The organism is Deinococcus yavapaiensis KR-236 (assembly GCF_003217515.1).
In the GTDB taxonomy this organism is placed as follows: domain Bacteria; phylum Deinococcota; class Deinococci; order Deinococcales; family Deinococcaceae; genus Deinococcus_A; species Deinococcus_A yavapaiensis.
The window spans coordinates 1-57,671 of the sequence record NZ_QJSX01000013.1; the positions used below are offsets into that span (position 1 = coordinate 1).

General features: G+C 64.3%; 34 protein-coding genes and 1 pseudogene (1 of these 35 running past the window's edge). 15 read left to right on the plus strand and 20 right to left on the minus strand.

Translation table 11 applies throughout. The annotated features are described in order from the left end of the window. From DES52_RS15430 to DES52_RS15440, 3 genes are all read right to left on the minus strand, one after another. Positions 1-585, minus strand: a 585-nt coding sequence (locus DES52_RS15430) for an IS5 family transposase (protein WP_110887732.1), incomplete at its 3' end; no start/stop codon positions are given. Between the two features lie 87 nt (positions 586-672). Continuing rightward, entirely contained in the window at positions 673-1,629 is a 957-nt protein-coding gene (locus DES52_RS15435) for a GNAT family N-acetyltransferase (protein WP_110887733.1), read from the minus strand. A 74-nt stretch (positions 1,630-1,703) separates the two neighbouring features. Then, positions 1,704-3,704 (minus strand): hypothetical protein, encoded by a 2,001-nt coding sequence (locus tag DES52_RS15440; protein ID WP_110887734.1) that lies wholly within the window; start codon positions 3,702-3,704, stop codon positions 1,704-1,706. 149 nt (positions 3,705-3,853) lie between these two features. Here DES52_RS15440 and DES52_RS15445 point away from each other — a divergent pair, with 149 nt between their 5' ends. Beyond that, positions 3,854-4,219, plus strand: coding sequence for an MBL fold metallo-hydrolase (locus tag DES52_RS15445; protein WP_245901056.1), 366 nt, complete (start codon positions 3,854-3,856; stop codon positions 4,217-4,219). A gap of 117 nt (positions 4,220-4,336) precedes the next feature. Here DES52_RS15445 and DES52_RS15450 read toward each other — a convergent pair whose 3' ends face one another. The 5 genes from DES52_RS15450 to DES52_RS15470 all read right to left on the minus strand — a co-directional run bounded on the left by DES52_RS15450 (position 4,337) and on the right by DES52_RS15470 (position 13,754). Next, positions 4,337-4,627 carry a M23 family metallopeptidase gene (locus DES52_RS15450; RefSeq protein ID WP_170131085.1) on the minus strand — a complete coding sequence of 97 codons (291 nt, stop codon included), beginning with the start codon at positions 4,625-4,627 and terminating at the stop codon, positions 4,337-4,339. A gap of 749 nt (positions 4,628-5,376) precedes the next feature. Next, positions 5,377-9,900 carry a protein NO VEIN domain-containing protein gene (locus DES52_RS15455; RefSeq protein ID WP_146237316.1) on the minus strand — a complete coding sequence of 1,508 codons (4,524 nt, stop codon included), beginning with the start codon at positions 9,898-9,900 and terminating at the stop codon, positions 5,377-5,379. A gap of 210 nt (positions 9,901-10,110) precedes the next feature. Continuing rightward, entirely contained in the window at positions 10,111-10,674 is a 564-nt protein-coding gene (locus tag DES52_RS15460; protein WP_110887737.1) for a recombinase family protein, read from the minus strand. Between the two features lie 111 nt (positions 10,675-10,785). Then, positions 10,786-12,972 carry a DnaJ domain-containing protein gene (locus tag DES52_RS15465; protein WP_170131086.1) on the minus strand — a complete coding sequence of 729 codons (2,187 nt, stop codon included), beginning with the start codon at positions 12,970-12,972 and terminating at the stop codon, positions 10,786-10,788. Positions 12,973-13,235: 263 nt separating this feature from the next. After that, positions 13,236-13,754, minus strand: a complete 519-nt coding sequence (locus tag DES52_RS15470) for a hypothetical protein (RefSeq protein WP_110887739.1) — start codon at positions 13,752-13,754, stop codon at positions 13,236-13,238. Between the two features lie 144 nt (positions 13,755-13,898). Between DES52_RS15470 and DES52_RS15475 the strand changes: the two genes are divergently transcribed. Beyond that, on the plus strand, positions 13,899-14,873 hold the full coding sequence (locus tag DES52_RS15475) for a hypothetical protein (protein ID WP_146237317.1): 975 nt from the start codon (positions 13,899-13,901) through the stop codon (positions 14,871-14,873). 61 nt (positions 14,874-14,934) lie between these two features. Here DES52_RS15475 and DES52_RS15480 read toward each other — a convergent pair whose 3' ends face one another. From DES52_RS15480 to DES52_RS15500, 5 genes are all read right to left on the minus strand, one after another. Continuing rightward, complete coding sequence (locus DES52_RS15480; RefSeq protein ID WP_110887741.1) at positions 14,935-15,816, minus strand: hypothetical protein; 882 nt, start codon at positions 15,814-15,816, stop codon at positions 14,935-14,937. After that, positions 15,813-16,547 (minus strand): hypothetical protein, encoded by a 735-nt coding sequence (locus DES52_RS15485; protein ID WP_110887742.1) that lies wholly within the window; start codon positions 16,545-16,547, stop codon positions 15,813-15,815. Before DES52_RS15485 ends, DES52_RS15480 begins: the two co-directional genes overlap by 4 nt. A 239-nt stretch (positions 16,548-16,786) precedes the next feature. After that, complete coding sequence (locus tag DES52_RS15490) at positions 16,787-17,530, minus strand: hypothetical protein (RefSeq protein WP_110887743.1); 744 nt, start codon at positions 17,528-17,530, stop codon at positions 16,787-16,789. Positions 17,531-17,548: 18 nt separating this feature from the next. Continuing rightward, entirely contained in the window at positions 17,549-18,691 is a 1,143-nt protein-coding gene (locus DES52_RS15495; RefSeq protein WP_245901060.1) for a flagellar assembly protein T N-terminal domain-containing protein, read from the minus strand. Between the two features lies 1 nt (position 18,692). Continuing rightward, complete coding sequence (locus DES52_RS15500) at positions 18,693-19,445, minus strand: hypothetical protein (RefSeq protein WP_110887745.1); 753 nt, start codon at positions 19,443-19,445, stop codon at positions 18,693-18,695. A gap of 102 nt (positions 19,446-19,547) precedes the next feature. On the opposite strand from DES52_RS15500, the gene DES52_RS15505 reads away from it, so the two are divergent. The 6 genes from DES52_RS15505 (at position 19,548) to DES52_RS15530 (ending at position 34,609) form a co-directional block, all read left to right on the plus strand. Further along, positions 19,548-20,156, plus strand: coding sequence for a CsgG/HfaB family protein (locus tag DES52_RS15505; RefSeq protein WP_110887746.1), 609 nt, complete (start codon positions 19,548-19,550; stop codon positions 20,154-20,156). Positions 20,157-20,560: 404 nt separating this feature from the next. Then, complete coding sequence (locus tag DES52_RS15510) at positions 20,561-22,138, plus strand: hypothetical protein (protein ID WP_146237319.1); 1,578 nt, start codon at positions 20,561-20,563, stop codon at positions 22,136-22,138. A 539-nt stretch (positions 22,139-22,677) separates the two neighbouring features. Next, positions 22,678-27,066: an AAA domain-containing protein gene (locus tag DES52_RS15515; protein WP_110887748.1), complete on the plus strand. Its 4,389-nt coding sequence runs from the start codon at positions 22,678-22,680 to the stop codon at positions 27,064-27,066. 1,097 nt (positions 27,067-28,163) lie between these two features. Beyond that, positions 28,164-29,774: a vWA domain-containing protein gene (locus DES52_RS15520; RefSeq protein WP_170131087.1), complete on the plus strand. Its 1,611-nt coding sequence runs from the start codon at positions 28,164-28,166 to the stop codon at positions 29,772-29,774. A gap of 8 nt (positions 29,775-29,782) precedes the next feature. Next, a complete protein-coding gene (locus DES52_RS15525) occupies positions 29,783-32,536 on the plus strand; it encodes a tubulin-like doman-containing protein (protein ID WP_110887750.1) in 2,754 nt (917 codons plus the stop codon). Further along, positions 32,537-34,609, plus strand: coding sequence for a hypothetical protein (locus tag DES52_RS15530; protein WP_110887751.1), 2,073 nt, complete (start codon positions 32,537-32,539; stop codon positions 34,607-34,609). Between the two features lie 104 nt (positions 34,610-34,713). Here DES52_RS15530 and DES52_RS15535 read toward each other — a convergent pair. Continuing rightward, positions 34,714-35,828 (minus strand): annotated as a pseudogene (locus DES52_RS15535) (IS3 family transposase). Positions 35,829-36,005: 177 nt separating this feature from the next. Here DES52_RS15535 and DES52_RS15540 point away from each other — a divergent pair. Beyond that, the gene (locus DES52_RS15540; protein WP_211317940.1) at positions 36,006-37,649 is read left to right on the plus strand and encodes a sigma factor-like helix-turn-helix DNA-binding protein; all 1,644 of its coding nucleotides are present in this window, start codon (positions 36,006-36,008) and stop codon (positions 37,647-37,649) included. Positions 37,650-37,728: 79 nt separating this feature from the next. Then, a complete protein-coding gene (locus tag DES52_RS15545; protein ID WP_110887752.1) occupies positions 37,729-38,190 on the plus strand; it encodes a hypothetical protein in 462 nt (153 codons plus the stop codon). A gap of 290 nt (positions 38,191-38,480) precedes the next feature. On the opposite strand, the gene DES52_RS15550 is transcribed toward DES52_RS15545, so the two are convergent. Then, positions 38,481-39,362, minus strand: coding sequence for a hypothetical protein (locus tag DES52_RS15550; RefSeq protein ID WP_110887753.1), 882 nt, complete (start codon positions 39,360-39,362; stop codon positions 38,481-38,483). Between the two features lie 231 nt (positions 39,363-39,593). On the opposite strand from DES52_RS15550, the gene DES52_RS15555 reads away from it, so the two are divergent. Together DES52_RS15555 and DES52_RS15560 are read left to right on the plus strand one after the other, a co-directional pair. Next, positions 39,594-39,890, plus strand: coding sequence for a helix-turn-helix domain-containing protein (locus DES52_RS15555; RefSeq protein ID WP_110887754.1), 297 nt, complete (start codon positions 39,594-39,596; stop codon positions 39,888-39,890). A gap of 230 nt (positions 39,891-40,120) precedes the next feature. Next, positions 40,121-40,798 carry an IS5 family transposase gene (locus DES52_RS15560; protein WP_425451131.1) on the plus strand — a complete coding sequence of 226 codons (678 nt, stop codon included), beginning with the start codon at positions 40,121-40,123 and terminating at the stop codon, positions 40,796-40,798. Positions 40,799-40,928: 130 nt separating this feature from the next. Here DES52_RS15560 and DES52_RS15565 read toward each other — a convergent pair whose 3' ends face one another. Further along, positions 40,929-41,234 (minus strand): hypothetical protein, encoded by a 306-nt coding sequence (locus tag DES52_RS15565; protein ID WP_110887755.1) that lies wholly within the window; start codon positions 41,232-41,234, stop codon positions 40,929-40,931. 300 nt (positions 41,235-41,534) lie between these two features. Here DES52_RS15565 and DES52_RS15570 point away from each other — a divergent pair, with 300 nt between their 5' ends. Continuing rightward, a complete protein-coding gene (locus tag DES52_RS15570; protein ID WP_110887756.1) occupies positions 41,535-42,185 on the plus strand; it encodes a metallophosphoesterase family protein in 651 nt (216 codons plus the stop codon). 138 nt (positions 42,186-42,323) lie between these two features. Here DES52_RS15570 and DES52_RS15575 read toward each other — a convergent pair whose 3' ends face one another. Further along, positions 42,324-42,602, minus strand: coding sequence for a helix-turn-helix domain-containing protein (locus DES52_RS15575; protein WP_110887757.1), 279 nt, complete (start codon positions 42,600-42,602; stop codon positions 42,324-42,326). A gap of 181 nt (positions 42,603-42,783) precedes the next feature. On the opposite strand from DES52_RS15575, the gene DES52_RS15580 reads away from it, so the two are divergent. After that, positions 42,784-43,443, plus strand: coding sequence for an ankyrin repeat domain-containing protein (locus DES52_RS15580; protein ID WP_110887758.1), 660 nt, complete (start codon positions 42,784-42,786; stop codon positions 43,441-43,443). A gap of 119 nt (positions 43,444-43,562) precedes the next feature. On the opposite strand, the gene DES52_RS15585 is transcribed toward DES52_RS15580, so the two are convergent. Beyond that, positions 43,563-48,743 (minus strand): AAA domain-containing protein, encoded by a 5,181-nt coding sequence (locus tag DES52_RS15585; protein ID WP_110887759.1) that lies wholly within the window; start codon positions 48,741-48,743, stop codon positions 43,563-43,565. A gap of 383 nt (positions 48,744-49,126) precedes the next feature. On the opposite strand from DES52_RS15585, the gene DES52_RS15595 reads away from it, so the two are divergent. Beyond that, positions 49,127-51,952: a DEAD/DEAH box helicase family protein gene (locus tag DES52_RS15595; protein WP_170131088.1), complete on the plus strand. Its 2,826-nt coding sequence runs from the start codon at positions 49,127-49,129 to the stop codon at positions 51,950-51,952. A gap of 156 nt (positions 51,953-52,108) precedes the next feature. Here DES52_RS15595 and DES52_RS15600 read toward each other — a convergent pair whose 3' ends face one another. Further along, on the minus strand, positions 52,109-55,390 hold the full coding sequence (locus DES52_RS15600; RefSeq protein WP_110887762.1) for a hypothetical protein: 3,282 nt from the start codon (positions 55,388-55,390) through the stop codon (positions 52,109-52,111). Between the two features lie 371 nt (positions 55,391-55,761). After that, on the minus strand, positions 55,762-57,671 hold the 3' portion of the coding sequence (locus DES52_RS15605) for a WD40 repeat domain-containing protein (protein WP_110887763.1). The gene runs 22 nt beyond the window's last position; 1,910 of the gene's 1,932 nt are visible here — the last part of the coding sequence; its start codon lies off the right edge, out of view; its stop codon occupies positions 55,762-55,764.

The following is a 57,671-nucleotide window of genomic DNA, read 5'->3' on the forward strand; positions in this document are numbered from 1 at the left end:
CTGCTCGCTTTTCGCCCAGCGCAAGAAGTTCCCCGTGTACCCCTGGTCCGCCCAGACGTGTCGCAGGTTCGGGTACTCGTCGTGCAAGCCTTCCAACACCAGCTTGCCGCCGTCTCGGTCCTGCACGTCGGCCGGATGCACCGCGACACGAAGGATCAGGCCGAGCGTGTCGACGAGGATGTGCCGCTTGCGGCCGTTGCGGCCGTTGACCTTCTTGGCACCGTCGAAACCTCGCGCACCGCCCGCTTCGGTGGTCTTGGCGCTTTGCGAGTCGATGATGCCCGCGGTGGGTTGAGCGTTGCGGCCGAGTCGCACGTGGAGCAACTCGCGGAAGTGCGTGTGCAAGGTCTCCCACGTGCCGTTCAGCTGCCAACGACGGTACAGGGCGTATGCGGTGGTCCACTTAGGAAAGTCAGCGGGCAGGAAGCGCCACGCGCAGCCGGTCTTGAGGACGTAGAGCATGGCGCCCTCGAGGTTGCGGCGATTGAGGACACGTGGTCGGCCTGTGTCAAAGGGACCGGGGAGTTGCGGTTCGAGCAAAGCCCATTCAGCGTCGGTGAGGTCGCTTGGATAGGAGGTCGACATGCTTCACGGTACGGTGAATAAGTGCGTACAGGACGACTCGGAGTCGTTCATATACGCACTTTAGGTCGTGTCGGCCAAGGGTCGGTGCTACGCCAGCGTCCGCTGCATCACCCACGTGCCCGGCTGCGCCTCGAACCCCAAACGGCGATTCACCGCCAGCATCGGCGCGTTGATGCTCAGGTTATTCGTGATCATCCTCGAAAACCCCGCCGCACGCACCCGACGAATCACGTCCACCTTCAACGCCCGCGCCAAGCCCATCGCCCGATCTTCGGGTGCCACCCCCGCCATGGCGTTGTACGCCCCGTGCGGAAGCGACGCCATCACGCTGAATCCCAACCATTCCTCGCCGCGCGTCGCCAGCACGATCCACTCGGGTCGAACCTCCGGTGCTTCGCGCAGCATGCCCCGTGACTGCTCCACCGGCAGGCGCAGCATCCCTCGATAGTCCGGCGTCTCCTGGGTGCGGTCGGCGTTGAAGTCGTACAACCGCGACCAATTCGCCTCGTCGCTCCCCAGCGTCCGCATGTCCTCGAAAGTAATTCCGGCGTCGGCGACGCGCTGTGTCACATCGGCGTGTGCGGCTTCATCGAAGGTGGTGAGGTCGAGGGTGGACTCGAAGCGGTGGAAGTGCAGCGTGAAGCCTCGCCGCTGCGCCCAGGCCCGTCCTTCAGGGTTGACGTCGCGCACGCTGACTTCCAATGTGCGCCCACTTTGCGCGAGCGCCGTCTCATACGCGTGCTTGAACAACGCCTCGCCGTACCCGCGTCGTCGCGCGTCAGGCGCGACGACCGGGCGCATCATGAACACGCCCGGCCGCATGGCGTTGGTGAAGAGCACGGCGGTGCCTTGCACGCGTCCCTCGGCGTCTTCGAGGACGAGGCGCTGAAAGGAGCTGGCGATCTGCCGAGGAAAGCGTTCAGCCTCGACGAACGCTTGCGGCGTGTACAGGTAGGTCTCGTCGGTGTTGAGGATGGTGACGTACGCGGCGAGATCGCCGGGGTGCGCGTCACGAATGGTGTACGACGTGGGCTGCGTCGTCATGCCTCAGCATGCGCTCTTAAACGCACCTCGTTCTCCCCGTGCCCTCCACAGCTTCGGTTCAAAGGGACCTTCCTTTAAAAACACTTCAACATGTGCGTCAAGTCGCGAGGGTCCATGTTGAAGGTCACCCAAAACGACCAGTCATCCTTCGACACCGCGATGTACACGTCGCTCGGCGAAAAGAGGCCCTTGATTTGCCCCATGCACACCGCGTTTCGAGGCACGGGATCTCCAGCGACTTGAGCATTGTAGAGACTTCCGTGCCGAATCAGCGACCGCATGGCCGCCGGGTAATACACGTACACGTTCGTGAGTGGCACGGTGGATGTGGAATTCGAGCTGCGGCTGACTTCCAACGTCAAGCACAGCGGTCGCACCGGCGCGTTCCAGTACTTCTCGCATATCAAACGAACGCCGAGGAGGCGATCATCACCGGCTGGCAGCGAGCGGTACGCACGCGAAACCGCGGCAGTGAAGCCGTCGAACGTCGCTTGATCCTCGATTTTCCATTGCCGCTGCCGCTTGAGTGCCGCAACTTGATCGCGTGAAAGACGCGAAGTATGCAACGTGTAATGCGTCTGGCCGTCGCCACCGGCATCGTACTTGTCACACTCGCCGACCAAAGCGCCTTGCGGCGTCTCCTTGAGCACGATGGGCAATCCATTCTCGTCGCAGTCGAGGTCAGTGTACGCGACGTGCTGCCCAGAAAATTGCCAGAAGAACGCGCTCATCAGCTGATCGCGCAATTTCAATGGCGATCCCTTGTACCGAAGGCGTAACTCTGCACTGCCTTCGCGTTCGAGCGGTTTGTACACGAACAACGATCCCTCGAGTAACGCTGGCGTTCGAAGAGCAGCGAAGTCATGCTCCGCATTCATCGTGACGAGGGAGCAGTCGAATTGCTGACACCACGTGTCACGTAACGCCGATGAAGCTGGCCGCGTCAAGGTCCGCAAAGGTGTGGTGGACGTGGCTCCTGGGAGATACGTGATGGTGTACGCAATGTACTCCGTCTCCGCCGTAAGTTTTGCGTCCGTGATCAGGTTCGCTTCGCCTTTGTTCACCCAATACACGCTGCATTCAAGTGTGATGTCTGCCCGCCGCGTCGCGTCACGCTGCTCGATGACGGAAGGACACGAGCTGAATGACGAGCGCGTTCCCAGCATGGCCTGCGTATACTGCGCGAGGATGCTCTTTCCTTGGAGCGTGCTCGCAAACGCTCGCTCCATCATCAATTGACTTATGTAGAATTGAAAGGAAAGCTTGCCGGACATCAGGATGTCATCGCCGACCAAACCGAACGTGACCGGATGGTCCTTTAAGCGGTACATCACCGATGAGCTGCCGTCCTCATTTCCGCCGGTCGTTTTGAATTGACAAGCGAACGTCTTGCAAAACGCGTTGCGAAGGGCGGCGGTCGTGAATTCGTCGTCGGTTAACGTGGCGAATTGATGAGGTAGGAAGGGCGGGGCGGCCGCGCCGACGGGCGAACTTGGCTTACCTGGGGTGTAGAACCGTGCGGAGGCGTACTGCGTCGAGACGATTGGGAAGATGTCCGATCCGAGGACGATGGCGAACGTGGCGCTGGCCGCCGCGGGATACTGCGCTTTGGAGGAAATCACGAGGTTCGTGCCGAGCAAAGCGATTCGCGTGAGCTTGGCCGCCGCTGGATCTTCCGCCGTGACGATCCATAAGCCTTTCCCGGTGACGGCGCTGACGTACGCGGTGACGCTGGTGTTCGGCTCGGGTTTCATTTCGCCGCGCCACTCGTACTTGTACGCTGGGCGCTGCAACGACTCGACGAGGCGACGCACCGCGGCGTTCTTCTCTGCGGCGGGAACCGTGTACACCTCGAGCCAGCGGTACGTTAACGAGCGATCGGTGTACCGCGGGTTGTCGAGCCTGCCTTCTTTGATGGATCGGTACACGCTGCCGCACACGGGCGTGAAGCCTTGCAGGATGGACGGAACGGCCTTGTTCGCCATGGTGCCTGGCACGGCTGGGCAAGCGCCCGCGGTGACGCACAAAGTAAAGACAAGGCAGAAGAAGAGCGTGGTGCGAAGGGAAACGAGCATGTGGAGGTCCTTTCGGCGGTGAACACTTACGCTGGATTGACGTCCCCTCAAAATACTTCTCATCGACTAATGGGAAGGCGCAACTGCCTCACCGAGGCGCTCGTGCAGTGCCGCACCTGCTTGCCATGCTTTCCGGATATGCTGCCATCGTGACGTCCGCGTACCCCATCGAGTTGGACGGCACCGATGAAGTCGGCGCGTCCGCCTACCTGTACCTGCTGCCGGAAGGCAACCTCCTTGTCGACGCGGGCCTACGGCCGGGCGTGGTGGGGGATATGGTCTTGTCGAAGCTTGAGGTGCTCGAGGGGCACCTACCAACGGCCATGGTGCTGACGCACGCGCACCCTGATCACTTCACAGTGTTACTGGGCGACCTGCAGACAACCTTCGATCTGGCCGCCCGGCACGGCTGGCGGGCGACCGTTGACGTCGAACAGCCAGACGATGACGTCTCCCTACTTCCTCGTGCGTGTTGGAATCAACCGACGCCGAGCGAAACCGGAAGCCGCCCGTGACCGCCCTGCCGACGGCCGCGCTGGACAGCAAGTCTTGCGCCAAGCGCGGTTAGAGTCATCGTTCTACTTCTCCTGCCGCAACCCGGAACACTTTCGTCACCCAGGGTGCTTAGGGTGCTACGTTCGGTCGCGCAGCCAAGGCAGCGGATTGAGCGCTGGGAAGCGGTACGGGCCGTTCGCGTCGTACCGTTCGAACACGGCGAAATGCAGGTGAGGTGGCGTCGTCTCCGCGGCGCCCGAGTCACCCACCGTGCCCAGCACCGTCGAGGTCGTCACCCGCTGCCCTTCGCGCAGGGTGGTCGCCACGTCGTTCAGGTGCGCGTAGTAGTAGCGCCACCCGCCCGCGCCGAGAACGTACACCCAGCGGCGGCGGCAGTCACTGCTGCCGATCCGCCAGATGATTCCCAAGGTGGCGGACCGGGGTGCCTTTCCTGGCGAAGATGTCTTGCCCAGCGTGACGTAACCTACCGGATCGCGCGGCATTCCGGGTGTTCACGACTTGCGCCAACCGAATGCCGTCGACCGGCTTGAACAGCACGGGGTCATGTGATGAGCAGGGACTGCGCGAGTTGCGGGAGACGAGCGAGAGCTTAGTCCCACAGACGCTCGCGAGCTGGGTCCTCTTTCGGTTCCGGTTGGCATAAGGGAGCGGTCGCTGCAAGCGCTCGCCGCCCGGCGGCGAGCAGCGCCACGACGGTGAAGACCCGCTAGTTGGACAGCACGCAGTGATCATATCGGGCGAATGTAAAGCATCAATAGAGGCGGCCGCGTGCTCCGGATAGGACGTGAGACGGAGCTCGACTCGCACCCTACGCGGACGCGCTGTCCGACCTTCCTGGGAGACGGACCGAGGGCTTCGGCACGCTCGGCACCACGCCCCCTGCTGCCGTCGAATGGAGCTGACCGGAGCGCCTAACAATGGAATCAAGATGGAATCAAGATTGTCATCTTGGGGTATACCCTAACCTCACGCCCGGCAATGGCTTAGAAGTGCATCAGGATAGGGTTTGTTTCGGCATTCTTGACACGTGAAGTTGGAAGTGTGAGAGCTCAACTTGACGTTCTCGACGGTAGTGCCGCAAGCCGCACGAACTCAAAGCCTTCGATGCCCGAAGGTTCGGAGCGAGCGATGCTACTCGCCCGATTCCTTCCGACCGCTACAGCAGAAACTCGTGCTCTTCGCTAGCGTTTCCTCGCCAACCGTCATTGAACACGTAGTAAGTTGCCTGTCCCTCTGGGTGTTGAATGGCGTGCAACACCGGGTCGCCGTCCAAGTTCTCGATCACGTACAGCCAATACCGTTCGCCGTACTTGCGTGCGGCTGCAAGTTGATTGCGGCTCAACGTGACCCCGCGTTCGCCCCACGGACCGCTGGTCGTTTTGAGCTCGATGTGGCGAACGGTGCCGTCCTCGGCTTGAGAGAAGATGTCGTAGCCCGCACCGGTGTCGCCCGAGCAATCTTCAGGAGTACGGGCGTGCTGCCTTTCGTACTCCATCGCGTATTGCATGCCGCGGCGGTCGACCTTCTGTGCGTGCGCTTCCGTCGCGACGTCTTCACGCGAGCCTTGATACACGTACACGTAGTTCTTGAATTGCCGCTGAGGCAAACGAGTGCCCGGCGAAGACGACCCCGCGGGCGTTTTGGGTGACCCCGATGACGGTTGGTGCCCGTCACGCCGCGTCGAGGGGGGTGGACCTGCGAACGGGCTGGGGCCGCTCGGCTGAGAAAAGGCAGGCTGAGAAGAGGTACCTTTTGCTGCATTTGACGCGCTGTTGCTCTGTTCTCCGATTGGTCCAAGCGAGAATTGTCCAGCCGAAGGTGTGGTTGCCGCCGAAGATGACGGCGGTGCTGCACGGTTCGTGCCTTCGGACGGCGTCTTGTTGCCACTTGCGCTGGCGTTCGCTGGCGTCGACGTCGCCTTGTCGCTGGTCGAGGAGCGCGTGAGCGAAGGGTCCGCTCGGTCGGCAGCGGGTGCAGCTTGATTCGTCGAGACGGCGCCGGGCACGTGCTGTGGCTTGAACTCCTCTGGAAGGTCCGGAAATTTTCCGACGTTCAACCTTTGATTGGCTTCTTCGGGTGAGGCGCTCGACCAAATGATGAACAACGTCGTCTGAGCGGCGCCGGTCGGTAATGTGAAAGCTTCGGCGAGCGCTTCACTGCCGAGTTCCGGGCGCGCGTCTGCGACGAGCAACCGTCTGGTCGAGGCATCGAATGCCGCCTCGAGGACGCACGACGACGAGATGCTGAAGCCTGGACCTTTCGCGATGACCGTCGCGTTGATCGTTCCTGTCTGAACGAACCGCAAGCTTTGAAGGAGTGCTCGTTTCTCTTCGAAAGTCGCTTGCCCAAACTCCTTGAACAACAGCCGCAACAGCACGAGGGCGTACCGATTCAGGCGGCCGTCGAGGCTCGGCATCGAATGCTCGATTGTTCCGGTGCGCGGGCGGTACTGGACGACATGACTTTCGCTGAGGGCAGCCACCCCAAGGGCCCCGAGAAACGCGCGGTTCGCGTGACCTTCCCTCAGGTACACCGCGTGCGTGAGTGGAAAATCGAATTGCTCATGCCACGAGCGCGGCATGTCGCGGTGTAGGGCGTTGTGTGGGTAGGCGAGTGCACCGAGTCCTGCGCCAGGACCCGTCACGGGAACGAGCCGTTGTCCGCGCAAGGCCGCCATCAAGTGCTCTTGCTCGTCGGCCTTCAACGCGCCGTACGCACGGGCAAGTTCGTGAAAGCAGCGTTCCGCAACTTTGAAGTCCTCCGCTTCGGGAATCTGGCTTTCCGAGTACTTGCTGGCGATTTTCAAGAGGACGTCTCGGTACGTGGCCATGTCGGGAACTTCGCGCACGCCGAGACGTTTGACGAGTTGTTTGAACGCGCCGCCTTTGATGTTAAGGGTGTGGCGCCAACGCCCCAAGCCTGGATCTTTGAGGAAGAACGCGTGCGGCACGTCGTAACGCGTGTCATTCGAGCTGTCGCAGTACGAGAACAACCTCAAGGACTGCAAAACGGCCACGTCCGCGTCTTGTAGGCGCTCGGCTTGTGCGTCGAGCCAATTCAGTGCTCCATTCGAGGGACCGTGCCCTGCGTCGTTCAGCTTTTTGACGTGTGCTGCGAACTGCGCCAAGGTCGGGACCATGAACCGCAACGCCTTGAGGTTTTCGCCGCGCCGCTTCTTCGGGAGCGGCAAGGCGCAGTACTCGACGCCGACCGGCGTGCCGATCAAGTCTTTGCGGTCGAGCGTGTACAACTGCCCCGGCTGCCTCCAAGCAGTTCGCTGCTCGTTGGGAAGCCACGCGACGACGGAAAGAAACTGCGCGAGCGTCGTCGACGAGTGCTCCAAGGTGTACTCGAGGATTTTGGCCCGCAACGCGATTGCCGCATCCGTGAGGCGTTCCTGCACCCTGAGTTTCATTTGCGCGACGATGTCCGACTCGCCAGCCGTGGTTCGCACGCCGAGTTCCATCATCAAGCCACGAGCACCCGACGCGCTGTACCGGTCTTGGTCGTACGCCGGGTAGTCGCCGCCGAACAACTGGTCCATCAAGTCGTTCGGGAAGTAACAAGCGTCGGGCTGACGCCACTGTCCATCGCGGCACTCCACGCATGCGCGCCCCTTCCACGCGGTGAGGTTGACCGCTTGGTAGTGCTTGGCGAGATGCTCGACGATTGGGCGGCGCAACGCGGCGTGGGCGTCGAAGAATTCCGGGAGCAACTTGCCGTAATACGTGGGAGCGTCGAGCGGGTCGAAGTTCAAACGCTCGAGGAGGACGGGAAAACTCCTGAGAGACTTGACGTCGAGCACTTCGCGCACCCCGAACGGGTCGTCGACGCCCATGGGCAGCACGATGTTCGTTCCATGGGCGAAGGCGCCACGTTGAGTGCGGTAGATCGGTAGTGTGCGCAACACGCGACCGCCCAAGGTCGAAGTACGTTCCAGGAAGCGGTACGCACCGCCCACGTGCCAACCGCTTTGAACACGCGTTGTAATGGACGCAGGCGTTTCCTTCGAAAGCGCCTCGCACAAATCGTCGGGGCGAAAGTCGGGCACGCGTTCGCGCAGCCACGACGGCAGCGCTTGCAGCCACGTATCGGCCGCTCGACTCGAGTCCATCAACCACGGCCGCACGGTGTCGAGGAATTCCGGCGGGCACGTGCGAACGTCTCGAATCGGTCGAGGGTCCTGATTCACGTTGAGGGCGAGGTGCAGCGCGTCGACCACAGCAACAGCAGCGTCGACTTCCGCCCGCTCGTGTTTTCTGAGCGTGTCGAGGTACGCGAGGAACACCGATAGAATTTCAAGGGCGGGTTGGGATTCGGCGGCGAGCCACGTTGGGCGGGCGCTGAACAAAATCTTGAGGGCTTCGAAGAACACGGCCGCATTCAACTCGTCTGCTTGCAGCTTGCTGAATACCTTCGCGTACCGTGCGTGCCGTTCGGGTGGCAAGACCCACCCGACGTGCCGCGCGATCACGTCGGTGAGGGTGGCGTCGTGCGGGTGCTTTACGGTCAAGAAGGACGCGTGGGACACCCACGCGCCGTTCCGACCTTCGAACAACGCCAGGTCCCGATACGCTTGGTAGCAGGCACTCCAAGCGCGATCCGCGAAGGTGGCGAGGGGTGACGACGTGCCGCGCAGTTGCTGCGCGCCTCGCTCCACTCCAGCCGTGAACTCGTATGTTGCCTCGGCACCGCCATGGGCCTTCAAGTCCTCCAGCACGGCGGGCATGGCGGAAGCGGCGTGTTGAAGCAGGCGGTCGTTCCATGCGCGCTTGTCTGCCTCATCCCACAGCAAGCTCTTGCGGTCCGTGTTCGGATAGAAGTCGGCGTTGACGTGCAGCGGCAGGTGGGTCGCTTCGCGCGTGGGAAGGTAGGCGTACAAGCGCCCTTGAAAGTCGGGCGTGGCGTGCAGCGGGTAGGCCAGGGTCAAATCGGGCTTGCGCTTTCGCCGCCACGCTTCGACTTTCAAATCATGTGTGAGGGTGACGTCGAGTCGCCGGAAGGTCGTAATGCTCCCGTCGCTGCCCGCGAGGCGAATGGTTCGGCTGTCGGGCCGCTCGATCTGCACCGTGAACGTCGGTTGCCCGTCTCGCAAAAGCGTGAGGGTGTTGAGGCGGCGGAGGAACACGCCGCACTCCATAAAGGCGACGCGAGCCTCCTGAATGAAGTTGGGCAGCGCTTCGCGCGCGACAGGTAGCGCTTCGAGGGCTGTACGCACGTCCGAGGGCGTGTCGGCCCAAGGCAGGCGGAACGTCGAGGGCCAAGGGTGAGAGACGTTCGTGGTTCGGTATGTTTTGCCGTCGAGCGGCGACAAGGTGCGGCGCTCGTTTCTCGAGTACACCTCCGGCTGGTCGGTGATTTGGTAAACGCTGACGAAGCCGACGCCGAACGAGCCGATGGTGTCCTCGTCGTAGCGCTTGGAGCCTGCGCCGATGCTGGAGATGGCCGCAAAATTCTCGTCGGTGAACTGGCCGTCGTTACCGACCCAAAGGGCGTCGTCACGAAAGTCGAGCCAGAAGCGCGTGGCCGCTCGGCCTTCGAGGTCGCGGGCATCTTCGGCGTTTTGCAAGAGTTCCTGCACGACGGTTCGGAAGCCTTGCAAAGTCTTGAGGTCCTTGCGAAGGCCGCCAAGAAGGTCGTAGCCGTACGAGAGCACCTCGCTGGCCGTGTCGATGGTCATGTCCTCATGGTACGAAGCGTGTAGCTCGCGCGCGCCGGAAATGAGCAGTCTGCTGCGCCGAGTCGAGCGCTCGAAGGTGGCGAGCAAAGGTCGCAATTTGGTTGCGTCTGCCTTCCAAAAAACGTGGTGGTCTGAGAATACTTCTTCTCAGACCACCACGCAGTCCCGCAACTTATCGCCCTACATCTCTTTCACCTGAACGGCTTCGCGTCAGGCACCACGTGTTCGGCTGAGCAAGCGGCTGATCGTGGCAGGGTGGACGTCAAAGAGGCGTGCGGCGGCCGCGGGCGTGTAGCGGCCTTCTGCGATGCCGCGCACGATTTCTCGTTGTTGGTGTGGCGTGAGTTTGGGGCGTCGTCCGCCGACGCGACCTTCCGCACGGGCAACGGCGAGCCCGGCCTTCGTGCGTTCGCGAATCATGGCCCGCTCGTACTCTGCGAACGCCCCGACCATCTGCGCGAACATGCGTCCGGCTGGCGTGGTCGTGTCGATGCTTTCCGTGACGCTGCGAAACCCGACTTTGGCGGCTTCGAGCTTTTCGAGCAACGCGAGAAGGTCTTTGAGTGAGCGGCTGAGCCGGTCGAGCTTCCACACGACGAGCACGTCCCCTGCGCGGGCGTGCTCGAGGGCTCGGTGAAGCTCAGGGCGATCCCACCGCCCGCCGCTGGCGGCCTCGGTGTAGATCTTTTGCGCCCCGGCGGCTTTGAGGGCATTGATCTGAAGGTCGGGGTTCTGGTCGTCGCCTTTGGAGACGCGGACATAGCCGATGAGCATGCTCCATTGTTGCGCAAACCTTTTGCCGTGCTTCCGAATTGTGCAACTGGTTTTTGCAACGAGGGAAGGGCGTGTTCATCGTGGCTGTGCATGGTGTTGCGCAATCGGCCGTTACTGCAACTTCGCTTTGAGCTTGCCATCGTTGTCATCCCAGCGAACGACACGGTCGTTTTCGAACCACACCGTGCTGAAACCGTAAATCCAATAACTGTCGTCGAAAGACGAAGGTTGGCCCATAACGCGCAGCACGTCGTCCTTCGAGTCCCCGACGGTGAAATACGCCTTGTTCGCCCCTGGCTTCACTTCCAGCTTCGCCTTGAGCTTGCCATCGTTGTCATCCCACCGGACGACGCGGTCACCTTCGAACCATACGGTGCTGAAACCGTAGATCCAATAACTGTCGTCGAAGGACGAAGGCTGACCCATAATGCGCAGCACGTCGTCTTTCGAGTCACCTACCGTGAAGTACGTTTTGCCCTCGCTAGAAGGGACGTTCAATTTCGCCTTGAGCTTGCCGCTGTTGTCGTCCCAGCGAACAACGCGGTCGTTTTCGAACCACACCGTGCTGAAACCGTAAATCCAGTAACTGTCGTCGAAAGACGAAGGTTGGCCCATGACGCGCAGCACGTCGTCTTTCGAGTCCCCGACGGTGAAGTAGCCTTTATTCGCCCCCGGCTTCACTTCTAGCTTCGCCTTGAGGCTTCCGTTGTGGTCCTCCCAGCGGACGACGTGGTCGTTTTCGAACCACACAGTGCTGAAACCGTAGATCCAATAGCTGTCGTCGAAAGACGAGGGTTGACCCATGACGCGCCGGACGTCGTCCTTGGAGTCGCCGATCGTAAAGTAGCTTCGCGTGGAGGTCGCCTGGGGTGGAATTGGCGTGGGCGAAGCAGGTGTTTTCGGCGGAGGTGGCGTTGGTGTCGTCGCAACGTCCGCTGCAGCTGAAGGGGCTGCAACGGCGGGTTTGCCACGCGGCGTTTGGGGGTCGGGCACGGTCGCTCGGGATCCCGGCGCGACGGGAACTTGGGCAGTGGGCGTCGGGTTGGTCGTGGTGGGCGGCGCGGGTGCGGGCTCGGCGGTTACGGGAGCCGTCGTAGACGCCTCTTCCGCCGTGGTCGGCAGGTCGGCGGTTTCGCTACCGCCTTCGACCGCCTCTTGCGGAGCTGTCGGCTCGACGGTTTCTGGAGCGGCAGGCTCAGGTGTCGCGTCCACGCTCTCGATCGGCGTGTCTGTCGCTTCGGTCGGCTGTTCCCCATTCGATTCGTAGGGATTTTGGATGTCGTCCAACAACCAAATTGGCTCGTTTTGACGGCCGTCGACCGGTTCTACGCTCGCCACGTCTTCCTGAGCGGCTGGGCTGGTCGTTGTTTCGCTCGGCGTCGAGGTGCTGTCGCTTGGCGTGCCTTCGGGCGCGCCGCTCGACGCAGTCGTGGTGTCAACACTCGAAGTTTCGGCTGGTATCGTCGGCGTGCTCGGGGACGGAGGTGCGATCAGCAAGGCGACGGCGAGCGCCACGGCGCTCAACGCGCCGGTCGTCCCGAGCGTCACGCGGCGAAACACCGTCGAAAACGGTCGCCATGCGTCGGACACCGACAAGTTCGGCTGCGGTGGAAGTTGGCGTGCGATTTCCTCGACGTCCTTGAGGATGTCCGGGTGATTCGCGGCGAGAAGGCGCGCTTCCATGAGGCATTTCGTGGCGTGCAAAAAGTCGTCGCGCATCGCGTACGCCAGCGCCTGCTGAATCAGCAAGCGCGCATTCACGTCGTCTGGGCCGCGACGGCCGAAGACGTTGCGCAGCACTTGCCGAGGCGTGAACCACACGCCCCACGGGACACCCCACCAGCCGAGCAGAAGCGCGCGGATGTTCGCGCGTTCCACGAGTCGGGCCGCGCACGTCGGACACGCGACCACGCCGTTGGCGCCGTACCGCGTGAAGACCAACGCGCTCCACACCCAGTGAATGAGGACCACGCGCACGTCCGGGCTGACGATGCCACACACTTGGCACGGCACGAACGGTACGGGTTCCGGCGCGGGACGAGGCGTGCCAGGCTCGCGGGTGAAGGTCGTGCCTTGCCTGCACGCGTCGTCGTACCGTCGGCGCGCGGTCGGATCCTTGAGGACGGCGTACGCGTCGACGAGGGCTTGGAAGAGCTCGGTCGCGCCCGGCCCTTTGTTCTTGTCAGGGTGGAGTTCCTTGGCTTTCGCGCGGTAGGCCGCTTTGATGTGCTCGGGCGAGGCCGTCGGCGGAACGCCGAGCGCTCGATAGTACCCGTTGACGTCGACAAACGAAGTCACGCGCAGCTCCTCGTGGGTGTTGAAGCGTCTTCTTTACGACTCCGACTTCTCTCCAAGATACATTCGTTTTCGCTGCTCTTGTCGTGCACGCGCGCAACTGCGATGGTGAGCGCTGGAGCGATGGAAACACGCCGCGATGACATCGGCGCCGTACCGAGCACACGGCGGAAGCACATGTCGGGGCCACCAAGCTCACTTTGTAGGCAGGGGCATGCGCACGCGAAGATCATGGCCGTTGTGCGGCGCGTCGTGCTGAAGGTGCTCTAAAACGCCCAGCGCGGCCCCCAAGAGGACATGGCGTTGAAGTCGCTGCGGCTCATTTGCTTGCGGCCCACGAACTCCAACGCTTGCGGCTGCCCCTTGGCGTCCACCACTTGCGTCATGCCGCTGAGCGACACGTTGATGGTGTCCACCACGTAGTCGTCCGAGTCGAGCAAGTCCACCCATACGGTGCCGTTGCTGTCGCGGGCGCTCTTCAGCTTCGAGTACGGTGAGAGGTTGACGCGGTAGAAGAGCTTGCCGTTGCGCCACTTCCCGTCGAACTTGATTTTTGCGCCCGTGCCCGCCAAGGTGCGCGCTTCCGAGCTCGGCAAGTCGCTCGCGTCGGATTCGACGTCGCTCACCGTCTTGAGGGCGCCGTCGTCCACGACCGTCAAGGTGCCCGTGAAGCGGTCGAGGCGATACACGCGACCGCCGTCCTCGGATAAGCCCGTGACGAGTTCATAGCGACATCCCGAGAGAAGCGGAACGACCAGCAAGACGAGCAACAAGCGTTTCTTCATGACGCCCTCATGCTAGAAGCTTGTCGTTCCGCCGTGCGCGCATTTGCCGCCTCTGCATTGCGAAGCGGTTGGCCACCTCCTCGCTTCAAACGGTCGGCGTGACTTGGACGCTGTTTCACGACCGCACCACCACCCTGGGTCCGCGTGCGGCGCGGCGTACACTTCACTCATGACTTCCCGCCAAGGGCCCGGGCACCACCTGCAGCGGGCGAGCGCGACCTCGCGGCGCACTTGGCGCACGACGTCAAGCCGTCCGAGCTCACGTCGCTGCTGCTGGACGTCGCTCGGTGCCGCGCAAACCGCCGCACGCCCGCCGACGTTCTCGCTGAGTACGAACGGGACCGTTTCTCCCGCCCTGCCCGCCTCTCGCCCGTGCACCTCGCACGCTTCGAACTTCTCGCCTTCGCGCACCTGCCCGCCGTGTTCGAACCGATCACGCTCGCTCTGGTCACGCCCCTTGGCACCGCCGCCGTCGTCGCGAACGTCTCGCAAGATTGGGCGGTTGCGACCACGCGCGGGTTTGAAGTCGTGTCGGACGCCACGAACGTCCTCGCGCTAGAAGCCGCTGTACGCCGTCGCGCGCTCGGACCTCGATCGAGGGGCGAGGTGCACTTGGCCGCGCACCACCGCCTGCTGAGGCCGCAGTTCTTTCACGGGCCGCGTCAAACAGCGCACTTCGCGTTGCTCGCACTCGTGAGCACCGCGAGGGCGGGCCGTGGAAGTTCGGTGGAGTTGGCGTTGGTGGCGCTGCACGTGCGCGCGCACCTCGCCGTGATTCGCGCGGCGACGGCCGTGGACGTGCCGCTGCGCGTGGTTTTGAGCGACTTCTCCGAGCGCAACCGCGAAGAGGCCGTGCGCGCCGAGGTGATCGCACCGTTGTCAGATGCGTTCGAAGGCGTGACGTTCGAGGTGAACGCCGAGCGGCAACGCGGACGCGGGTACTACACGGGGTTGGCGTTCGAAGTGTACGGCCGCGCCAACGACGAGGACGTGTTTCTGGTGGACGGCGGTGAAGTGCAGTGGGTAGCGAGGTTGCCGTCGAACGCGAAAGAGCGAACGGTGATCAGCGGGTTGGGCAGCGAACGCTTGTGCAGCGTGTTCGGCACCGACGAACGATGAGCCGTGAAGCAGATTTAGACGTTTCCGCAGCCTTCTCGTTCGTGGCGTCAGTGCGTATCCCTTACGACATGCACACGTCGGACGTGTCGCGCCCAAAAAAGTCGATCGTGATGCCGTTCAAGGCCAGGCCGGGCAAGCGGTACGTGGGCGGCCCTCCACAGCAGCCTCGAATGGTGTACCCGCGCGCCTTGAAGTACTGCTCCCACCGCTGCCACGGCGCGGTCTCGGCGTTCGGGTGGATGGTGCTGCCCGGCGAGCAGCGCGTGTACTCTTTGGCGCGCAAGCCTTGATCGCGCAAGAACCGTTCGGCCGCCGCGATCTTCTCCATCGGGCGGTTGCGGTTGATGAACGCGCGGAGCGTCGGCGCGTACCGCGCGTCGGCGACGTACGTTACGTAGTAAGGCTCGTACTCACCGCCGCGCGGCGGTGTAGGAAACGCGCGGGCCGTGACGTTGCTGAGCAGCGCGCCCCCTGGCAGCGTGAACGTCGCGGCGCGATCTTGCCGAAATTCCCGCACGAACCCGGTTTGCGCGGTGCCGTCCGTGTCGAGCGGAAAGCGAAAGGCGGACGCGACGTTGGCGGGCAGCGCCTGACCGAGCACGGCGCGCGCCAAGGCGTCCAGCGCGAACTTCGTGATGGGCGCGGGCAAATCGCCGGCGACGAAGCTGTAGTACCCTATCAGGCGGTGGCGCCCGGCCACTTGAAACGAAAACAAGTTCGGTGGGTAAAACGCGTCGCGGGCCGCGTTCGCACTCTGGCGTCCTTCGATGCGGTACGACACGAAGGTGACGTCGCCCGACAGCGTGCCCGTGGCGTCGCGGGTGCACACGAGCACGTCTCGGCACAGCGCCGTGGACTCAAGAGGCGTGGTGGTGCCGAGCAATCCGGCCGCGCCCGCGTGGACGCCGCTCAAGGCAATCAGGACGACTGCGAAGCGTTTCACTTCAGCGCCTTCAAGGCGGTCGTGCGGCGGTACGGCGCCGTGTTTTCGCGGTCGCCGCTCGCGGTGATCGGCAGGCACGGGCGTTCGTACACTTCCACGAAGAACGTCGGGCGCGTGCCGGGGCGCACGTAGTACACGGGCGCGCGTTCGACGCGCGGCAAGTGCATATCTTGCGCGCAGTTCGACCACGCGTCGTCGAAGGTTTTGAGCAGACGCGGGCCGCGCGGCCCGAGCTCGACGAGGTTGAGTTCGCCGTACGTTTCGCCTTGCCACGCGCCGCCCCACGTGAGCAGCAGTTCGCTGAAGCCGTTGCGGTTGACGTCGCGCACGGACGTCACGAGGAAGCCGCGCGTCTCCTCGTTGAGGTCGATCGTTCGCACGAGCTGATCGTTTTCGAGGATGCCCACGGCTTGTTGGAAGTTCGTGGAGCCCGCGCCGGCGTACTCGTCGCAGTAGCTGTACACTACGGCCGTCTGCTTGACGTTGGCTTTGGTGAACGCGCCGGTCGTGACGCCCATGAACGTGGGTTCGCACGCGCCTCCTCGCACAGGTTGCCGTGTTCTACGAGCGCGTTCGAACGCGCCAACCGCTTCGAGGTACGCAGTCTGACGAAAACCGACGAGGCTGAAGCTCGTCGGGATACGGCCGTCTTCGAGCAGACGAAGGTCCTTGGGAACAGCTGCGACAGCCGTCGCGGTGAGCACCCCGGCGAGCATGAAAGGCAAACGCATGCTTCAACGGTACGGGATGAACGCGGCACCGGAGCTGCAAATGCCACGCGACGCCGTCTTCGCCTTGTTCGTCACGGTCGTCCCACGCGGCGCGGCGTCTTGACCGACGCGAGCACGAAGATCACCGTTACTTGCTCTTCAGCGCCGATCGTTTCATTGCGAATGCACCGATGAAACGATCGACGTTTTGAAGATCGGTCGTGGCTGCGTTCATCGACGAGCAACCACTTAATGGGGGATTAGAAATCGCCGCTTGAGCCGGGCGGCAACGGCGGGTACCCGGTGTTCTTCAGCGGGGTTTGCGACGTGGTGGGCGCGCTGCTCGTTGAGCCGGTTGGGCTGTCGTAGCGTCCGCTTTGCTTCAAGGGCAATTCGTAGCGCACGACGACGCATATGTTGCCGTCCCCAAGGCTGACGGTGCGCGTGCCTGTGATGAGGCCGCCGCGAATGAAGCCTTGGACGGAACTTTGGCGAATTTGTACGAGTGAATCACGAACTTCCGACAACGCCGTGCTGGTCGCCGCGCTTTGACTTGCCGTGGTGGAAGCTGCGCTGACTTCCTTGTCGGTCTGGGAAAATTCGGTACGTGTTGTCGCGGAAATGGCGGCGCCTTGCAAAAACTTCACGGCGTGCTCTTCGGCAGCCAGCTCAGCTTTCGTCGCGGCTGAACCAAGGGCGTTCGGGCCGCGCAAGTTCCAAATTGCTGCGGAGATGCGGCTCACGCCGTATACGCGCAACGAATCGACGCGACCGCTGTTGTTGCTGTCGAAGAGCAGGGCGGCTGGGGTGTTGCACATGCTGATCACGTCCTGCAAGTTCGGTGCTTGCGTGACGTTGCCTCGGTCGTCGATCGTGACAGACGCAGCGTTGGCGCGTTGTTCTTGCGTGGCGTACTGCTGCACGGGCACGGGCGTGGTGGCGCTTTGCGCGACAGCCGGGGCAGGAAGCAGGAGCGTGGTGAGCAGCAGGAGCTTGGTCTTCATCAAAGTGTCCTTTCGGTGTTACTTGTCGAATTGACCGGTGATTTCACCAGCGCTGAGGCCTGTGACACGAACGCGGAGGTCTTCGAGCAGCGTCGCGAGGTCTTCCGGGGAGCCGTCGTACTCCACTTCCAAGACGGCGCCGCCTCGATCGAACGACCTTGAGATGACGGCGCGTACGCCGGCCGCGTTACGTAGCGTCGCGCTGAAATCCGTGAGGGTCCGGAAGCTCGGGACGTCGTTGAGTCGCACGGCGAAGGTGCGCGCCGCGCCTTTGCCCGAACCGCTGATCCAGTTGAGAATGGTTTTCGGCAAGTCGTTCACGGCGAGTTTTGCGGCGTTCGTGAGGGCTGACTTGCCGGTGAGGGCGTCGCCGATGCCCGTGGCGCCCGCGTGGAAAGCGTTGCTGTAAATGATCTGCCCGGTGGCGAGATCGACGACTTTCACTTCGAGGCGTGAACCGTAACTTTGCAAGCCGGCGGCGCGCACTTCCGCGGGGGGATTGGCGAGTTCTTCCGCGAACGCTTCTCCGGTCACGAGAAGGTCGGCGCCGAACCGCGCGGTGATGTCCCGCAACGCCGCCGGATCGAGGGTTTCGGCGCGTTCTCGGTCGCGGGCGCCCAACTGCCGTACTTGCGACGCGTCCACAAGGCGGTAACCGCTGGCGAGGAGCGCGTGCGTGATTTCCGTTTCGGCGGCCGGGTCGGGTACGGGTCGCCGCAAAATCTGCTCGGGAATCAGGACGATGATGCGCGGATCGCCTTTGCGGGTCAGGAACGCTTTGAGTTCCTGCTCCAACGGTCCTTGACTGACGGAGACGCGCACGGTGACGACGTACGTGCCGTTGTCCTGCGTTTCGCTGAGAATTTGCAGGACGCGCCCGAAGCCGTCGGCGCGTTTCAGGACGCGCTGCTGGAATTGCTCGAAGCTTTCGGTGGTGTCGTTGCGGGTGGTTTCATTGGCGCGCACGCTGGCGCTCGCGCTGATGTACGCGCCCATCACGCGTTCGACGGCCACGCGAACCGCGTCGGTGATCGCGGCTTGCCGCGCCGTGGCGAGCGCGCCGCTGATGCCGGCTTGACCGCGCACCTCGACGACTTGCTCTTGCGCCAACGCGTTGCCGATCAACGCGAAGCCCGCGAGGAAGGCGAGCGACGCTTTCACGTCAATTCAACTCCAGTTTCAGGACGTACGGGAAGTTGGTGTTCGACGAGGACGAGTCGACGATGAAGTACACGCGCTGCGTGCTTGCCGTGGTGTTGGTGTACCCGCGGTTGGCTTCGCCGATGTACGTGCCGTCGCCGTGGCGCACGTCACCGGAGTACCACGTGTCGTAGAAAGGATCGGCGTTGGTGGGCGTGGCGGACGCGCGCAAGGTGAATTGGTACGAGCGACCTGCGGGAATGTCGGCGTAGTAGTAGTCGACGTCGTCGTACGTCGAGTTGTACCCGATGGCCGGCGCGTCGACCGTGAGGGGTTTGGCGAAGCCGTAGCCGTTGTTGGGTTCTTGTTCGTTCGAGAGCGGCCGAATGGCGATCCACACGCTGTCGGTTTTCGTGCCTCCGCTGCCCGTGACGACCGCGCTGAGCTGTACGATGCCGGGTTGCAACGCGGTCACGGTCACGCCAGTTCCTTGCGGATTGTCGAAACGTACGGCACTGTTGTTGCTGCTGCGCCAATCCGGGGTGCAGTTCAGGGTTTGCCGGTCCATGTCGTTGTCGTACCAACTGGAGGTGTACGCGATGGTCGTGCCGCCGCCGACATTTAAGTAACTGTTTGCAATGCGGACATCTTGGTCGAAGCCGTCGCGTGTGTCGTTGAAGTTGGCGCACGGCCCGCTGAGGGTAAAGCGATTTCCAATGGATTCCAGCGGATTACTGCCACACGCGGACAAGAGCAGGTTCAGGCCGACCAGCATGACAGGCAGAAGCTTCCTCATAACTCATTGCTAACACAGTCTTTTCATGTGTTTTGCTCAAATGCCCGGCGCGCCCTGGGAGTCGTGCGGTATACGATAAGTATGGTCGCTTCACACTCTGCTCGGCTGTTCCGCTTCGCTTCGCTCGTCGCTCTTCCCGTCGCGTTGAGCAGTTGCACGCTCGGCATGCGCGACCCGATTCCTGCGTTCACGGGAACGGCGCGCAGCATGATCGTGCTAGACATGGAAAGCGCGAATGACAGCGCGAGCCGCGTCTTTCAGCAAGCGGCGCTGGGCAACGAAGCCTTCCGGTCGCGATTCAAAGTCATCGATCGCGAAACGCTCAAGGTGCTGCTCAACGATCAAAAGCTCGCAGCCGTCGGGCTGCTCAACGCCGCGAGCGTCGCGGCACTCGGTAAGCAGACAGGCGCAAGCTTGATCCTCAAAAGCAACTTGAACTTGCTGGATGCACGCAGCAACTCGGGCGGTTCGGCGAAGTACGGGTATTACACGTACTACACGTCGCAAGCGGAAGTCAGCGTGAGCGTCGTCGACGTGGAAACCGGGGAAGTCGTCGTCACGGCAACCGGGCGCGGCAGCGGCTACGACTCGAAATCGTCCGGGGACGCGCTGCGCATGCAAGCCTTCCGTGAAGCAGCGGAGAGCGCCATCGACAACCTTGTGCGCGCGTACGTGAAGCGCGTGAGTTGACGCGCGTCGCTGATGCGCGCCGTCCTCGCTCTTCTCGCAGGGTCGACGTGACGACGAGGTTCGCAAGCGCGGTAAGTACGCGGCGCGCTCCGAAGCAGGAAGGCGCTGCGAGGAGGGCGCTTTCCTGTCGCGTTTGGCCGCGCACCTGATCAAAAGGCCGCGAGGTTTCAATGTTGTCGTTGAAGTGCACCTGCATGCCTCGTGACACGGAGACGAGCGCGTCATCGCCCGTAAAAGCGCTTTCAGTGTGAGTCACTCTCGTGGTGGCAAGCTGGTCGTCTTGCAAGTGGGCTCGCGGCGTGCTTCTAAGGAGGCACGGCAAAAGTCGGCTTGATGGTTCGACCAGGCCCATTGACTGAGGGCAATCTGAGCTTCTTGTAAAGCTTTCGTAAAAGGAGTTTGTCTTGCTGCGCTACCTTATCGCATCAGCTGCCCTTCTCGCCGTTGCATCCTCCCTTGCCTGTCCGGTCAAGGCAGGTACCATGGCTCGCTTCGTCGTTCCCAAAATCGTCACCGGGTTCACCCCGGTGTGCGACGCTCGCTATACCACCCTCAAAAACAACCTCTCGAGCAGTAAATTCAGTAAGTTCAAGATTCGTTGGATCGAGGCGTACACCTCCAAGTCGTCCGACCACGCGACCGGACGCCGCGAGTTCCTCACCTCTATCGCGCGGCCCGAGTACGGCTACCGCCGCAACGGATTTATCGGCGTGTACGCCAACACGCGCGCTGAAGTTCATTTCAGCTTCGTTACGGATCGTCGCTTGTGGCTCATCGAAGTTCGAGACTCCAAAGCGAAGACTGTCACTACCGTCCTGATCGGCGGGGAGACGATGGTGTTAAGGGAGCCTCCCCCGAACTACCCAGGGGATGACATGGATTACATGTCGTTGATGCGAGATTCCAAAGCGCTTCAAGAAGCCGTCGGCTTGGCCTTCAAGATTCCCATGGGCGAACGGGTGTACTACTTGAGCCCTGCTTTTCATGGAGGCATCGGCGATAACGGTGAGGACGAAGACGTAGCTGAAGAAATGACGAACAGAGCGTGGCCCCAGTCCAACACGACCATGAATCCCGGTTTGATGCCGTTCGGAGACATGGGAGAGCTTGGTCGTAGCGCGTTCTGCAAGGAGTTCTCCTGCGCCTCGTGGGTCAAAATAAAAGCGACCACTCTACGGCTCGTGGCGCCCGGCCATCGCGTCATGCTCGAGATGACGTTGGACGAGTCATTTGCCAACGGTGGACTGCGCGAAGCGACCATCGAGTTCCCGGCTAAAGGACGAACGGCAAACGAAACCAAGATGATCAGGGCATACGCAGCAGCACTGTTCGGCAAAGAAGGTCTGTCCAAAATCGATCACTGCTTGAATCGAGTTGAAACATTCAAGGCGACTGGGCCGGGAGCGCCCTACATGCATTACGTCTACAGCTTCGATTACGTCGCTCGTCTGCGATTCAACTGCTATAACGACGACGGCCAAGGTCTCATCGACGTTGTGTACGATCCTCCCGAAGACGACGTGGGGTATAAGCTCGACCACCCGACGCCTCCAAAGTCGGCTGGGCAGCAGCAACGGGAACAAGAGTTCGCACGCTTTACGAAAGCAATGGAGGCAGCGTACGCTCGAAAACTCACGTCCTCGGAACGGCTACTGGGAACACGCTTGTTCTGTAAGGAATCGCCAGGGTCGGGGCTGCCCTTCTGCTTGTCGGCCATTGTTTCGTCCTCGATCGGCATGGATGGAACAGCGTATACAACCGTGGAATTGCTGTACCCGAATCTCGTTCCTCTGTTCACCCAGTACGGCGGATTAGCTCAAGCAGTTCAAGCCGGAGCAGCGCTGCCGAAAGGCACGAACTACTGCTTGCTCAGCTTGCCCACGCGCTTTAAGCCGGAAAACGTTTTCGTGTACTTCTTGGACAAGCGATGGTCGATATCGATCGGTACCAGGATTTCCGATAGCCAAGTACGTTGCCCTTAAAGATCCTTAAGGCGACAAGCTTGAAAGTTGTTCGCATGTCTACCAAGGCGGTCATCGTTCGAAAAATTTCTTCGATAAGGAAAGGTTTGCTTGCATCCGAAGCGACCGACCAGCATTCAGGTCCCGCTGACGCCTTTTCAGTGCAGAATCGTTAGGGTGGTCTTTCTGCGACGTGCGATTCACTTCGTCGTTAATAGCGCAACTGCCGTTGACGTGACGGATTGCGCTGCCCATGACAGGCACGCTGTTCGAGTACTGGTGTACTGCAGCGACACCATCTACGAAGTGCGCCGCACGTGCCTTCGCCATCGCTAATTGCAACGGCGCGCGACAATCGCAGGCAGTCATGCACTTCGTTCGCCCTTCAGCATGCCACGCAGAGTGAACGCTGCCGGAAACGCCGCGTTGGCAACGCGCGCTTGCCGATGCGTTCGAGCCGAGCGGGCACCACCGCAACAAGCCACGTCGTACAGTCTTCTTCCATCGTGCGCAAGTGTGCGCGACGAGCCTCGCGCTCGCTGCTATCGTGACGGCACGGCATGCCCTACTTGAGTAAGAAAGCCATTTCGCTGTACCTGAAAAACGGGTGCGAGCGGCAGTTGAAACTGTACTTGTACCGCGACAAGGAACGCGCCGCCGTCGGCTTGCCGCCTCGTCAGGCCGCGCGCAGCGGCTTGCGGACCGTGGCGGACGTCGGCTTCGAATTTCAACGGCACGTGATCGACGAACTTCGCGCGGCGTTCGGTGCGCGCGTGCGGTCCGCGCCGCACCCCACGCAACCGGACCGCTTCTCGGCGTTGCCGTTGCGAGAAGTGTTGGACGACGCGCGCGCGTACCACGTGCTCGTCGAACCGCGGTTCGACGTGCCGAGCGCGCTGCGGCGCACGTTGCAGTTGGACGACGCGCGGGACACCGTCGGAAACGCCTTGGCCTTCGCAGACGTGCAGCCGGACGTGCTGTTCGTGCTACCCGCGCGCTTCAGCACGACCGGGTTGAGCGCGGACGGGCGGTGCGTGCCAATCGACGCGCATGACACGCGTATGCAGCTGCGCGTGGTGGACGTCAAGTTGTCGAGCGAGCCGGGCGCGAATTACTTCGGAGAAGTCGTGTACTACACGCTGGCGCTCGCCGCGTGGCTGCACGAGCAGCGCTTGTCGCACCGCTTCGTCGTCGTACCTGACGGCGCGATCTGGCCGGGCTCGTACGAAGCGAGTCACCTCGCGGCGTTCGTGCGGACGCGTCCGCACGATGAAACGCCTGCGGCGTTGAGCGCGGCGCTCGACGCGCTCGAGCGAGACGTGGAACGCGTGGACTTCGCGGTGTACGCGCCGCGTTTGCTGCACGTGCTGCAACGGGACGTGCCGCGCGCCCTCGCCGCGCCGCTCGATGCGCTCGACACGCACGTGAATTACCGTTGCATGAGTTGCGAGTTCTTCGGGCACGCGTGGCGTGACCGAGCGGGACAGCCGACGTGGCACGAACGGCATTGCGCGCCGCTCGCCGCCCGGCCGGGAAAGCGGCACCTCAGTCAAGTGTTCGGGTTGACGCGTGGCGCGGCGCGCGTGCTGCGCGACATCGGCGTGAGCACCGTCGAAGACCTTGCGGCGCTGCTCGACGACGACCCGGCGTTGAACGGGCACGCGTTGCTGCGCGCGCAACGACACGTGCTCACGGCGCGCGCGCGCAGTTTGACGCGCGGGGAAAGCGGGTTGATCGAGCACAGCGGCACGTCCGCGGCGCTGCCAAAGTTCGTGGAGCTCGAAGTGTTCTTGAACTTCGAGTACGACCCGAGCACCGCCGTGACGAGCACGTTCGCGTTTCGCGCGACGTGGACGGAACCCGTGGCGTTCGTGCGTTCGGATGGCGTGACGCGAGCCGAGCCGTCGCGCGTCGCGAGGCGACGGCAGTGGGGAACGCGCGACGACGGCTTGCAAGTCTTCTTCGTGGAGCAGCGCGACTTGCACGTGGAACGCGCGCGCTTCCTGGAGTTCGCTCGGGCGTTGCACGACCTGCTGCGGTGGGTACGCGGGGATGACGCGCAGCGCCGCGCGCGCACGCGCGGCGAGCAACCCAGTCGCTATCAAGTGTACGTGTGGGACGACGCGCAACTGCGGCACTTGTCGCGCCTCATCAGTCGGCATTTCGACGCGTTGATGGCCGAGCCGGACTTGCACGACCTCGCGTGGTTGTTTCCGAACGCGGAGGTGATGCGGCACGCGGACACCGCCACGCGCGCGAGTCCCATCACGGTCGTCGCGCATGCCGTGCACGCGCACGTGCGCGTGCCCGTCGCGCATCACTACACCCTCGCGGACGTCGCGCGGCATTACCACCCGAGTTTCGTGGAGACCGTCGCGAGCGTGCCGGCGTTGTTTCAAGATCCGCTCAGTCACCTCGTGCCGTCCGAGCGGTTGCATGAAGCGTGGGATGCCGACGCGCGGTACGACGAGCGGCGCGAGATGCTGCTGCGGACGAGCGCGCTCAAAGCGTACTTGTTGATGCTGCTCACGCGACGTTTGCGCGCGGACTTGCGTGATGTGCTCAGCGATCAAGCGGCGCCGTTCGTGAATGCTCGGCACGACGTGCTCAGCGGAGTGACGGACGACGCGCAGTTGTGGCATCACTACCAACGCTTGAACGCCGCGATGGCGGCGCTCGACGGCGAAGTGACGTACGCGCTCGCGCCGCACGAACGCGTCGCGCGCAACCGCAGCGCGCACCTCACGCGGCTGCTCGAACCGCACGAAGTGCCGTCGGCGTTGCTCGCCGTGAACGACCACCTCGGGTTGGCGTTGAAGGTCACGCCGGACATGCTGGTGTACGAACTCAGCGCGGAAAGTCGTGACGTGAACGTCCGCTCGGGCGACCTCAGCTTGCTGTTGTCGCCGCGCGCGGACAGCGTGTTCCTGCACCGCCGCGTGTCGACGCTGCCGGGCGCGCCGCGCGTCGCGAAACCGTGGCAGCTCAAGCTGCCTGTCGGGGAGGCGGGCGTCACGCAAGTGGAGTTGCTCGCCATCGACCGAGCGCAAGGCGTCGTGGTGTTGCGCGCGAGCGGCATCACGAACGTGCCATTCGATCCGCATCGTTGGCGCAGCGAAGGGTGGCTGGCGGACTTCACGCGTGACGTGATGCTCGATCGGTTTGACAAGGACTTCTTGAGCCGCAAGCTGCGCGTGACGTTGCAAGCGATCGGGCGTCCACGCGACGTGGACGCCAACGGCCTCGCCGCGCGCATGCTCGGCCCGGCGGCCGATCACAGCCTCGCCTTGCCGACCGCGCAGGTCGTGCCCGCAGCGGACTTCTTGTGGCGCGCGGGCGTCACGCACGAGCAACGCACGTTCGACGCGGCGCGCCTCGCTGAGGCGCGTGCGGAACTCGAACGGCAAGGCGTGCGCCTCAACGCGTCGCAGTGGGAAGCGTGGGAAGCGGCGTTGTCGCGGCGGTTGAGCGTCGTGTGGGGTCCGCCGGGCACGGGGAAAAGCCAGACGGTGTCGGCGGTCGTGCGAGGCGCGGCGATCCTCGCGCGCCTTTCCCGGCGGGGCTTACGGGTGCTCGTCACGGCGAACACGTATACGGCGGTTGACAACGTGCTGCAACGCGTGTGCAAGGACGTCGGAGACGACGCGAACGTCGCGTTTCGACGCGTGCAGAACGCGTCGCGTGACGCGCCGGAGGAGTTGCGAAAAGCGGTGTTCGCGCCCATCGCGTTGAACAACGTCACCTTGGATCGACGTGAGCCGAGCGCGGCGGCGAGCGCGCTGCTCGACGAGTTGGCCGCGCCGCCCCAGCAAGGCGTGCTGCTCGTCGGGATGCCCGCGCAGCAAGTGCATAACCTCGCGTACGCGGGGCTTGATACGCGCGAAGCGCGGCACGCGCTGCGGCCTTGGTTCGATTTGGTGGTCATCGATGAAGCCAGCCAGTTGGACGTCGCGACGAGCACGTTGGTGTTCACGAAACTCGCGCCGGGCGGAGCGGTCGTGCTCGCCGGGGATGATCGGCAGTTGCCGCCCATTCACGCGGCGGAGAAACCCGCGTTGATCGAAGCGCGCTTGGGCAGCGTGTACGAATTCATGACGCGCGCGCACGACGTGCCGACCGTGAACTTGAACGTCAACTACCGTTCGAGTGACGCGATCGTGCGCTTGGGGCACCTCGCGGGGTATGACGCGGCGTTGCGTGCGCATTCGCCGCGTTTGGCGTTGCACGTGCCGCGACCGATGCTGGAGCGCCCGGCGGACTGGCCGGAGGGCTTTGCGTGGACGCCCGCGTGGTCCACGCTGCTGCGCCCGGACTGGCCGGTGACGTGCGTGGTGTACGACGACGAGACGAGCGCGCAAGCCAACGCGTTCGAAGCGGACGCGATCGCGGCGCTCGCGTTCGTGCTGCACCGCACGCTGGCGAGCGAACCGCTTGGGCGCGTGGACGCCGAGGGCCGTGAGCGTTCGCCCAGGGCGGATTTGTACACGCCCGAACGCTTTTGGGAAGACGGCTTGGGAATCGTCACGCCGCACAAAGCGCAAGTCGCGAAGGTGTTCGACGCGTTGCAACGCGCCTTCCGCGGACAGCGAACCGCGCGGGGCGCGCCACTGCCGCTGTCCGCGTTACGCTCGGCGGTGGACACGGTGGAGCGCTTTCAAGGGCAGGAGCGGGACGTGATCTTCGCGTCGTTCGGCGTGGGCGACCCGGACTTGATTCGTGCGGAAGACGCGTTTTTGTTCGATCTGCGGCGGTTCAACGTAATGGCGTCGCGGCCGCGCGTGAAACTCGTGGTGTTCGTGACGCGTTCGCTGTTGTACCACCTCAGTGACGATCGGGATGTCGTGCGTGACAGCGCGTTGTTGAAAAGCGTCGTCGACGGGTACTGCGATCAACACGAGTCGTTGCCCCTGCTGGGACGCACGGTGACCGTGCGGTACCGCCGATGGTAAGGCGGCGCCTGGAACGTTCATCGACCGCTGCGCAATGGGCGGACCGCGGGTGACGTTCCTTGCACAGGCGTGTGCGGCGGCTGACGCTTGTCCACAACTTCGATTCGCACACGCTCGGTCGACGTCCGGTGACCACGCTGTGAGACGCGTTAGTCCCGTCACCCATGCCGTTCACGTATCGAAGAACGCGGCGCAGAAGCGCGTTCGAGCAGACGCGGAACGTGGTGCACGCGTTCATAAATCGTGGCGAGCAACGAATCGCTGCAGCGACGTGACTGCCTGTCGGCGCATCCCGAGTTCGCCACGCGGCCGCCTCGCGGCGCAGCGGCCACCAGCTGTGCGTGACGGTCTGACCGTCGTCGCAACCGCGCCGTCCGCAATATCAGCATGTGTGACGCGTCGACATGAAGGCGAAGCGCGTGCGAGTAGATGTCAACGCTCGCAGCCGCACCCGGGACGGACTGCTGCCTCGGCGAACCGAGTTGGACGTCGCAATCACCTCGAACAGAATGGGGCGTCGAGCGTACCTCACCTCGGCGTGCGAGAAGCACGGCGCCTCGTTTGTTCACGACGCGTAGGGACACGACGCCGACGGCGCGTGCTTCACGGCGCGGTTCGCGCGTTCGGTGCGAGCGTTCGAGGTCAGTTGAAAGGTGGCGGTCGTACACGTGTGGCGATCATTCACACGTTTGGTGATGGCGGGCCGAGCGCGATGATACGAAATGCGTGCTCGTCGCGCGTGCGCACTGCGGAGGACACGTTCGAATGTAGCAGGGCGATTCATGTCGACGGCGCTTGGTGGCGCGTCGGTGAGGGTCGCGTGCGTTGAAGGGTCGTTTCTCAAGCGTGGCGGACCCGCGGCGTGGAATTCACGTGCGTTTCGTGCATCGTCGATGTCGCCGTGAGGTGCGGGTCCGGCGGGAAGCGTCGACGCGGCGTCACTACTTGACGTCGTGTCGACGCATCTTGGGGGTGGGTTCGATGTGGTCGTTCGCTTGCGGTGAAGGCGTCTTCGCGCGTGTCGAGTGCGTTGACGGTGTTGTTCGCGTGGGCATTTGTCAGAACGCTGCGAGACCCTTGATCTTATGATGAGGAGAATGAAGAAACGCCACTTCGTCGCCTTCACGCTTTTGATGAGCTCGGCGGCGGCCGCTTGTGGTGGGGCGCTCACCGCCGAACCACCGCCCACCTCGTCTCGTTTCGTCTTCCTCATCGACACGTCGGCCAGCATGCTCGGCGCGAACGAGTCGCCTGTGATCTTCCCACGCGTCAAGCAAGAACTGAAACGCTTTCTCGCGACGGCGCCCGCGAACACGGAAGTGCAACTCGCCACCTTCGACGCGGGTCTCACATTCACACGCTCATTTCGTTTGCCCGAGCAGCGGCAGCAGTTCGCGGGGTACGTCGACCGCTTGGACGCCCACGGTCGCCGCACGTTCATCTACCGTTCGCTGCAGACGCTGCTCGATCAACTGCCCGCCCGTGACGACGTCGCCACGACCTTGTTCCTGCTGACCGACGGCCACGACAACGACAGCGCGTCCTCCGCGCGCTTGCAGCAAGTGCTGCGATCCTACGCGCTACGCCGCGGCGCGTACGACTGGCTGTACTACGTGACGCTTGGTTTGCAAACGCCGCCCGACGTGGCAAGCCAATTGCAGCGCGTGCCGCGCACGCGCACGCTCAGCGCCGCGCCCGGGCAACTGCCGAGCTTCAGCGTCGTGCGCGTGCAACCCGCTCAACTCGACTTGGGCAACGTGAAACTCCACCCGAATCCGACGCGCACTGTGGCGTTGCGAACGCAAGGACGCACGGTGCCGTTGAGCGTACGCGTCGAATCGCCCACCCTCGAACGGCACGGCGCGTTCGTGCAAGCCACGCTGCGACCAGGTGCAACCGCGCGCCTGCACTTTCAATTGCGCAACACTGAGAACTTACCGGACGGCACGTACACGGCGAAGTTATGCTTCACCGCGCCGGAAGGTGCGATCGTGCAACCCGACGCCGTCGCGTTGAACCTCGCGTACCACCCGGCGGCCACGTACACGCTCACGTCGACCGCCACGGCCGTCACCGACCTTCCCCGCGGCGGCCGCACCCGCGTCACGTTCGACGTCAGCGGCAACTCGTGGGTGTCAACGCCCCTCACGGTGCGCTTGGCGGACGTGCCCGAAGGCTTGACTGGCACCGTGAACGGACGGCGTGAAGCGCTCGTCGAACTTGGCGAGCAGCTGACGGTGGAGTTGCGCAACGACCACCTTCCCCCGGGCGAGCACGTCAACGTTCGCCTTGCCGTGAGCGGACCACTTGACGCGGCCGTCCAGCCCGTCGCGCCGATCATCGTGCGGCAACCGTTGACGTGGTGGGAACGCTGGTGGTGGGCGGCGCTCGCCGCGATGATCGTTCTCAGCGCGTTGCTCACCCGCGGGTGGATCGCGCGTCGCCCGTGGGCGTACGCGCTGCTCGGCGACCGCCGACTGCCGCTTCGCGGTGAGCAAGCGACCCTCGACGCGCTCGGCGCTCACGTGCGCGGCGTGAAAGTGTCGCGTCGCGCCAACAGCGTCCGCGTGCGGCACCTGCCTGACGCCGTGCAACTCCTCGATGAAGGCTTCGACGTGAGCGCCGGCGAATCCATCGCCTTCGACACTTCCATTCAAGTGCTGCGTGACGGCGCCCACGCAGGCGACCTCACCTTCCGGCGTCCTTGAGGAGCATTATGAACCTGCCCGTTCACCATTTGAAACGCACCGTCCTGATCGGCTTGGGCGGCACCGGCAAAGAAGCGTTGCTGCACGCCAAACGCAAGTACATCGAGACCTTCGGGGAAATGCCGCCCCTCGTGTCCTTCTTGGTCATCGACACCACGAACGACAACGCCAGCAGCGTCCCCGCGCGCCGCCCGGATGGCGTCGTGGAAGACGTGAAACTCAACGCCAACGAGTTGGTGCACATCGTCGCGCGCGGCGCGAGCCAACTCCCGAAAGTCAACGACGAAGTGCGCGAGTGGTGGCCGCACAAAGCCTCCTTGAAGTCCAACATCATGTCCGGCGCGGGGCAAGTGCGTGCCCTTGGACGCCTCGCGTTGTTCGCCAACGCCAAAACCGTGTACGAAACGCTGCGCAACCTCCTCGCGGACGCGCGTGACTACAGCAAAGTGCGCACGCCCGCCGACGCGACCGCTATTTACGAGTCGCTCGGGCCGAACTTGACGGTGTGCGTCGCCGGCTCTATCGCCGGTGGCACCGGCTCAGGCACCTTCATCGACGTGGCGCTCATCTTGCGTGACCTGCTCAAAGACGAAGATCAATTGTTCGGGTACCTGGTGCTGCCCGACATCTTCACGCCCAATCCCGGCACGCAAAACGTCGAAGCCAACGCGTACGGCGCGCTTAAAGAACTCGATTACTTGATGAGTCGAGACGACAGTTGGGCGTACACCTTCGGCGGTCGACGCATCGAAGTGCACAAGAAACCGTTCGACATGACTTTCCTCGTGAATCGGCAAAATCGTGCGGGCAAGACGTTCAACGACAAGGAAAACCTCAGCGAGTTGATCGGCATCGGCATGTTCCTCGCGGGCGGACCGCTTGGCAAAGAACAAGCGGACATCTTCGACAACATCGTCGTGCAACTCACCGAAGGGCAAGGGCGTTTTTACGGCAAGACCGCGCACTACGCCAGTTTCGGCGCGGCCGAACTGCAGTTCGAAACGTCGAACCTTGATGTCGCGCGCACCCGCGAAGTGCTCGCGGAAGCGGCCGCGTGGCTGCAAACCCCGCAACGCCCGTGGTCGTGCGACACGCTCGCGTTGCAAACCCTGGACGCGGACGCCGCGCCGGACGTGCCGTTCCAAGCGGCGCCGCTGGACGACGCGCACAAAGAACAAGCCGCGTGGGCCGCTTGGCAAACGCAACTGGACGGCGTCGCGGCGCGCACGCAAGAACTGCAAGTTCGAGCGTGGCAACCGCAAGTCGAGCAGTGGACGCGTCAACTTGAAGAGCGGCTGCGCGCGGCGTTCAAGCAAGGCCACAGTTTCACCGACTTGCGCGTCGGCCTCGAACAACACGCGGCCGAGCTTGGCAAGCACCTGCACGCGTTGGAAGCGGCGCGGGACAAAACGCACGCGGAGTACACGGAACTCAAAGAGCGGTACACCACCCAAATTCGCGCGAACGTGCCTACGCGCACGAGCGGCTTTTTGAACTTGGGCGGTCGGTCGTCCGCAGCCGAGCCGGTCTTGACGCGCAAAGCCCTCGCGAGCGCGCGTGATCACGCGCAACGCGTCGGCATGAGCGTCGCGCGCGTGCACACGGTCGAGCGGTACCTCGCGCGCGTGCGCACGCACCTCACCGAGTTCGGGCAAGCGAGCGCGCGCGTCGCGCAGTGGTTCGCGGAACGCACCGGACAAACCCGCTTCGCGGCGCGCGCGTCCGCGTTGCCGCCCCGACCGTTCACGTTGACGTTGCCACCCGCGCACTTGCCGAGCGACCCGAGTCTCGTGACGGTGCGTGACACGCCCGCCGTGGCGCGGGTGCGCGGCATTGGCTTGGACGAACTGCTCACCGATGGGTACGCGCGCGCCCTCGCCACCGCCTTCGAGGAACGCGCGACGAGCACCTTGCGCGATTGGCTCGCGAACGCCGTCGCGCAAAACCCGATGGATCCGCTGCGGCGCGAAGTGGACCGGACGTTTCGTGAACTCGACGAGATCAGCGCGCCGTGCTGGGATTACCAAGACGCGTGGGTGTCCAACCCGGCCGTCGGGCACCTCGAGCAACTCAACATTCTCGGCGTGGCGGACAAACGCGACGAGCACGACCCGGTGCTCAGCCCGGTCGTGCAAGACGTCTTCGCGGGGCACTTGCACAAATTCCAATTGGTGTCCACCGGGGATCCGAACCGCGTGATCTTGTACAAGGTGGAAGCCGCGATTCCCGCGTTCGCGTTGGCGAACGCGCACGTGTACCGCGAGAAGTACGCGCGTCTCAGCGGCAACGCCAGTTACCACATTCACCGCGCGTGGGAGTCGCTGCCGGACCTCACGCCGCTGCCACACGTTGACGAAGCGCGTGAATTGTGGACGCGCGCGCGCGTTCTCGGGCACGTCAAAGTCGCCGTTGACACGGGCGCGTACCAATACCAATCGGATCGTGACGGCACGCTGCGCTGGTACCCGCTGCACCGCAGCGTCACCGCATCGTTCGACGAGTTGTGCCGCAACTTCTTCTTGTACAAGGAAATGGAGAAGTTCGTGGAACTCGAATGGTCGAAGTGGAGCGCGGATCAACAAGCGAAGAACCTCGAGAAGTTCTTGGCGTTGAGTTGGAACCTCGCGAATGACGCGGAACGCCCGGACGAAGAACGTGAATTCTTCCAAGCGCAAGCGTCGTGCACCGCCACCATGCTCGAACGCGTCCTTTCAAGCCGTTCGCATCGCATTCTCGACGACTTCACCGCACTGTTGGAGTGAATGATGCGTTTGCACCCGACCATCGTCGTCGCGTTTGAAGGCACGCCGCACCGATTGCTGCCATCGTTGGAGTGCGCGTGGCAAGAACGCGAAGGGCTGCTGCGCGAAAGCTTGGAAGTCACGCGTTCGCCTGAAGCGTTGACGCGCGCGCTGCGCGCGCTGCTGTCGCAAGAGCGGTTGCTGTCGCTGCGACGGCGAGGGCACGTCGTCGACCGAGCGGTGACCCTCGTGTGGCTCGCCGACGCGCACGACGAACACCTCATGTCGCACGTCAACCGCTTGCCCACGACGCTCGAGCAAGCGGACTGGGCCGGCTTGGAAGTGCGACTGCACGTGCTGCTGCTGCTGCCGGACGTCGCGGCCAGTACACCCGAACAGTGGACGCACGCCAAAGCGAACGTGTCGCGCCTCGAAGCGAGCGAAACGGCCGTGCCTGTCACGCGCGTGTGGCCGTTGTCGCTGCGTAACCAAGCGGACTTGTACTTGCAACACCCTGAGGACCTCGCGCCACTCGCGCAGCACTTCGTGGAGTTGTGCGTGCTCAGCGACGTGCCGCTCGGCCGCGTCACGCCGAACGGGCGCGACTGGGCCGCCTTGGGCATGTGCGCCCTGCACGCACACAGCGCGCCAGAAAGCGAATTGATCACGCGGCTGTGGTCGTCGTTGTGGCCACCGTCGAACGACGCGCTGCCCAGCGTCGCGTTGCCGCCCGACGTGCCCGACGCGACGTTGCCAGCGCCGGACGCGTCCGACGACGACGCGCACGCCGAACGCGCGTGGCGAGACGCGCTCACCACGGCCTTGCGGGCGCCACGTCAATTCGTGGACGAGCACCTCGCTCGGTACGACGAGCCGCTCCCGTGGGAGTACGGTCGAATCGCGTTGCAGCAAAGCCCCGCGCGACTGGCGGACATGGCGGCGCGTTTGGACCACGCGCTGGACGTGACCGCGCGGCAAGTGGACGCGGTCGTCGACGAGTGCGACCGCGCGGGCGGCGTGGAAGGCCACCGTGCGCGCTTGCGTCGCCTGCTCGCGCGGCAACGGCGAGGTCGCGCGGTGGACGACGCGACCGTGACGCGCCTCACCGCGCTGCTCGCCGACGTTGACAGCGCGCTCGCGTCGCACGACGCCACGTGGTTCGTGACGCACGACGACACGGCGCGTCGCGCACGCACGCAACTCACCGTCTTGGAGGAACGCCGCGCCGCCCTCCTCGCAAACCTCGCCGCCCTCGGACCGTCCACGCCCGAACCGCAAGGCTGCTTGGCGTTCTTGCTGCGTCCATTCACGAGGCGGCAACGACGCGCGCGTGCCGAACGCGAACGGCAACGCGACGCGCTGCAACGCTGTTTGCGGGCGTTACGCCGCGAACGGCACGAGCACTTCGGGAGCGTCGCGCGCGCCACGTGGCAGTGGGAACGGACGTTGCTGCGCTACCGCGTGCGCCTCGCGCACCTAGAAGCGTTGCAGCACGAACGCGCCCGCCTCACCGAAACGCAACGCGCGTTGCGACGCGCGACCGAACGGCCGCTCTCACCGCCCGCGCCGCACCCGTTGCGACTGCACGTAACGACTCCGGACGCGGTGCCGACCGTGGAGGTCGCCGCGGCAGCCGAGGCGCTACGACACCATGGCCTCGTGGAGTTGCTGTGGGACGGTGACGTCGACGACGTGCACGCGCGCCTCGCGCACACTGCCGCCGACTTGCGGCGCGCGCACCACGTGAACGTCACGGCGTTCACGGAGGACGTGTGGGCGGCGGCGCAACTCGCGGCCGCGCCGCGTGTCGCCGCGCACGACCGCCCAGGGCAGCAAGTCACGTTCGCGGTGCTCGGCAACGCCGCGCCTCCCCCACTGCCCGGACCGGCGTGGACGTCACCCACGTGGTTCGCGGGTGAAGTGCTGCTGCTGCAAGTGCTTGAACCGCTCGGTCCTGACCAACTGCTCGGCTTGAACGGCGGCGCGTCGCCGTCCACGACCGCAGAACCAAACGACGTTCCACCTCCCGCGCCGCCTTCACCGCCGAGTGAAGGCGCTTCATCGCTGATTCAAACGTTGCTCGCGACACGATGACGACCGTGCCGCACGGCCGTTCGTTGCGCACGTCCTTCCCAGTGCGGCGGTCACGGTGTTTCGCGTGCTGAGGTTCACCCCGTCGTCGGTCCACCTCGAATGCGTCACAGTACCTCAGCCCGCCAACTGGCGGGCAAATTCATGAGGAGCAAGGTTGCCCAGCGAGCTGTGCGGCCGAATGTCGTTGTAATCCTGCCGCCACACGGACAAGCTCAACCGCGCTTGCGGCAAGCTCAAAAACCAGTGCGTGTTCAAGAACTCGTCTCGCATCCGCCCATTGAAACTCTCAATGTAGGCGTTCTGCATCGGCTTGCCCGGCTCGATGAATTCCTGTTTGATGACGTGCTCGAAGGCCCACGAGTCAAGCGCTTTGCCCGTGAACTCCGGCCCGTTATCGCTCAGCAACACCTTCGGCTTGCCCCGCTCCTTCACGGCCTCACTCAGCAGGCGCACGACGACCGCGCCGGGAATCGAGGTTGCCGCATAACTCAACACGCACTCTCTCGTGCAGTCGTCGACGACGTTCAGCACGCGAAAGCGCTGCCCGCTGGCGAGTTGGTCGGTCACGAAATCCTGCTCCACCGCTCATTGCGATTGCCCGGCGGCGGGGTGAGCACACGCCCCCCAGCGGCCCCCTTTCTTCGGGTCTTTTTGCGGACGGCCAGGCCGAGCGAGCGGTAGACCCGGTAGACCCGCTTGTGGTTGACGACCTCGCCGTCGCGGCGCAGCAGGACGTGCAGGCGTCGGTAGCCGAATCGAGGTCGATCGACGGCCAGCTGCTTGAGCTTGTTTTCCAGCGCCGCGTCGTCTTTTTGGCTTTCGTAGCGCTGCGTCGAGCGGTGGAAGCCAAGCATCTTGCACGCACGACGTAAGCTCACCCCGAACTGGTCGCGCACGAACTTCACCACGCGCTTTTTGACGGGTGTTTGGGCGTGCGGCGTGGCGTCGGGGTCTACCACTTTTTTCCGACGACCTCCTTGAGAATGCTGTTGTCGAGGGCGAGGTCCGCGACGAGCTTCTTCAGGCGTCGGTTTTCTTCTTCGAGGGCTTTGAGCCGCTTGGCGTCGTCGTGCGTCATGCCGCCGTACTTGGCTTGCCAGCGCTGAATGCTCGTTCGCGCGACGCCAACTTCACGGGCGACCTGCTCGATCGTCTGTCCGGCTTCGACCTTGGCGAGGATGTCGAGGATTTCTTTCTCGGTGTACTGCTTGCGTTTCATGCCCTCTCCTTCTGGACCATCGTGTCCTATTCGGAGTGGGCCGACAAACCGGGTTCACGTCAAACCTCAGACGGCGCAGCGCTCGTCACGCGGGTGTGGTCGTGGGAAGCTCGGTGGGCATGTGCGCTTGTACGGACGGGCGGGCAGTGAAAGACTACCGTTTGGAAGCGAGGTTACATGACTCACTTGAACGACACGCCTTCGTGGAACGCGACCGGCGAGGAGCGCGTTTCGACGCGTGCACCGCGCGCCGTGGCGGACGGCAGCACGCACTTCGGGAACACCCCGTTGGATTTGATGACGCGTTTACGCGTAGCGAGCGGGAACGACACGCTCGACGAGCAAGGTGCGCGGCGTGTGATCGCGCAACTCGGACTGCAGCAGCGCGAAGCGCTTCTCGCGGAACTTGAGGAGCGTGATCGTGATGACACGGCGCGCGTGTTGAACGTGGCGCGTGAGCACGTCCCGAACATCATTTACAGTGGCGTGCGTCGCGCGGCGGCGTTACTGCGCGGTGACACGGTGAGTGTCCGCGCGCAACCGCACCTTGGCATTCTAGGTAAGATGCGTCGCGCGCTCAGCGAACCGGACCTTGACGAGGTGAGCGCCGTGGAGTTCGCGCGTGAACTGGGCGGCGCGGGCGGGGCAGTGCTCGTCGCTCGTCTCGAAGGGTTCAGCATCGTCGAGGTGGCCGCGCGGGACGGCACGACGGCCACGAGCGTCAACAAGCTCGAGCAGCGGGCGCTGGCGGAACTCGCCGAGCGCTTGGGTGAGCGAAGCGTGACGAGCTCGTCGTGCGAACGCATGGTGTCACTTGAAGCGTGGTGGCCGAACCGCACGACGAGCTTGGGCATGGCGCGCCGCTTGGCGCAAGATTACCGCATCAGCGGCCTTCAGCACGTGGTGGGCGTGAACGGCGGCATTCACATGACGATCGTGCCGGAAGACGCACGGGTGCTGGCGACGTTCGAAGCGACGCCGCCCGTGCCGAGCGCGTACGTGACGCTTGAAGTGTGGGCGGATGCGCGTGGCGTGAGTTACAAGATGGCGACGGACTTGGCGGCGGAAGGACGCTTGCGGTCGATCGTGCGGGCGCGCGCACGTCTGGCCGTGCACCGCGACGAGCCGTTGCCGGACGCGGTGGCGCGCACGTTGAGCGCGGCGGATCTGGCGCGTGTCGCGCGGCAACTCGGGCGTGACGCGATCACCGCCGAGGAGATTCGCGTGTTGGTGCACGCGCATCAAGATCGATTGCGTGAACGTGACGTGCAGATTTTGCAGTGGCGCTTCGATGAACGCGGACCGGCGACCCTCGAGGAGATCGGGCAGGTGTTGGGGTTGACGCGTGAACGCGTGCGGCAACTCGAAGCGAAAGCGTTGCAGCGCCTCGCGAGCTTGCCTGCGCCCGTGACGTCTGACGGGCGTCCGCTGACGCCGAGCACGCGGGACCTGGTGGACAAGCCGATGCCGCCGCCGCCGCTTGCCGACTTGCCGTACGGAGAGCCTGACGACGAGCTTGACGGTGAGGCGAACGGTGAGCCGGACGATGCTTCAGCGCACGGGGAGGACGTGCCGCGCGGGCGGGAGTACCTTGATCATGACGCGCTCGCGCGGTTGCTGCGCACGTCGAGGGAAACGGCGGGCATTGCGTTGGAGGACGTCGCTGATTGGACAGGCGTGAATGTGTTCGATCTCACCGCGTGGGAAGTGGGCGCGGCGTCACCGGACGTCGCGTCGATCGTGTTGCTGGCGGAGTTGTACGGCGTGAGCACCCTCGCGTTGCTTGCGCGGGTCATCCGCCCTGCCGAGGCAGGACGGTGAACGGCATGATCGACGCTTCAGCGGATCTTGTCGTGGATGACGGCACGTTTGAAGGGGTGGTTCGAGTGGACGTGCGGCCGTGAAGTTTGAACGCGTCGCGCTTCCGTACGCGATCGCCGCGATTCAAAGTACGTCAGGCGCGTGGACGGCGCGTGTACATGACAATGACGGCATCGCGTGGCTGGCGCTGGAAGATGAACACCGCGGCTTGACCGTGCCCATCTCGCCCAGCGTGGGGCGCTTTTCGCCAGGTGAGCGTGGTGACGCATCGTTCGCGTGGGAGATTCTCGCGCGCGTCAAAGGCGCGTTGCGTGACGTGGACGAAGACGACACGTACGGCGGCTTCAGGCGGCTCGGTCTGCTTGACGCGTCCGGCGATTTCGATCACGTGCCCGAGCGGGATGACGCGTGGTGGGACGCGTTGACGCGCGCGGCGTTCGACGTACCCTTGGACGCGGCGTTCACGCCGGTGGTGGTGGTGAGCGTCGCGCGTGCGCCCGAGGAGCCGAGCGTGACGTGGCGCGCGTGGGCAGCGCAGTGAGATCGTGCACGTGCGGTACCGCGATGGGGTGTTTCGCGTGAACGTCGACGCGCGTGACGTGTTGTGCCGCGCGATTGGCGGGCGGTACGCGTCGACGATGAGTGACGCGCGCATGCGGGCCGAAGCGCGTGGCGCGCTTGACTTTTCCCGGTGGCGCCCGTGACGCGCGTGCGAGGTTCGATGACGTCGCCGATTGAACGGCGTTCGTGCACCGCGTCACTGCGCGAAAAGTTGCGCGGCCGTTCGACGTCCAGCACAGCCTTTTCAAACACCCTCTAGCGGCGAAGTGCTCAATCGTCATAAATGACTTCGACGCGGCCATCGTCATACACGCGGCACAACACGCTGACCACTTCGTCTGTGTAGGCGTTCTTGAGCTTTGGACGCCACCACCACATGTGCCCGTTGCCCCACGTCGTGTTGCGGATGCGGCGGTCCATGAGCTCTACGTAGCTGCCTTGCTCGATGACTTCGTTCCAACGTTCCAGGCCGAAGTCTTTCGCCACGCGCGTCATGCACATCTGTTGGGCTTGGAAGCTGTCGTACGGCCCTTCTTCGGCGCGGCGTTGCGCTACCCTCGCTGCGTCGTCACGCGCTCGTAGCTGTTCGAGGGCGCGTGCTTCGGCTTCGCGCTTCGCGGCTTCTTGACGCTCGCGTTCTTGACGTTGCCCTTCCTCGCGGCGCTCGCGTTCTTGGCGCTGCACCTCCTCGCGTTGCCGCTGCTGCTTGACTTGGGCGCACGCTTCAGCAGCGAGTTGCTCGGCCATCGCTTGCTCCGCTGCCCGCTTTGCCTCGGCGGCTTCGCGTTCGGCGTGGGCGACAGCTTCACGGCGAGCCAACGCGGCTCGTTCGAGGCGGCGTGCTTCGAGTTCGCGCGCCTCCGCTTGCCGTTGAGCGGCGACGGCGAAGGGCGTGCAGGCGGCGACGAGCACGAAGCCCACCGCGAAGGTGAGCTGTTGAGCGCAGCGAGGTGTCACGCCGCGTCCGACTTGCACGCGTCGCACGAGGGCGCGGAGCGGCGAACCGAGGACCGAGATGTGAAGGAGTACCGCGCCGAGCATGAACACGATCAGCGGCGCGCTCCAGTGCCACGTCATCATCCACGCGATCACGGCGAGCCAAGTGGCGTACACGGCGGCGAGGATGGCCAGGGCAGCAGGCGACAGCTTCACGCGGTCCTCCGCGCAAGGTGGGGGTGTTCGGTCTTGCTCGGCGGGAAGGCAGGTGTGGAGGCCGCGAGGGCGAAACGGCTGAGGTGAACGACGAGGGTGAGGTTGGGCATGGCTTCTCCGTGAAGGCGAGCATGACGCTCGCTCACAACATTCGAACGCTCGCTAGTCTTGTAGTAAGTAGACTTGCCACTGCAAGTCGCGTCTTCGTGAGCGCCCTGAAAGCCTGAAGGGATGCCAAGCCGAGGCGACACCCCCTCCCCCTCTGCCGACGACCACGCGGTGATGCAGCACGTCGGCGCGCGCATCCTCGCGTTGCGGCACGCGCTGAGCCTGAACCAAGACGAGTTCGCGCATCGGGCCGGAATGCACCGCAGTTACGTGACGCAAGTCGAGAACGGGCGCAAAGACCTGCGAATTACGACCTTGCAGCGCGTCGCCGTGGCGTTCGGCTTGCAGTTGCACGAACTGCTCGACCCGAGCTTCGTGTTCGATGCCGATGAGCTGCACGCCAAACGCGACGACGCGTGACGAGCGAGCAGCGAAGCAAATTGTGTATATCGCGATTTGGGCATGGTGAGCTTGGCGTGGAACTTGCCATGGAAGGGCTGCGCGGAGTACCAAAAAGCGAAGGTCAGCGACGTTCGAGCGCGCGCTTTATCTGGGCACCACGGTGCTTGTGGCACCAAATGGCACCGAATGGCACCCAAAACATGAATCGGTCTCAAAACTCGTTCAATGGGTAGCGTCATGCTGGAGGTGTGGAACTGACCGAAGCGCAATGGAAGATCATTGAACCGCTCTTCCCACCACCCAAGCCCACCGGCCGACCACGCCACGACGACCGCATGGTGCTTGAGGGCGTGCCGTGGGTCGTGCGAACTGGAGCGCGTTGGAAGGACCTCCCGACGCGCCTTCCTGCGTACCAGACGTGTCACTGCCGCTTCCAAGCGTGGGTGCGCTCAGGAATGCTCGACCGCCTCCTGCAAGCGTTTTACGAGGACCTCGTCGAGCGCGGACACGTCAACCTGGCCGAGTGGCTCATCGACGGATCCTTCGTGCCCGCCAAAGGGGGGGCGATCGTATCGATGACGGTGCCCGAGGCAAGGGCTGCAAGATCATGGCAATCGCGGACGGCGCTGGTCAACACGAACGCTCTGCACCTCGCCGTTGCTGCACCGCATGAAGTTACCTTGGTCCACGACACTCTTGATCCTGCCTTCGGCCTCGATCATCCCGCTCGACTGATCGGTGACACAGCGTACGACAGTGACGTGCTCGACGAGCAGCTGGCGGCCGAGGGCATCGAGATGATCGCGAGGAACCGCAAGAACCGGACCAAGACGCAGGATGGACGACCCTTACGTCGCGCGAAGCGACGCTTCCTGGTCGAGCGGTTGTTCGCCCCGAGCGACAGCGAGGGGAAGCTCCCATCGTGAAGCTGGAGGAACATCGGCTCACTCGCGTTCGCCGCTTGGTTGCAGCGGTTCCGGCGAGTGGTTGTGCGATATGAACGCTTGGCCGACAACTACCTCGGCATGGTTCAGCTCGCCGCTATGGTCATCCTGCTCAGGCAGTTTTGAGACCGGTTCGAAGCCGCCAGGGCTCCAACGTCGCGAGTTCAGCGTCGTCGAGCACGACCGTCACCGGCACGGTCGTCTTCGATGCGGCCGTGCGGGGAACGTCACGCTCGATGACCGTGATCAGCGGTTGCACCACCAGCCGCAATTCCCGCGCGAGCAGCGGCGTGGGCACGTCGGGCAGGTCGTACTGCCAAGCGAGCGCGCTCGTCGGCATGACGAGATCGACGGACAAGGCGTCGCGAAGGGTCGGGGCGCAAGCGTGTAACACGTCGCGCAACGATTGGTCGTTCATGATTCGAGCCTACACGGGGGGTCCTTGATGACTTTTCGTCGCGAACCCATCGCGCCACCGAAACTCATCGCCTCGTCGTTCTTCCCCGAACATCGAATGAACGCGCGGCTGACACGACGCGATGACAGCAGCGCTCCTTGTGCGGCGGCGTTGCCCGTTTCATAGCGGGCAACGCGACTCATCAGCAGACTTGACTGCGCATCACGACGCGGGTGCGATTGCGAGGCACGCTGCTGTCGTCCAGGGCCACCGTCGGGCAAATGCCGCTCGGCACGCTCATGAGACGCCTTATAACGAGGTGTGCGCTTCGTGCTTCTGTCCGACACCCACGGTTGTCACCGTGACGTTCGCGTGCCCGACGGGGACGTGCTCGTGCACGCGGGCGACGCGACGCACGCCGGTTCGCGCGAGGAACTCGAGGACTTCCTCGCTTGGTTCGCGTCGATCGGGAACTTCGAGGCGCGCGTGCTCGTCGCGGGAAATCACGACGTGCTGTTCGAACGTGACCCGATACTCGCGCGGTCGCTGCTGCCCAGGAACGTCACGTACTTGGAAGACGCCGGCGTGACCGTGCGCGGCGTGCGCGTGTGGGGTTCGCCGATCACGCCGGTCTTCGAAGAGTGGGCGTTCATACGCGCACCAAGGGAAATCGACGCGCATTGGCGGCGCATTCCGAGGGACGTGGACGTGCTCGTCACGCACGGCCCGCCGTTGGGCGTGCTCGACCGCCTCGCGGACGACTCCGCGAACGTCGGCTGTCCGAGCTTGCTCGCGCGCGTGAACGAGGTGCGGCCGCGCTTACACGTGCACGGGCACATTCACGCGCGGTACGGACAGCTCATGCGAGGCGCGACCCTGCACGTCAACCCCGCGGTTTGCGATGACGGGTACGCCGCAGCGCACGCGCCGATCGTCGTGAACCTTGAAGCGCGCATGATCGCCGCGCGATGACCGAGGCAACTCCCGTCGAGTTGCCTTGAACCGCGTTGACTCCACGGCCGGCCGCCGTTGCGGTGAAGCGCGTGTAGATCTCGGCGCGCGTTCGCCGAGCGCCCTTCAACAAACCGTTCCATGAAGTGCGGCGCGCCGCTACGAATCGGAGGCTGCCTGCAAGTAAGCGCGTAAAGCGTCGGCGGGAACCAAGTACCGCCGCCCCACGCGCACGGCGCGAAGCGCGCCCGTGCCGACAAGGCGGTACGCGGAGTTGCGGCTCACGCCGAGCACCTCCGCCGCTTCTAAGATCGAGTACGATAGTTTCCCGGACGGCGCTTCGGACGGAGAAGGCAAACGGCTGCTTAAGTGCGCTTGCAGTTCTTCGCGAATGACGCGGCGAAGAAGGTCTTCCAACGCAGCTTCGAAAGTGCTCATGCTTTGAGTTGTCGCAAAATCGGCGGTTGAACGCAACTTATGACGCGTGCGGCCAGAAGGGTGCTCGACGCGTTTCACCGCGCGAACGCTTCGCTTCGTGAGCGCCAGCTGCCGAGCGGGAGACGTTCACCTCGTGTGCGTTTGGTGTCGACCATGGAGCGGCGCGCGGGTATCGTTCGGCATGACACGCGAATGGTTCGGTGTGACGAACGCGGCGAGTGTTCCCAGTGACGTGGCATGGCAACTGCACGCGTTGCTCGATCATGCGAAAGCCGGGCGGTGGTCGTCGATGCTGCAACTGCTGGAGCAGCGTCCGCAGTGGGTGAACGCCACGAGGTTGGGCGGCGCGTCAGGATTCACGCCGCTGCATCAAGCGGCGTACTTGGGCGCGAGCGTCGACGTGGTCGAGCGGTTGCTGACGCTCGGTGCGTTCAAGTCGTTGCGCAGCGCGCAGCGACAACGACCCGTGGACGTCGCTCGGCAGCGCGGTCACCATCACTTGACGGCGTTGCTCGAACCGCCGACGCACCTCGTGTCTCCTTCGTTTCTGCAGGACGTCGAGGAGCTCGTGCACACCGTGATCTTGGGTCGCGCGGCCGCGTTGGTGCAGCAGCATGGCGTGCGGTTGCCGCCGTTGGACGTTTTGCTGGAGTTGCAGCCGTCGGAGCTTTGGGTGCCGATTCCAGGGATGTACGGCGGTTTTCACGTGCGCTTGGCCGTCATCGCGGACGAACCGATCGTGGTGATAGACAGTTGGGTGCGCGTGGTGGGCGGCTCTCAAGAACGGCGGCTCGTGTCACGCGCGGGCGTCGCCGTTCTGCACTTGAGCGATCCTGTTTGAAATCGACGCTCCGCGCGCAAGGAGCGCGCGGGGTCATGCGTGAAGGTCACGGCGGGTCATGACCGAGGACCGCGAACGCTGCTTGGCGTTCGCGGTCCTCGGTGCCTTCAGCGTGGGCGTTACGCGGTGGGTTCCTCCGCGAGCGGCGCGTCGAACAGCGATGGCGCGGGCGGCTCGGCGCGCCCGGGCGTCGTGGCGTCGTCATTCGACAATGCCACGGCGCGTTCGAGGACTTGCCGCGCTTTGAGGGTGAGGCGTTGCGCGCCGTACGCGTGCAGCACCCGCCGGAACAGCAACGCTTCGTCGTTCGCGTCCGCGAGGAACGGTTCGCGGCGCAGCAACTCCATCATGAACGCGCGCACTTCCGACGGCGGGACGTCCCCGAAGTCACGCGGACCGCGTTCACGCAGGCGCACGGGCGGCGTGTTCGCGAGGCGCACGATCTTATCGATCTGCCCGGGGCGCTGCCACTCGTCGACTTGCACGAACACACCGCCGCGCACCGCTTTGGCGACCGCGCGGTTGAGGAGGCTTTGCACGGTCTTGCCGAGGTTCACGCCTGCCGCGCGCGCGTACGTCGCGTACGCCAGACGGCACGGCATCGGTCCTTCCACGGCGAGGATGTCGCGCAGCGCGTCGATGACCGGATCGAGCGAGTCGAGGGAGCGTGGATCCGGCAAGGTGCGCGCCGTCCAGTGCGTGTACGCGGGCAACGTGAACGCGTCCGGGGTGGCGCCGATCGGTTCGTTCGGCGTGACGGGCGTGTCCGGGTCGTTTGGCGTGTCGATCACGCTCACGGCGTCGGTCGAGCCGCCCATGTCGATGGGCTCGGCGAGCGTGACGGCCTCTTCGCGCGGCGTGAAGTTACGCGCATCGCCTTCCGGGTACACGCCGCGCGCGTCCAGGGTGCGCCACAAGTCGTCGAGGGCGGACGCCGGGTCGCGCGCGTACGTGCTGCCGCGCACCCGCCAAAACTGCATGCCTGCCCGCTCCAGCGTCTGCTGACGGTGCAGGTCGTCGCGGTACTTGTCCGGGCCGTGCCAGCGGTCCCCATCGCACTCCACTGCGAGGCGGCCGCGCCGGCCTTCCACGACGAGATCAATGCGGTACCCGTTGAGTTCGTACTGCGGCAGCACGCGGTAGCCGCGCTCGGCGATGTCGAGGTACACGTCCACTTCGAACCAACTGTCGAACGGCGCGGGCGGCGCGGCCCGACCCCGACCGGGCCGCGCGGCTTGCTCACGCAACTCCAGGACACGCCTGGCTTCCAACGGCGTGGCGGCGTGCACTTCCGGGTCGCCCGCGTGACGAATGAGGGACGCGCGCAAATCGTCCGGATGGAGGTCTTCGAGGGTGACGCTGTGAACCACCCACAGTTGATCGCGCGCGCGACTCGCGGCGACGTTGTAACGCGGTTGGAAGAGCGCGTCGTCCCGTGAACGCTTCGTTGCTCGCCGTCCGTCGGTGGGGCTGTCGACGACGCTGAGGAAGATCACGTCGCGTTCGTCACCTTGGAAGGAGTAGGCGTTGCCGCACACGACTTTGCGGCGTTCCAGTTCCGCTTCGGGCACTTCCGCGCGCAGCATCGTCGCGATCTCCTCCGCTTGACTGTCCCCGACGAGGCTGATCACGCCGAAGGTCTTCCCGGCGTACCGCGGGTCGGCCAGGCACGCTTTGAATTGATCGACGATCGCGCGTGCTTCAGCCGGGTTGACTTTATCGCCGCGCTTCGCGAGGGTGTAGCCGCCGTCGACGTGCCGCGCGACGAGCGGCGCGAGGCGGTCCGCGCCAAACTGCCGCAGCGCGATCAGCGGTTGGTCGGCGTAACTGAGACCGCTGGAGAACGCGATGATTTCGGGCATGCAGCGGAAGTGTTCGCGCAACCCAATTTGCGGAGAGTACGCGTACGCGCCGAAGCCGAAGAGGCTCGCTTTGCGGTCCCCGAGGATCTCCGGCGCGGGGAAGTCGTACAGGTACTGCTTCACGAGCGCGTCGACGCGTTCGAGTTGAATGCCGACACCTTCAGGTTCGATTTGCTTGTCGTCCCCGACGATGATGATCTTCTTCGCGATGAACGCCAGGAAGAGCGCTTCCGGGCCTGCTTGGGACGCTTCGTCGACGATGACGACGTCGAACATGCCAGGCGTGAGGCGAAACGTCTCGGCGACGAGGTGCAGCGGCATGATCCACGCGGGAATGGCGGTGCGAGCGTCCTCAAGGGCTTCGCGAGCCGTTTGACGGTGCCGTTCGGCGTGCTTGCCGGTGCCTTTGCCGAGGCGGCGCATCGCCGTTTGCCAGCGCACGAGCGCTTGCTGTTCGCGTTGCGTGAGACGGTCGAGGGTGCTCGACCACGCTTTAAGCGCGGCGAGGTCACGCAGCGTATCGCGGATGTCTTGTCGGCACGCGGCGAGATCGGCGCGCACGTCGACTTCCGTGTCCGGGTTGGCGAGTTCCGTGAGGCGCGCGTCGGCGCGCATCCACTGCCACGCGCGTTCGAACGTCGCGAGGCGCGTCGTCCACGCGTCATCGCTCGCGCTGGGCGTGAGTTCGTCCGCGAGGGCGGGCGCGGCCGCGTTGAGGCGGTCGAGCAGCGCGTCTCGCTCGTCGAGCTGCGCTCGCCGCCCGTGCAGGTGCTGCAAGCGTGTGTACGCCGCGCCGTACGCGTTCACGTCGCGCGCGTCGATCGCGTTCCGTAGTGCGCGTGCGACGTCGTGTGCGTCCGCGCTGGTGAGCAGCGCGTCGAGGGCGGGCAGGAGGTCTTCGAGGGTGCGGCGGCGCGCGGCCGCGTCTTCCTCGGCGGTCGCGGCGCTCACGGCGCGTTCGAGCGCGGCGAGGTCGTCCGCGTGCCACCAGCGCGGTTCGGGCAAGCCGGGCACGGCGCGCACGGCGCTGCGCGCGGCCTGCAAGAGGAGTGTGAGCGCGGCGAGGTCGCGCAGCGCGGCGTGCTGCTCGGCGAGGCGCGTGACGCGTTGCGGCCACGTGCCCGTGACGGTCACGCCGAGCGATTGCCACGTGCTTTCGAGTTTCTCGAACGCCGCGGTGAGCGCGAAGTGATCGAGGAGGTCTTGCAGCGCCTCGGGTGTGCTGGCGGGTCGCCCGGCGATTTTGACGTCGTCACGCAGGTACGCGCGGTTCTTGACGGCGGCGGGTTTCACGAGGAAGTTGCCCCACCCGCCGCCCGCCTTGAGGTGCTCCAGCAGTGTGTGCGCGTCGTGCCGCACGGCCGCGCGATCCCGGCCTTCAAGGCCGCTGAGGGTCGTTTCGTCGAGCCACGCGGCGCGCGCTTGCACGCGCGGCAGCACGTCGTCACCGTGCGTGAGGACGTCGTGCCACACGCCGCCTTGCCCTTGCAGCGTCGCGTCGATCGCGCTTGGCAGCCACGCCAGCGGTCGACGCCGTTCGCTTTCGATGGCGGCGCTGAGCGCGCTGAGCGCGCGCGTCAACTCGTCGCGCACGTTTGCAGGTGCGCCGCGCAGCAGCGGGTAGTGCGGATGCGCGCGGGCCGCTTCACGCGTGGGCGCCTCGAGTTGCGCGTGTTGCTCGGCGCGCACGAAGCGAATGAAGTCTTCGGGCGGCACTTGCCGTTCGAGCGGCGGCAACGCGCGGCGCACGTCGCGCGCTTCATCGCTCGTGACGTCGCGCAGCAACGCCAGCATTCGCTGCGCGTCGCTCGTGGACAGGGGCGCGTCGACTTTTGGCGCGCCGAGGTCCGCGATCCACGAGAAGGCGTCTTCTTCGGCGCGCAGTGCCTGCCCGATGCTTTGCGCGCTGCCGCGGTACCCGAACAAGTCGAGGTCGTCCGTTTCCGCGCGGCGAATGTCATGAAGCGTGTCCAGCGAGCGGTCTTCGCGTTGCCGCAGCGTTTCGAGGTTGCGTGACAACGCTTCGAGTTGCTCGCGTTCGCTCCACGGGGTGCGGTGCGTGGCGCGCTGCAGCACTTCGTGCACGGACTGCTCCATCATGGCACGCGAGCCTTCCTCGCCGCGCAAGTGCGTGACGCACAGCGCCGCGAGTTCCGCCGGGAACTTCTCGCGCAGCACCTTGAGGGCGCGGGCGGTGTGGCTCGTGACGAGCACGCGTTGATTCGTCGCGAGCAGGTGACTGACGAGGTTGACGATCGTGTGGGACTTGCCGGTGCCGGGCGGGCCTTGTACGAGCACGCCTTGCTGCCGCCGCAAGCGCCGGATGATGTCGAGTTGCGCGTCGTTGGCGGGCAGCGGAAAGTACACTTCGTCGCCGCTCTTTCCGCTGCCGCTCGTGTGGTCACCGGACGTGGAGTGCGCATCGAACTTCTCCACGAAACTCGCGAGGTTCGGCACGCCGCTCAACGCGGGCAGTTGCCGCAAGATGTCTTGGTACGCGGCGGTGAGGCTGCGCTCGCCGCGGCGCCGTAAGATCAACGCGGGCGCGAAGTGCACGACGGGGTCGCTGGTCACGTCGCGCGGCGTGAGGTCCGCGTAGTACGCGCCGCGGTCACCGGTGGCGTTCACCCACGTTTCGAGCAACCCGGGAATCGTTTCGGCGCTCCAAAGGTCTTCGCCTTGCTCGATGAGCGCCAAGGCGATGGCTTCTTGCACGCTTGGCGCGGGGCGTTCGTTCGGTTCGAGCATGTCCTGCTCGAGGGTGGTGCGCGCCCCGTCACCGGCGGCCGTGACGGTGAGGATGCCAGCGAGCGCGTCGAAGTGCAAGTTCGCGCTGGCCGTCAGCAGGTGCCGCCGGACGTCCGCGCCGTCCGGCGTGCGCCACGCGAGGTACCCGAGGCCAAGGCGAAGTTCGTACGTCTCCCCGAACGCTTGCAAGTCCTGGTGGAACTTGAACAACTTCGAGTACACGTCTTGCACGCTTTTCACGCGGCGGTCATCGGTCGCCCACGCGTTCCAAGTGCGCTGGTATCCTTCCCACGCGGTGAGCAGGTGCGGTTGCTCGTCGAAGAACAGCGTCTCTTGAATGGTCTTGGGCCGCAAGTCATCGTCGATGATCTGCGACTCCACGATGACTTGCGGCCGCACGGTCGGCGCTTTTCGGCTGTCATCGAACGGTCCGACCGCCCAAGCCTTGAGCGCGTCCGGAAGGATCGGGGCGAGCGTGAACTTCGGTTTGCGCACCGACACCCACTCGTCGCCGGCCGCTTCCGGTAGAACGCGCGCGACATTGCGAACTTCAGGTTCTTGCGGCAGCGCATGCAGCCACAGCAACGTGTCGTTGTCGCTGGTGCGTTGCGGTTTGGCTTTCAGCAACGTGAATTCTTGGAGAAACCGGAACAAGCGTTGCGTTCGGTCGTGGGTGGTCGCGGCGTCCATGCATCTCCTTCAGCGAACCTCGCGGTCGCGGTTCGTTCGAGGATATAACGCGCGGCTCACGCACCGCGGCGCGTTTGCCCGCGCGCATCCCAGCGGCAGGTCACGCTTTCACATCGACACAACGAGGCGCGCCGCTCCTTGACGATCAACTCGGCCTCGAACGCGTCGAACAACACCTGGTGAACGCTGGTGTGCTCCCAGCCGTGGAGGTCCGCCCGGAACGCTTCCACGTTCTCACCGTGCCGAACAGCTAGAAATTCGACGCGCGGCAAGTGTGGCGTCGAGTGCCGACGACGTGCCGTACGCTGAAGATCGAGCGCAAGGCACGCCACCACCCCCTCTTGACGCGACGACCTTCCCGACCTTCGAGAAACGAGTTGAACGTGACGCATTCCCTTTCGAACACTTTTTACCGCGAGTACGACCTCACGCGGGCGCGCGCGCGCGCCTCGCCGAAAGAACCCGCGGCGCATCAACGCGAAGCGCTCGGCAAGCTGCGCGCGTGGTTCGACGCGCCGCACACCTTGAAAGGCGGGATGCTCGTACTGCCCACCGGGGGCGGCAAGACCTTCACCGCCACGCGTTTCCTTTCCAGCGTCGCGCTCTCGAAGGGGTACAAGGTGTTGTGGCTCGCGCACACGCACCACCTGCTCGAGCAAGCCTTTTACAGTTTCGGCCCGCCGCCCGGGCGGGACGCGGACGGGTACGAAGTCGGGCACGTCACAGGCAAAGCGCAACTGCGGGTACGCGTCGTGTCCGGCACGCTCGGGCACGGTCGCGCGCACGACGTGAAAGGCAAGGACGACGTCGTCATCGCGACGCTGCAGACGATCGCTCGAGCGTACGGTGACGCGCGCTTGCGCGGCCTGCGAGACTTCGTGGCGTCCGCGAACGGCAAGTTGCTGGTGGTGTTCGACGAAGCGCACCACGCGCCCGCCCGCAGTTACCGCCGCTTACTCGAAGCCTTGCGCGCCGACGCGCCGAACGTGACGCTGCTGGGCCTCACGGCCACGCCAACGTACGCGAACGCGCGGTCACAAGGATGGCTCGCGAAGCTCTTTCCGCAAGGCATCGTGTACCAAGTGAGCGCCGCGCGCCTGATGGCGCAACGCGTGCTCGCCAAGCCCGTGCTGCACGAAGTGTCCACGAAGGTCACGCCGACCTTCGATGACGCCACGTTCCGCGCGTGGGCCGGGTCGTACCGGGACTTGCCAGAGTCGGTGGTGGAGGACCTCGCGAAGAACCGCGAACGCACCGCGCTCATCGCGGATACGTACGCGCAGCACCGCGAGCGGTGGGGGCAGACGATCATCTTCGCGGATCGCTGGTATCAATGCGAGCAGTTACGCGCGCTGCTCGAAGCGCGCGGCGTACGCGCCGGAGCGGTGTACTCAAGCGTGGACGGTCGTTCAAGCGCCGCGGAACGTGCCGAGCGCACGCACAGCGACACGCACGCGACGCTCGACGCGTTCCGGCGCGGTGAGTTGGACGTACTGATCAACATTCGCATGCTCACGGAAGGCACGGACGTTCCGAACGTGCAATCGGTGTTCTTAACGCGCGCGACGACCAGCCGCATTCTCTTGACGCAGATGATCGGGCGGGCGTTGCGCGGCCCAGCGTTCGGCGGGACGAGCGAAGCGCACATCGTGTCGTTCGTGGACGCGTGGGAACACGCGATGCCGTGGGCAACGTGGGATGACTTCACCGAAAGCGACACCGTCGATGACGAGCGCGCGACGGCGGCGCGTCCGCCGCTCACGCTGGTGTCCGCGGCCTTGGTCGCGCAACTCGCGCGGGATCTCGACACGCCCGGCCAAGGAAGCGCGGCGTTCGTGTCACGCTTGCCCGTCGGGTGGTACCGCGTGGACTTCGACGCGTTGTCCAGCGAAGATGACGTGGAAGCCGTGTCGAACGTGCTGATGGTGTTCGAGCATGAACGCGCGGCGTTCGAAGCGCACATCGCGTGGTTGTTGACGCAAGATTTGCAGCGCTTCGAGGACGCGGCGCTGCCTGAAGGTGCGCTCGAAGAAGCGCGGGCGTGGCGTGAGCGGTTCTTCGAAGGGGACGTGGACGCGCCGGACGCGCTCGCGGCGGTGCTCAGCGTCGCGCGGCACGTCGCGCAGCAAGGCGAAGCGCCACGCTTCTTCGCGTTCGACGCGCGCGATGCGCACGACCTCGACGCACTCGCCTCGGACCTCAGCTTCGAGTTGGAATTGCCGACGATGCGGTTGTTCAAGCAGCTGCGCAGCGAGTACGCGCGCACGGACCGCTTGTGGCGTGCACTCTTCCCGACGTTCGAGTTGTTCAAAGCGCAGTACGACGCGCGCGTCAACGCGCGCTTGGCGCAACTCGAGTACGGCGATGAACCGCTGTACACCGCGCCCGCATACGTCACGCCGGACGTGCTGGCTTCAGAGCCGGACGACGGGGTGAAGACGCAAGTGAAAGTGCGCGACGGATGGCGGTGCTTATGCTGCGGTGAAGACCGTCGGGGCCTCTTGCAAGTCGATCATGTGCTGCCACGGCATTACGGTGGTTCGCACGCGCTGGAGAACTTGCAGACGTTGTGTCGTACGTGCAACCGCGACAAAGCCATTTCAGACGTGGACTTCCGGCATCACCGCACGACGCTCAGCGCGCCGCCACGCACGTTCACGCTGCCGAAAGCGCCTCGGGATGTGGACGCGGACATGTGGGCGCGCTACCTGCGGCGCGCCGTGAACTTCTTTTATCAATGCCAAGCGGTTGCGAAGGTGCACGTGCCCAAACGAAGCGGCAGCATGACGATGTGGACGGTGGAGTTGTACGAAGGGCACGACCCCACGTGGTTCGAAAAGTACGCTGAGCAGATCGTGCAATTCGCGAACGAGGTGCGTGTCAGCGCGAACCGTCATCCGCTACAAGCACTGCGCGTCCGCGTGTTCGGCGTGCCCGAGATGGCCATGCCATCGAACGTGGTCGCAGCGCTCGTCGCGGACATCGCAGCGGAGGTACGCGCCAAGGCGAGTCAGCAGGTGATGTACGACGCGGGCGCGTTTTGGGTGCGCTTTGAGCCTGGCAAAGCCGCGAATCTTGAGGCGGTCTCGTCGGCGCTTGCCGCTCGTGGGTTGAGTGTCGAGCAGAAGGTACACCCGAAGCGCGGAAGCGTCGTGATTGTCACGTTTACCGGCGTGCCCGGCAATGCTCGCGGTGCACGGCGCGCGTGACGCCCCTTCGAGCGCACGGTGCACCGCGATCAGAGAGACCAAACAGGAGGTCACGAACGGGCACCGCCTGGAAGCTGAAACGCGGTTGCGTTCAGCGAGTTATTTCAATATCGAAGGGTTGTGTTGATGCACGGTGTCGTCATGAGCTTCCGCTCGTCACCCTTGCCAGCGCAGGGCCGCCGCGTCGCGCACGACCGGTTGGGCGTCGTTGATTAAGCGCCGCAAGTCCGAGCTTGACGTGTGAGGATGCTGCGCGACCGCAGCGCGCACACTGAACGCCGTGTCGTACGCCAACACTGAAAGGATCGAAGTCGAGGTGCGTGGTGCGCACGCGAGCGCGGCGCGTACACGTTCCGTGTCACGTGCCAAGACACGGTCATGCAAGTCCAGCGGGGTGTTGCGGTGCGCCGCGACCACTTGCCGCACCAGCTCGCTTCGGTCGAACGCCGCGTAGCGTAACGCCCGCGCGGGCGTGGCCGGGTGGGACAACGCCACGGCCCGCACGATCGCCTCCGAGTGCCGCTCGAGTTGCCGTCGCACATCACGCGGCGTCGACGGGTGACCCGCGACGAGACGTCGCGTCCAGAAGTGCCGTGCTTGCGCACGCCACGCCAAGCGGTCGCCTTCCGTCCGCGGCGCGGTGAGCGCCAAGTGCGCAAGCGTCACCGCGTGCGTGGCCGGATGCGACGCGACCGCGAACCGCACGTTCTCGTCCGTGTCGAACGACAAACGGTGCAGCACCACGCTCGGCGTCGACGGATGCTGCGCGACCACGAACCGCACGTGCCACGAAGCATCCTCGCTTGCGCGCGCCAGCACGTCTCGCGGCGTGTCCAAGCCGCCGATTGCGGTCGCGCGGACGACGTCGTCATCGTCCGCGTACGCCGCTTCGAGCAGTGAGCGCGGGAGGTGCGGGTGCTTGACAAGCGTGGCGCGCGCCGCGCCTTCCTCTTGCATCAAGCGCGCGATCAAGTCAGGTGGCAAGTTCATGCGGCGGGCCACGGTTTCACGCACGTCCAAGTGTTTGTCGAGCGCGAGGCGCAACAACGTCGTGTCGGCCGTGTTCGGGTGCGCCGCCACCGCTTGACGTTGAGCAAGCGAGTCGCGCGTGGCGCGCACCGAACCTTTCACGTGCAAAAAGGCGGGCGGAGTATACGGACATGACGGCCAGATGCGGTCCACTGGGGCGTTTTCGGTGTCATTGAGCAGCCACAGCCACACGTCGCTCGGCACACGCGGATTGTGCAAGGCCGCCACGCAGGTGCTTTCATCGCCGCACAATGCGATGAGCACGTCCAGCGGCACGTTCGGGTGTTGCGCGACCAAATTGCGAAGACGCTCCGAGTCGTACGTCTCGTCGTTTCGCGCCAACCAGCGCAACCCGCGCTCCGGAAGGGCAGGGTGAAGCGCGGCCGCACGCCGCGCTTCAAATCGTTCGTCCGTGCAAAGCACCAGCAACGCCGCGGCTTCATCGGTCGATTCGCTTTCCTTCAGCGCGAGGCGCACGGCTCGCACGGCGTTCGGCTGTTCTGCTTGAATGCGCTGCAGCCAACGGTCCGGGCAAGCTTCGTCCTCCTCGCGGTTAGATTCCTGTTGTTGCAGAGGAGGCGGTTCGAGAAGACCAAGGTCGCGCGCGCGTTGCTGCAACGCTTGCAACGCGGTTGGTGGAAACGCCTTGGTGTGTGCGACTTGCAGCAACTCCAAGATGTTCTTCGCGGCCGTGTTGTGGTTGTTCGCCAAGGCGAGCGCGACGTTCACCGCTCGGTCGAAGGACTTCGTTCGCCGTGTGACATTGTGCAGCACGAACCACGGCGCGCCCGGATGCATCGCGATGCCCAGCGCGACGTCCTCGTTCGGTTGCTGCGAAAGCGCCAAGAGCATGCTGATCGACGCGCGAGGATGCCGCGCAACCAGTTCCGGAAACTCTTCTTGGAGTGCCCTCAGCACCGTCTCTGTCGCGCGTGGATTTCGGAGAACCGCGCGCCGCACGTGAACGTCCTCATCACGCGCGAGGGCCAGCAAGGCCGTTTCGCTCGTCCGGGCGCTTTCCGCGGCGCGTTCTCGCAACGCGAAGTGCGGCCACGTAGGCGCGAGGTGGGTGTTGAACACCACGTCCGGCACGAAGATGCGTTCCAAACGTGGCTCGGGAAAGCCGTACGCAGCCCCGACAGTGCTGTTCGCGTTGGGCACCGTGGCTCGTTCGAGCCGAGCGACTTGCAGCCGTATCGGGAGGGTCTTCAGCACGTCGGTCGTGGAATCGAGCATCGTGTCGGAGAAGTCAAGGGGCGCCGTGCGAAGTCGACGTGCGTGAATGCGGCGCAAGAAGCGTGGAAGTCGCTCGCGGGTGAATAGGACGTCTTCGCTCGCACGACCAAACGTGTGCCACGCGGCGTGCAACGCGCGCGTCGACGTGGAAGGATTGCGCCACGCGGCGTGCCGGACGCGTTCGTCGTCGTGCAACGCGAAGCGCGCGAGTACGCGCGGCGGCGTGCGCGGATGCTGCGCGAGCAACCAGCGGGTGTTCGCCACGTCCATAACGCAGTCCCCGGTGGTGAAGGCATGATCGAAGTGCGTGTGATGCGGCGGCGGAGCGGCGGGCGTGGCGGGAGGAAGGCGTGATGCGTGCTGCGCGAAGTTCGGTGTGAGCTCTTCGATCGTCTCGAGCGCTTGAAGGTGCCGCGAGCCGTCACCCGGCGCGAGCAGCTGCTCAAGGTACGCCAACGTGTCGTCTAACCCCTCGGGAGGAAGGGCCCCGAAAATGTACGAGTAGTCCCACACGCCCTCGTCGTCACGCCTCATGAGCTTGAAGGCGTAGTTGTCGAAGTCCTCGACGGCTTGCATGTACATCAGTTGCTGCGACAAGTCGGCGTCTTCCGTCCATGTGTCATGACGAAGGAAGTCGATGCTGTCGTACTCCATCGACGCGTGACTTTCGGTGTAGAGAATGCCGGTCAGAGCGGCGCGCACGTCATCGTCGAGCGTGAGCGGCACCCGCGCGGTGTTCGTGACGTGCTCAACGACGCGCCCGACGCGGCAGTACCATCGATCGTGCCCCAAGAAGTGATCGCCCAAGTTGTACTTGTACGACACGTACGCTGCGTTGTCGGGCAGTAAGGCGCGCAGCAACGGCGGCGAGACGAGTTGCACGTCCAGCAGTTCGTAGATTCCGCTGCTTGCGGCGTACATGCTTCCGAAATCCTGCAGTCGATCCGGGTAACCGTCGAGTATTACGAACGCGTCTTGTAGGCGTTCGAGGTCGAAGTGCGCCTCGAACGGCAGGCCCTTAGAAACGCCGAGCGGCCAGAAGGCGCCGTGTTCGTCCCAGCAGTCGTCACGGCCTTTCCAACGCGCGTAATCATCGAGGATCGCGCCAAGTCGTGAGAAGGTGCCTTGTTGCGGATCATACAACCGCTGTTGGGCCGTATCGAACGCGACCATTCATGCAGTTTAATTCGATTCGGATGCTCCTGAGAAACAAATGACGAACGGGCAATGTTCGTGCCGATGAGCTTGCACGACGCAGGGATTGTGCGAAAGCATAGCGCGATGCCTTTGATCAATGAACTGCAGGCGTTTGAGCCGCCATGGTTGATTGTTAGGTTACGCTTCGTTCGTTTCACGCAATTCGTTTTCAGGCGTCTCGGTGATTCGTCGATCGCGTGCCCGAGTTGTTTTTCTACACGTCGAAGAGGGGAAGTGCTTCGGCATGAACAGCGCTTTCTGAAACAAGCGCTGTTCATGCCAGCTTGGCGTGCGGAACACTGAAGGGCTCGAATGTTAATCGGCTGTCGGTGCGGAGTTTGCCTGAATTAACTCGTTGTCGTACTGGAAGGCGTCCAGACCACGATTCGGTCGCTCCCTCCCGCCGCGAGAAAACGGCCGTCCGGGCTGAAGGTCACGTCGTTCACGCTTGACCCGGGCTGTCCAAGCGACGCGATTTCCTCGCCTGACGGGAGCAACCACAATTTTACCACGCCGTCCGCAAACGCAGTCGCGACCAGCGGGGCGGACGGGTGGAAGGCCACGGCGTACACGTACCGTCGATTCCAGTTCAACGTCAACAGGCGCTTTCCCGTGTCCGCGCACCACACGCCGGCGGTGCGGTCCTCTGACGCTGTCGCCAAGTACCGCCCGTCCGCGCTCCACCGCACGTCGTGCACGAAATTGTAGTGCTTTAACTCGAGCGTCAACGCTCCGGAATCCAGCGAATGCACCCGCACCGAGTGATCCCATGAACTCGACACGACGTGCCGACCGAGCGGATCGAACGCCACCGCCGTAACTTGCATGGTGTGGCCGGTCAAGGTGTGACGTTCATCGCCCGACTCGACGTCGTACACCTTCACGAGGCCGTCGCCGTACCCGACGGCAAGATGCGACGCGACCGGCGAGAACGCGACGGCTTTCGCGTACCGTTCGTTCCAGAGCAAACGCCGCCCGGCCTTCCAGTTCGCGTCATTCCACACTCGAGCGGTGCGGTCGTCCGAGGCGCTGGCGAACCACCCCGCGCGTGACACGGCCACGGAATTCACCGTGCCAGTGTGTTCTTTCGACTCGTGCAACGGCCGCGCCTCCTCGATGGACCACACGACACACGACCGATCGCTCGCGGTGATCAAGGCATCCGGTTGCTCACCGAACACGACGCTCGTCGTTCCCTGCTGTGGCAACGTCAATTCCAACACTTCATCCGCCCACGCCCATACGTCACTGGTGGTCGTCGGCACGTCGGACGCTTCTTCGACAAGACCACCGACGGCCAAGGATTCGAGGGGAAGGGCGTGCTGCGCGCTCGATTCCGCCACGAGTTGAGCGGAAGCGCTCGTCGCTTGCAAGTCTTCAGCGATGATGGGCACGCTCATCACCTGCGATAACGTGCGTGCCAGTTGCGCCGCCGAGAAAAAGCGTACCAGGTCCACCTTCCCGCCCGAGCGTGCCTCGTCTTCCTCACATCCCACGACTGCACGCACCAACCGCTCTTCGAGGGCGTGCACCACGAACGCCACTTCCTCCAAGCGCCGCTCGATGCCTCGCAGGTGAGCGATTTTGGTGGTGACTTCCGCGCAGTACACGTCGACGTTCGCCGCGTATTCCACGGCGGCTGTTCGTGCTTCCTCGCCTTTCTTGGCGAGAATCAACGACCCGACCAGGGCTGCCGGCGCGGCGAACAGTCCGCCCGCGACGATCGTACCGAGCGCCACGCCTCCACCGCCGGATGCGAGCGTTCCCCCACCGAGCCAAGCGAGCAAGGCGCTGTTCGCTGCGGCGCCTGACAAGGCGGAAAGGGCCGTGCCGGTGCTGGCCGCACCGAGGGCGGTCACGGCAGACGTAACACCCATACCAGCCCCGAGGCTGGCCGCGCCCGCCTTCAGCATGCCGCGCGCCACGTCAAGGCTTTGCACGCCGAAACCCCTGAACTCCTCGATGTGTTCGGGTGAAAGGTGCAAGCGCACCTGAAAGTCTTTGTCCGTGACGTTCGCGCGTTGCTTTTGTCGTTCCCACAAGCGTACGAACGCCGCCATGGACGTTCCCATGACCGTGAGTTTTTGCTGTTCGAGGCTGCGAGCGCGCTCGCGAACGGCGGTCAAGCGAAGCTCGATCTTTCGTTCTGCCGCTTCTTTTCGGGCGGTCGCGTTGCTGAGCGAGTCTCTTGCTTGTTTGATGGCGACACCACCGTCGATGCCTTTCTTCGCGGCGGCGACGCCCACGGCGGCCACAA

Excerpts from the sequence above, each read along its gene's own strand:
- DES52_RS15435 (WP_110887733.1), bottom strand. The coding sequence starts at position 1,629 with ATGACGACGCAGCCCACGTCGTACACCATTCGTGACGCGCACCCCGGC.
- DES52_RS15440 (WP_110887734.1), bottom strand. The coding sequence starts at position 3,704 with ATGCTCGTTTCCCTTCGCACCACGCTCTTCTTCTGCCTTGTCTTTACT.
- DES52_RS15455 (WP_146237316.1), bottom strand. The coding sequence starts at position 9,900 with ATGACCATCGACACGGCCAGCGAGGTGCTCTCGTACGGCTACGACCTT.
- DES52_RS15460 (WP_110887737.1), bottom strand. The coding sequence starts at position 10,674 with ATGCTCATCGGCTATGTCCGCGTCTCCAAAGGCGACGACCAGAACCCC.
- DES52_RS15470 (WP_110887739.1), bottom strand. The coding sequence starts at position 13,754 with ATGAAGAAACGCTTGTTGCTCGTCTTGCTGGTCGTTCCGCTTCTCTCG.
- DES52_RS15485 (WP_110887742.1), bottom strand. The coding sequence starts at position 16,547 with ATGCGTTTGCCTTTCATGCTCGCCGGGGTGCTCACCGCGACGGCTGTC.
- DES52_RS15490 (WP_110887743.1), bottom strand. The coding sequence starts at position 17,530 with ATGAAGACCAAGCTCCTGCTGCTCACCACGCTCCTGCTTCCTGCCCCG.
- DES52_RS15500 (WP_110887745.1), bottom strand. The coding sequence starts at position 19,445 with ATGCTGGTCGGCCTGAACCTGCTCTTGTCCGCGTGTGGCAGTAATCCG.
- DES52_RS15505 (WP_110887746.1), top strand. The coding sequence starts at position 19,548 with ATGGTCGCTTCACACTCTGCTCGGCTGTTCCGCTTCGCTTCGCTCGTC.
- DES52_RS15515 (WP_110887748.1), top strand. The coding sequence starts at position 22,678 with ATGCCCTACTTGAGTAAGAAAGCCATTTCGCTGTACCTGAAAAACGGG.
- DES52_RS15520 (WP_170131087.1), top strand. The coding sequence starts at position 28,164 with ATGAAGAAACGCCACTTCGTCGCCTTCACGCTTTTGATGAGCTCGGCG.
- DES52_RS15525 (WP_110887750.1), top strand. The coding sequence starts at position 29,783 with ATGAACCTGCCCGTTCACCATTTGAAACGCACCGTCCTGATCGGCTTG.
- DES52_RS15530 (WP_110887751.1), top strand. The coding sequence starts at position 32,537 with ATGATGCGTTTGCACCCGACCATCGTCGTCGCGTTTGAAGGCACGCCG.
- DES52_RS15540 (WP_211317940.1), top strand. The coding sequence starts at position 36,006 with ATGACTCACTTGAACGACACGCCTTCGTGGAACGCGACCGGCGAGGAG.
- DES52_RS15555 (WP_110887754.1), top strand. The coding sequence starts at position 39,594 with ATGCCAAGCCGAGGCGACACCCCCTCCCCCTCTGCCGACGACCACGCG.
- DES52_RS15565 (WP_110887755.1), bottom strand. The coding sequence starts at position 41,234 with ATGAACGACCAATCGTTGCGCGACGTGTTACACGCTTGCGCCCCGACC.
- DES52_RS15575 (WP_110887757.1), bottom strand. The coding sequence starts at position 42,602 with ATGAGCACTTTCGAAGCTGCGTTGGAAGACCTTCTTCGCCGCGTCATT.
- DES52_RS15580 (WP_110887758.1), top strand. The coding sequence starts at position 42,784 with ATGACACGCGAATGGTTCGGTGTGACGAACGCGGCGAGTGTTCCCAGT.
- DES52_RS15585 (WP_110887759.1), bottom strand. The coding sequence starts at position 48,743 with ATGGACGCCGCGACCACCCACGACCGAACGCAACGCTTGTTCCGGTTT.
- DES52_RS15600 (WP_110887762.1), bottom strand. The coding sequence starts at position 55,390 with ATGGTCGCGTTCGATACGGCCCAACAGCGGTTGTATGATCCGCAACAA.